This window comes from Pseudomonas sp. CGJS7, assembly GCF_036961695.1.
The window spans coordinates 1-57,133 of the sequence record NZ_JBAMDI010000018.1 but is presented as its reverse complement, the minus strand read 5'-3'; the positions used below and the strand labels follow the sequence as shown (position 1 = coordinate 57,133).

At 61.7% G+C, this 57,133-nt stretch carries 50 protein-coding genes and 6 tRNA genes (1 of these 56 cut by a window edge); 19 read left to right on the top strand and 37 right to left on the bottom strand.

Going from position 1 to position 57,133, the window contains the following annotated elements:
- Window positions 1-413 carry the start of a chemotaxis protein CheV gene (locus V7787_RS13650; protein WP_010955104.1) on the bottom strand. It extends 517 nt beyond the left edge of the window, so the window shows 413 of its 930 coding nt (coding positions 1-413); it begins with the start codon at window positions 411-413; its stop codon lies beyond the left edge, outside the window.
- Window positions 414-490: 77 nt separating this feature from the next.
- Between V7787_RS13650 and flgA the strand changes: the two genes are divergently transcribed.
- The 4 genes from flgA (at window position 491) to V7787_RS13630 (ending at window position 3,062) form a co-directional block, all read left to right on the top strand.
- Window positions 491-1,243, top strand: coding sequence for a flagellar basal body P-ring formation chaperone FlgA (flgA, locus tag V7787_RS13645; protein ID WP_064493114.1), 753 nt, complete (start codon window positions 491-493; stop codon window positions 1,241-1,243).
- A 164-nt stretch (window positions 1,244-1,407) separates the two neighbouring features.
- Window positions 1,408-1,722: a flagellar biosynthesis anti-sigma factor FlgM gene (flgM, locus tag V7787_RS13640; protein WP_003254479.1), complete on the top strand. Its 315-nt coding sequence runs from the start codon at window positions 1,408-1,410 to the stop codon at window positions 1,720-1,722.
- 49 nt (window positions 1,723-1,771) lie between these two features.
- Entirely contained in the window at window positions 1,772-2,239 is a 468-nt protein-coding gene (locus V7787_RS13635; protein ID WP_010955106.1) for a flagella synthesis protein FlgN, read from the top strand.
- A 79-nt stretch (window positions 2,240-2,318) separates the two neighbouring features.
- Window positions 2,319-3,062, top strand: coding sequence for a flagellar brake protein (locus tag V7787_RS13630; protein ID WP_064493115.1), 744 nt, complete (start codon window positions 2,319-2,321; stop codon window positions 3,060-3,062).
- A gap of 93 nt (window positions 3,063-3,155) precedes the next feature.
- Here V7787_RS13630 and V7787_RS13625 read toward each other — a convergent pair whose 3' ends face one another.
- From V7787_RS13625 to bkdR, 3 genes are all read right to left on the bottom strand, one after another.
- Window positions 3,156-4,490 (bottom strand): MFS transporter, encoded by a 1,335-nt coding sequence (locus tag V7787_RS13625; protein ID WP_010955108.1) that lies wholly within the window; start codon window positions 4,488-4,490, stop codon window positions 3,156-3,158.
- A gap of 131 nt (window positions 4,491-4,621) precedes the next feature.
- On the bottom strand, window positions 4,622-5,863 hold the full coding sequence (locus tag V7787_RS13620; RefSeq protein WP_177410033.1) for a glutamine synthetase family protein: 1,242 nt from the start codon (window positions 5,861-5,863) through the stop codon (window positions 4,622-4,624).
- A 228-nt stretch (window positions 5,864-6,091) separates the two neighbouring features.
- On the bottom strand, window positions 6,092-6,577 hold the full coding sequence (gene bkdR, locus V7787_RS13615) for a Bkd operon transcriptional regulator BkdR (RefSeq protein WP_003254485.1): 486 nt from the start codon (window positions 6,575-6,577) through the stop codon (window positions 6,092-6,094).
- 198 nt (window positions 6,578-6,775) lie between these two features.
- Here bkdR and V7787_RS13610 point away from each other — a divergent pair, with 198 nt between their 5' ends.
- Genes V7787_RS13610 through lpdA form a run of 4 tightly spaced genes read left to right on the top strand, consistent with a single transcriptional unit; the run spans window position 6,776 to window position 11,722 of the window.
- The gene (locus V7787_RS13610) at window positions 6,776-8,008 is read left to right on the top strand and encodes a 3-methyl-2-oxobutanoate dehydrogenase (2-methylpropanoyl-transferring) subunit alpha (protein WP_003254486.1); all 1,233 of its coding nucleotides are present in this window, start codon (window positions 6,776-6,778) and stop codon (window positions 8,006-8,008) included.
- A gap of 1 nt (window position 8,009) precedes the next feature.
- Window positions 8,010-9,068 carry an alpha-ketoacid dehydrogenase subunit beta gene (locus V7787_RS13605; protein WP_012051588.1) on the top strand — a complete coding sequence of 353 codons (1,059 nt, stop codon included), beginning with the start codon at window positions 8,010-8,012 and terminating at the stop codon, window positions 9,066-9,068.
- Complete coding sequence (locus V7787_RS13600) at window positions 9,069-10,340, top strand: dihydrolipoamide acetyltransferase family protein (protein ID WP_020193302.1); 1,272 nt, start codon at window positions 9,069-9,071, stop codon at window positions 10,338-10,340. It begins immediately after the preceding gene.
- A gap of 2 nt (window positions 10,341-10,342) precedes the next feature.
- Window positions 10,343-11,722: a dihydrolipoyl dehydrogenase gene (lpdA, locus tag V7787_RS13595; protein WP_064493118.1), complete on the top strand. Its 1,380-nt coding sequence runs from the start codon at window positions 10,343-10,345 to the stop codon at window positions 11,720-11,722.
- A gap of 129 nt (window positions 11,723-11,851) precedes the next feature.
- Here lpdA and V7787_RS13590 read toward each other — a convergent pair whose 3' ends face one another.
- Window positions 11,852-12,850 carry a sensor domain-containing diguanylate cyclase gene (locus tag V7787_RS13590; protein ID WP_010955114.1) on the bottom strand — a complete coding sequence of 333 codons (999 nt, stop codon included), beginning with the start codon at window positions 12,848-12,850 and terminating at the stop codon, window positions 11,852-11,854.
- Window positions 12,851-13,065: 215 nt separating this feature from the next.
- Between V7787_RS13590 and V7787_RS13585 the strand changes: the two genes are divergently transcribed.
- Together V7787_RS13585 and V7787_RS13580 are read left to right on the top strand one after the other, a co-directional pair.
- Window positions 13,066-13,593 carry a hypothetical protein gene (locus V7787_RS13585; protein ID WP_020193305.1) on the top strand — a complete coding sequence of 176 codons (528 nt, stop codon included), beginning with the start codon at window positions 13,066-13,068 and terminating at the stop codon, window positions 13,591-13,593.
- A 312-nt stretch (window positions 13,594-13,905) separates the two neighbouring features.
- On the top strand, window positions 13,906-15,288 hold the full coding sequence (locus tag V7787_RS13580; protein WP_064493119.1) for an amino acid permease: 1,383 nt from the start codon (window positions 13,906-13,908) through the stop codon (window positions 15,286-15,288).
- An 82-nt stretch (window positions 15,289-15,370) separates the two neighbouring features.
- On the opposite strand, the gene V7787_RS13575 is transcribed toward V7787_RS13580, so the two are convergent.
- Window positions 15,371-15,447, bottom strand: a tRNA-Arg gene (locus tag V7787_RS13575).
- A 111-nt stretch (window positions 15,448-15,558) separates the two neighbouring features.
- Complete coding sequence (gene phnN, locus V7787_RS13570; protein ID WP_064493120.1) at window positions 15,559-16,152, bottom strand: phosphonate metabolism protein/1,5-bisphosphokinase (PRPP-forming) PhnN; 594 nt, start codon at window positions 16,150-16,152, stop codon at window positions 15,559-15,561.
- Window positions 16,153-16,496: 344 nt separating this feature from the next.
- On the opposite strand from phnN, the gene V7787_RS13565 reads away from it, so the two are divergent.
- A complete protein-coding gene (locus V7787_RS13565) occupies window positions 16,497-16,823 on the top strand; it encodes an Arc family DNA-binding protein (RefSeq protein WP_003254499.1) in 327 nt (108 codons plus the stop codon).
- Window positions 16,824-16,931: 108 nt separating this feature from the next.
- Here V7787_RS13565 and mgtE read toward each other — a convergent pair whose 3' ends face one another.
- The 22 genes from mgtE to acs form a co-directional block, all read right to left on the bottom strand.
- Window positions 16,932-18,374, bottom strand: coding sequence for a magnesium transporter (gene mgtE / locus V7787_RS13560; protein WP_003254500.1), 1,443 nt, complete (start codon window positions 18,372-18,374; stop codon window positions 16,932-16,934).
- Window positions 18,375-18,769: 395 nt separating this feature from the next.
- Window positions 18,770-18,846 (bottom strand) — tRNA-Arg (locus V7787_RS13555).
- 72 nt (window positions 18,847-18,918) lie between these two features.
- Window positions 18,919-18,995 (bottom strand) — tRNA-Arg (locus V7787_RS13550).
- A 74-nt stretch (window positions 18,996-19,069) separates the two neighbouring features.
- Window positions 19,070-19,146 (bottom strand) — tRNA-Arg (locus tag V7787_RS13545).
- A gap of 71 nt (window positions 19,147-19,217) precedes the next feature.
- Window positions 19,218-19,294: transfer RNA gene (locus V7787_RS13540), tRNA-Arg, on the bottom strand.
- Window positions 19,295-19,400: 106 nt separating this feature from the next.
- Window positions 19,401-19,491: transfer RNA gene (locus V7787_RS13535), tRNA-Ser, on the bottom strand.
- 72 nt (window positions 19,492-19,563) lie between these two features.
- Window positions 19,564-19,752: a carbon storage regulator CsrA gene (csrA, locus tag V7787_RS13530; RefSeq protein WP_003254503.1), complete on the bottom strand. Its 189-nt coding sequence runs from the start codon at window positions 19,750-19,752 to the stop codon at window positions 19,564-19,566.
- A gap of 167 nt (window positions 19,753-19,919) precedes the next feature.
- Window positions 19,920-21,155, bottom strand: coding sequence for an aspartate kinase (locus tag V7787_RS13525; protein ID WP_003254504.1), 1,236 nt, complete (start codon window positions 21,153-21,155; stop codon window positions 19,920-19,922).
- Between the two features lie 102 nt (window positions 21,156-21,257).
- Window positions 21,258-23,882 (bottom strand): alanine--tRNA ligase, encoded by a 2,625-nt coding sequence (alaS, locus tag V7787_RS13520; protein ID WP_064493121.1) that lies wholly within the window; start codon window positions 23,880-23,882, stop codon window positions 21,258-21,260.
- Window positions 23,883-24,266: 384 nt separating this feature from the next.
- A complete protein-coding gene (gene astE / locus V7787_RS13515; protein ID WP_010955173.1) occupies window positions 24,267-25,274 on the bottom strand; it encodes a succinylglutamate desuccinylase in 1,008 nt (335 codons plus the stop codon).
- 10 nt (window positions 25,275-25,284) lie between these two features.
- Complete coding sequence (locus V7787_RS13510) at window positions 25,285-25,575, bottom strand: topoisomerase II (RefSeq protein WP_003254508.1); 291 nt, start codon at window positions 25,573-25,575, stop codon at window positions 25,285-25,287.
- A 14-nt stretch (window positions 25,576-25,589) separates the two neighbouring features.
- On the bottom strand, window positions 25,590-26,939 hold the full coding sequence (gene astB, locus V7787_RS13505; RefSeq protein ID WP_104886530.1) for an N-succinylarginine dihydrolase: 1,350 nt from the start codon (window positions 26,937-26,939) through the stop codon (window positions 25,590-25,592).
- Between the two features lie 23 nt (window positions 26,940-26,962).
- The gene (astD, locus tag V7787_RS13500; RefSeq protein WP_020191888.1) at window positions 26,963-28,426 is read right to left on the bottom strand and encodes a succinylglutamate-semialdehyde dehydrogenase; all 1,464 of its coding nucleotides are present in this window, start codon (window positions 28,424-28,426) and stop codon (window positions 26,963-26,965) included.
- Window positions 28,427-29,455: an arginine N-succinyltransferase gene (gene astA / locus V7787_RS13495; RefSeq protein ID WP_003254513.1), complete on the bottom strand. Its 1,029-nt coding sequence runs from the start codon at window positions 29,453-29,455 to the stop codon at window positions 28,427-28,429. It abuts the gene before it with no gap.
- A gap of 78 nt (window positions 29,456-29,533) precedes the next feature.
- Window positions 29,534-30,553: an arginine/ornithine succinyltransferase subunit alpha gene (gene aruF / locus V7787_RS13490; RefSeq protein ID WP_064493123.1), complete on the bottom strand. Its 1,020-nt coding sequence runs from the start codon at window positions 30,551-30,553 to the stop codon at window positions 29,534-29,536.
- Between the two features lie 146 nt (window positions 30,554-30,699).
- On the bottom strand, window positions 30,700-31,920 hold the full coding sequence (locus tag V7787_RS13485; RefSeq protein ID WP_064493124.1) for an aspartate aminotransferase family protein: 1,221 nt from the start codon (window positions 31,918-31,920) through the stop codon (window positions 30,700-30,702).
- A 641-nt stretch (window positions 31,921-32,561) separates the two neighbouring features.
- Window positions 32,562-33,542 (bottom strand): transcriptional regulator ArgR, encoded by a 981-nt coding sequence (argR, locus tag V7787_RS13480; protein ID WP_004576734.1) that lies wholly within the window; start codon window positions 33,540-33,542, stop codon window positions 32,562-32,564.
- A gap of 98 nt (window positions 33,543-33,640) precedes the next feature.
- Window positions 33,641-34,405 carry an arginine/ornithine transport ATP-binding protein AotP gene (gene aotP / locus V7787_RS13475; RefSeq protein WP_014590100.1) on the bottom strand — a complete coding sequence of 255 codons (765 nt, stop codon included), beginning with the start codon at window positions 34,403-34,405 and terminating at the stop codon, window positions 33,641-33,643.
- Window positions 34,406-34,427: 22 nt separating this feature from the next.
- On the bottom strand, window positions 34,428-35,126 hold the full coding sequence (locus V7787_RS13470; protein WP_003254520.1) for an ABC transporter permease: 699 nt from the start codon (window positions 35,124-35,126) through the stop codon (window positions 34,428-34,430).
- The gene (locus V7787_RS13465; RefSeq protein WP_003254523.1) at window positions 35,123-35,812 is read right to left on the bottom strand and encodes an ABC transporter permease; all 690 of its coding nucleotides are present in this window, start codon (window positions 35,810-35,812) and stop codon (window positions 35,123-35,125) included. The genes V7787_RS13470 and V7787_RS13465 overlap by 4 nt, the downstream gene beginning before the upstream one ends.
- Before the next feature lie 88 nt (window positions 35,813-35,900).
- The gene (locus V7787_RS13460) at window positions 35,901-36,686 is read right to left on the bottom strand and encodes an ABC transporter substrate-binding protein (protein WP_012051577.1); all 786 of its coding nucleotides are present in this window, start codon (window positions 36,684-36,686) and stop codon (window positions 35,901-35,903) included.
- Between the two features lie 535 nt (window positions 36,687-37,221).
- Window positions 37,222-39,183 carry an acetate--CoA ligase gene (acs, locus tag V7787_RS13455; RefSeq protein ID WP_336088541.1) on the bottom strand — a complete coding sequence of 654 codons (1,962 nt, stop codon included), beginning with the start codon at window positions 39,181-39,183 and terminating at the stop codon, window positions 37,222-37,224.
- Between the two features lie 397 nt (window positions 39,184-39,580).
- Here acs and V7787_RS13450 point away from each other — a divergent pair, with 397 nt between their 5' ends.
- On the top strand, window positions 39,581-39,835 hold the full coding sequence (locus tag V7787_RS13450) for a DUF2790 domain-containing protein (RefSeq protein WP_014590098.1): 255 nt from the start codon (window positions 39,581-39,583) through the stop codon (window positions 39,833-39,835).
- Between the two features lie 154 nt (window positions 39,836-39,989).
- Here the strand turns inward: V7787_RS13450 and V7787_RS13445 are convergent, their stop codons facing one another.
- A complete protein-coding gene (locus V7787_RS13445) occupies window positions 39,990-41,549 on the bottom strand; it encodes a sigma-54-dependent phenylalanine hydroxylase transcriptional regulator PhhR (protein WP_014590097.1) in 1,560 nt (519 codons plus the stop codon).
- Between the two features lie 257 nt (window positions 41,550-41,806).
- Between V7787_RS13445 and phhA the strand changes: the two genes are divergently transcribed.
- The 4 genes from phhA to V7787_RS13425 all read left to right on the top strand — a co-directional run bounded on the left by phhA (window position 41,807) and on the right by V7787_RS13425 (window position 44,900).
- Window positions 41,807-42,595, top strand: coding sequence for a phenylalanine 4-monooxygenase (gene phhA / locus V7787_RS13440; RefSeq protein ID WP_003254528.1), 789 nt, complete (start codon window positions 41,807-41,809; stop codon window positions 42,593-42,595).
- A gap of 39 nt (window positions 42,596-42,634) precedes the next feature.
- On the top strand, window positions 42,635-42,991 hold the full coding sequence (locus tag V7787_RS13435; protein ID WP_003254532.1) for a 4a-hydroxytetrahydrobiopterin dehydratase: 357 nt from the start codon (window positions 42,635-42,637) through the stop codon (window positions 42,989-42,991).
- 189 nt (window positions 42,992-43,180) lie between these two features.
- Window positions 43,181-43,309: a hypothetical protein gene (locus tag V7787_RS13430; protein WP_003254533.1), complete on the top strand. Its 129-nt coding sequence runs from the start codon at window positions 43,181-43,183 to the stop codon at window positions 43,307-43,309.
- 388 nt (window positions 43,310-43,697) lie between these two features.
- Window positions 43,698-44,900, top strand: a complete 1,203-nt coding sequence (locus tag V7787_RS13425) for an MFS transporter (RefSeq protein WP_336088540.1) — start codon at window positions 43,698-43,700, stop codon at window positions 44,898-44,900.
- 132 nt (window positions 44,901-45,032) lie between these two features.
- Here the strand turns inward: V7787_RS13425 and ydiJ are convergent, their stop codons facing one another.
- Window positions 45,033-48,053: a D-2-hydroxyglutarate dehydrogenase YdiJ gene (ydiJ, locus tag V7787_RS13420; protein ID WP_104886531.1), complete on the bottom strand. Its 3,021-nt coding sequence runs from the start codon at window positions 48,051-48,053 to the stop codon at window positions 45,033-45,035.
- 152 nt (window positions 48,054-48,205) lie between these two features.
- Between ydiJ and V7787_RS13415 the strand changes: the two genes are divergently transcribed.
- Window positions 48,206-49,090, top strand: coding sequence for a LysR substrate-binding domain-containing protein (locus V7787_RS13415; protein ID WP_003254537.1), 885 nt, complete (start codon window positions 48,206-48,208; stop codon window positions 49,088-49,090).
- Between the two features lie 416 nt (window positions 49,091-49,506).
- On the opposite strand, the gene V7787_RS13410 is transcribed toward V7787_RS13415, so the two are convergent.
- The 6 genes from V7787_RS13410 to V7787_RS13385 form a co-directional block, all read right to left on the bottom strand.
- Window positions 49,507-50,925 carry an amino acid permease gene (locus V7787_RS13410; RefSeq protein WP_177409991.1) on the bottom strand — a complete coding sequence of 473 codons (1,419 nt, stop codon included), beginning with the start codon at window positions 50,923-50,925 and terminating at the stop codon, window positions 49,507-49,509.
- 638 nt (window positions 50,926-51,563) lie between these two features.
- Window positions 51,564-52,631: a 23S rRNA pseudouridine(2605) synthase RluB gene (gene rluB / locus V7787_RS13405; RefSeq protein ID WP_064492119.1), complete on the bottom strand. Its 1,068-nt coding sequence runs from the start codon at window positions 52,629-52,631 to the stop codon at window positions 51,564-51,566.
- A gap of 267 nt (window positions 52,632-52,898) precedes the next feature.
- The gene (scpB, locus tag V7787_RS13400) at window positions 52,899-53,666 is read right to left on the bottom strand and encodes an SMC-Scp complex subunit ScpB (protein WP_064492118.1); all 768 of its coding nucleotides are present in this window, start codon (window positions 53,664-53,666) and stop codon (window positions 52,899-52,901) included.
- Window positions 53,653-54,393, bottom strand: coding sequence for a segregation and condensation protein A (locus V7787_RS13395; RefSeq protein WP_162490571.1), 741 nt, complete (start codon window positions 54,391-54,393; stop codon window positions 53,653-53,655). The genes scpB and V7787_RS13395 overlap by 14 nt, the downstream gene beginning before the upstream one ends.
- A 110-nt stretch (window positions 54,394-54,503) precedes the next feature.
- Window positions 54,504-55,133: an L-threonylcarbamoyladenylate synthase gene (locus tag V7787_RS13390; protein WP_014590089.1), complete on the bottom strand. Its 630-nt coding sequence runs from the start codon at window positions 55,131-55,133 to the stop codon at window positions 54,504-54,506.
- Between the two features lie 13 nt (window positions 55,134-55,146).
- Window positions 55,147-56,007, bottom strand: coding sequence for a PHP domain-containing protein (locus tag V7787_RS13385; RefSeq protein WP_020192615.1), 861 nt, complete (start codon window positions 56,005-56,007; stop codon window positions 55,147-55,149).
- A gap of 67 nt (window positions 56,008-56,074) precedes the next feature.
- Between V7787_RS13385 and V7787_RS13380 the strand changes: the two genes are divergently transcribed.
- Window positions 56,075-56,668, top strand: a complete 594-nt coding sequence (locus V7787_RS13380; protein WP_010955188.1) for a septation protein A — start codon at window positions 56,075-56,077, stop codon at window positions 56,666-56,668.
- Between the two features lies 1 nt (window position 56,669).
- The gene (locus tag V7787_RS13375; RefSeq protein WP_003254549.1) at window positions 56,670-56,969 is read left to right on the top strand and encodes a YciI family protein; all 300 of its coding nucleotides are present in this window, start codon (window positions 56,670-56,672) and stop codon (window positions 56,967-56,969) included.
- Window positions 56,970-57,133: the final 164 nt, after the last annotated feature.

The following is a 57,133-nucleotide window of genomic DNA, read 5'->3' as shown; positions in this document are numbered from 1 at the left end:
GTGACCGCGGTCAGGTAGTGATCGCGGCCGGTACCCTTGGGTGGCGGATGGATCTCTTCCCAGTTCATGTTGACGATGCGCTCCACCGAATGCACCAGGAAGCCTTGGGTCTTGGTGTTGTACTCGGTGATGATCACGAAGCTGTTGCGTGTGTCTTCCTGCAACGGCCGCAACCCGGTGGCCATCGACAAGTCGAGGATCGGGATGGTCGCCCCGCGAATATTGGCAACGCCACGCACCACAGGGTGCGCCTTGGGCAGCAGGGTCAGCGCAGGGCATTGCAGTACTTCCCTGACCTTGAACACATTGATGCCGTAAAGCTGTTCGCCATTGAGGCGGAACAGCAGCAATTCCAGGCGATTCTGCCCCACCAGCTGCGTGCGCTGGTTGACCGAATCCATAACACCCGCCATGCCAGACTCCTTAACGTTTCAGCCTTTCGTTGCAACTCAGGTAGCGAGTCGGCACGGGCTTTGCTTTTTTGAGTGTCATGCACACGAAAACGACATTTTCCCGACGATTGACACGCCTGCTGACTGGCCCGCTGGCCATGCTGTGCCTGCTGATGCCCGGCGTTCGCACGGTGGCGAACGCGTTCACCTTGCCTGAACAGCTTATCGGTGTCACCCAAGGGTTTCTTGAATTCACCGTTGAAGATTATCTGTCCACCACCCAGACTGCCGGCCGCTATGAAATTCAGGTCAACCCGCTGGACCCACGCCTGCGCATGCCGTTGTGCAGCCAGCAGCTGGACGCCTCACTGGAAAGCCCGGCCCAGCCGCTGGGCCGGGTGACGGTACGGATACGCTGCAACGGCGCAGCACCGTGGACGGTATTCGTGCCGGCCACCGTGCGACTTTTCCGCGATGTGGTGGTGGTGACCCGCCCGCTCAAGCGCGACACCACGGTCGGCGAAGGTGACGTGGCCCTGCGCGAGCGCGATGTCGGCACCCTGGGCCAGGGCTTTCTGACCGAGCTGGACCAGGCGGTGGGCATGAAGATGCTGCGCCCCACGGTGATCGACCAGGTGCTCACCCCGCAACACCTGGAACAGGCCGAGGTGGTGCGCAAGGGTGACCAGGTGGTGATCATCGCCCGCAGTGGCAGCCTGAGTGTGCGCATGCCGGGCGAAGCCCTGAGCAAGGGCGGCCTGAGCGAGCAGATCCGGGTACGCAACCTCAATTCCAAACGCGTGGTCAAGGCCAGGGTGACCGGCCCGGGCCAGGTCGAGGTCAGTATGTAGGCTAGCCACCAGATTGCGCTGGCAGTGAGGAACCGCTTTTCCTAAACTGTGTCAGAACACGGGTTCGCGGGCTTGCCGACAGGCGGCAATGCATTTGTGCCTAAAGTTTATATCGGGTTGGCCGAAAACAAGGCAAGCGTCCAAATACCCAGAGGTTTCTGATCATGGTCATCGACTTCAGTCGTTTGAATAACTCTCCGTCCGTCACGGGCGGCGTGCGCGGCAACACCGCGTCCGGCAGCGCCGAAAAACCGGCAGCCAGCCAGGAAGCGGTGAAAGACACCAGCGCCAGCGGAGAGGCGGTACACCTCAGCCAAGAGGCACAGCAGTTGCAGAAGATCAGCGACAAGCTGCGCGACGAGCCCGTGGTCAACAGCGCCCGTGTGGCCCAGTTGAAGCAGGCGATCGCCGACGGCAGCTACCAGGTCGATGCCGGCCGGGTCGCCAGCAAACTGCTTGATTTCGAAGCCCAGCGCTGACCGTACGGCGCGCTGACTTCACGGACGCCAGAAAAGCCAAGAGTTAGCCATGCACGACACCACCTTGCTGCAACTGATCGAAGATGACATTGCCCCGATGCAGGAATTGCTCGACCTTCTGCACAAGGAAGCAATCGCCCTGCATGGCCGCGACATGCCGCTGCTGGAGCAAATCCTGGCGCGCAAGCAGTCGTTGATCATCTTGCTCGAGCAGCACGGCCAGCGCCGCAGCCAATTGCTCGGCAGCCTGGGCCTGAGTGCCGACCGCACCGGTGTGCAGGCTGTAGCTGCGCAGTCACCCCATGGTGATGTGATGCTGCAGCGGCTCGACATGTTGTCGCAACTGATGGACGACTGCCAGCAGGTCAACCAGACCAATGGCCGGATCATCCAGGTGCAGCAACACGTCACCAACAACCAGATCCGCATCCTTCAGGGCGGCGATTCGCCTTCGCTCTACGACAGCCGTGGCAGCACCTCGCCGCTGGCCAAGCCGCGCGCGCTCAGCCAAGTGTGATTTTTCTATCAAGGCACAGAACATAGTGGCAAAATGCCGTTACTTGCGTGTGTCGCTTTTGCCTGGAGAACAATAAGCTGTGTTCAATGAATCCGATGCCCCGCAACCACCCAAGGTGTTGAGCACCCCCTTGGAGATTGCGGCCAACTTGCGGCAGCTGCAGGAAAGCCACGACCCCCTGATCATCACCTTCCATGACCGCAGCCAGCGCTTCCAGAGCTATGTGGTGCACGTGGACCGCGAAAGCAACACCCTGGCACTGGATGAGATGATCCCCCGTGACGGCGAGAAATTCATCGAGAACGGCGAGCACTTCCGTGTCGAAGGCTTCCACGATGGTGTACGCATCGCCTGGGAATGCGATCACGCGCTGAAAATCAGCGAAGTCGACGGCCACCGCTGCTACAGCGGCCCCCTGCCGCAAGAGGTGACCTACCACCAGCGCCGCAACGCCTTCCGCGCCGCGCTGAAGCTATCGCAGCTGGTCGACATCATCCTTGACGGTGCTCACCTCAAGGGCAACGGCGCCATGCGAGGCAAGCTGCTGGATATCTCGGCCACCGGCTGCAAACTGCGCTTCGAAGGCAATGTCGAAGACCGCTTGCAACTGGGCCAGGTGTATGAGCGCTTCAAGGCGGGCAACCCACTGGGCCTGGTGGACACCATGGTCGAGCTGCGTCATCTGCACTATGAAGAGCGCATCAACACCACCTTTGCCGGCGTGCGCTTCCACAACCTGAGCGGGCAGGCGCAGCGCAAGATCGAGAGTTTCGTGTACCAGCTGCAGCGTGAGGCGCGGCGGTTCGACAAGGACGATTATTGATCGTCGGTCGGTAAAACAGAAAACGCCACCTGCTGAGGTGGCGTTTTCATTTGTGTTTCTGCTGGGCTGGCCTCTTCGCGGGTAAACCCGCTCCTACACCGACTTGCTGACCTCTTCAGGCGCCTGTTGCTGCGCGCCCTTCTCTTCATCCTCGGTGTCTTCAGCCGCCACCGGCGCCTGCATCACGTCCTGCACCGTCTGCTCATCCACTCGCGGGTCCAGCGCCGCCGATAATGGCGAACCGGCCGCCGGCATCGCCACGTGGCCCAGCGGTGCGTCCTGCACCTGATGCAGGCCGGTAACCGCTTTCGGCCGAATGCGCCAGACCAGCACCAGGGCAAAGAACACGAAGAAGGCATACAGCATCTGCGCGCCCAGCACTTTCATCAGAACCCCTGCCGCCAGCGGGCCGACGCATGCACCCACACCGTAGGTCACCAACAGCATCGCCGTCAGCGATACCCGGCGCTCGCTTTCCACGTGGTCATTGGAAAAAGCAACCGCCAGCGGGTACAGGCAAAACTGCAGCAACGAGATCAGGAAGCCGATACCGAACAGCAACTCCAGCGGCACACTGGGCAGTATTGCCAATGGCGCAGCAGCCAGCGCCAGCCCCACTGCCACACTCCGAATCAGCACCGCCCGGTCATAACGGTCAGACAACCAGCCCAGCGGCCACTGCACCAGCAGGCCGGCAAAAATGCAGCTACCCATGAACAGACCGATCTGCTCGGTACTCATCCCCTGGCTTGACGCATACAAAGGCGCCAGACCGTAGAACGAGCCGACAATCAGCCCCGAGCCCAAAACCGTACTGAGCGACTGCGGCACGCGCTTGATGAAGAACTTCGGCTCCATCGGTGCCGGGCGCAAGGGCGCCGGGTGAATACGCCGGGTCATCGCCACGGGCACCAGGCACAGGGCAAAGCACATCGCCACCAGCATCAGCAGCTCAGGGCCGAGCTGCGGGTGCACCACCAGAATCAACTGGCCAAGCACCAGCCCCAGGTACGAGGCAATCATGTAGCCGCTGAACACCGCGCCCCGGTGCTTCACATCGGCCTGCTCATTGAGCCAGCTCTCGATGACCATGTATTGGCACATCATCCCCAGGCCGACGATCACGCGCAGCCCGACCCAGGCCGGCAGCCAGCTGGTCAGGCCATGGCCGAGCACCGCAGCGCCGACGATACCGGCACAGGTGGCATAGGCGCGTATGTGCCCTACCCGTCCGATCAGCCGGTGGCCAACCTTGCCGCCAACCGCCAGACCAAAGTAGTTGGCCGCCATCAACGCACCCACCCACAGGCTGTCGACGTGGTCGGCAGCCAGGCGCAGGGCCAGGTAGGTGCTGAGCAGGCCCGAGCCGATCAACATCATCAGCGCGGCGAAATACAACGACTGAAACGGCTTCCATACATTTCGCATACGTCCCGTGGAGCTCCCTGGTCAGGTGGCAGTTTTGGGTGCTAGCAGCATAAAGGCAAAACCCGCCTGGCGCAGGCCCCCGACAGCTATTTGGCACTGCGGGGGCGTGCCCGGTGCAGGTTGTGTCGCGCTCAGGCCTGTGCCGCCAGGACCCGGCGCTCCCACGGCGTGATCTCGTCGAAGAAATCGCTCAGCTCAAGGGTCTTGCTGGCAATGTAGCCTTCGATGAACTCGCTGCCGAACAGTTCCCGCGCCAGCGTACTGCGCTTGAGCCTTTCAAGGGCCGCGTGCAGCGTGCACGGCAGGCTCAGGTGCTCGGGCACTTCGAATTCGCCCTGGATGGCCGGCGATGGCTGCAAGCGCTGCTCGATGCCATGCAGCCCGGCGGCCAGGCTGGCAGCAATGGCCAGGTAGGGGTTGGCATCGGCGCCAGGCAGGCGGTTTTCCACCCGTCGCGCGACCGGCGCACTGGCCGGAATGCGCAAGCCAGCGGCGCGATTGTCCTCGGACCAGCACGCATTGTTCGGCGAGGCATAGGGGTGACACAGGCGCTGGTAGGAGTTGACGTTGGGTGCGAACAGGGCGGTGAAGTCGGCCATGCACGCCTGCAACCCGCCGATGAAATGGTGGAAGGTGTCTGTCGGCAGGCCCTGCTCGTCACTGAACACGTTACGCCCGCTGCCGGCCTCGACCAGGCTCTGGTGAATGTGCATGGAACTGCCGGGCGTACGCGCCAGCGGCTTGGCCATGCAGACCACGGTCAGCCCGTGCTTGAGCGCCACTTCCTTGAGCAGGTGCTTGAACAGGAAGGTCTGGTCGGCCAACAGCAGCGGGTCACCGTGCAGCAGGTTGATCTCGAACTGGCTGACACCCATTTCGTGCATGAAGGTGTCACGTGGCAGGCCGAGCGCGGCCATGCACTGGTACACCTCCTTGAAGAACGGGCGCAGGCCGTTGTTGGAACTGACACTGAACGCCGAATGGCCCAGCTCGCGGCGACCATCGCTGCCTACAGGCGGCAGGAACGGTTGCTGCGGGTCGGTGTTGGGGGCAAAGACGAAGAACTCCAGCTCGGTTGCCACTACCGGCGCCAGGCCCAGTGCCGCATAGCGGGCTATCACGGCCTTCAACTGGCCCCGGGTGGACAGTGCCGAGGGCCGGCCATCCAGCTCGTTGGCATCGCAGATGGCCAAGGCGCGGCCGTCATGGCTCCAGGGCAGACGGTGGACCTGACCGGGTTCGGCCACCAGTGCCAGGTCGCCGTCGTCACTGCCGTAGAATTTCGCTGGTGGATAACCGCCCATGATGCATTGCAGCAGCACGCCCCGGGCCATCTGCAGACGACGGCCTTCGAGGAAGCCTTCGGCGGTCATCACCTTGCCGCGCGGGACGCCGTTGAGGTCGGGGGTGACGCATTCGATTTCGTCGATGCCCTGGAGCTGAGCAGTGCTCATGACGCTTGTCCTTGTTGTTGTAGGCTGACAACAACATAGGCTGCGGGTGTTTAAAATATCAAGCAGCCTATTGGGTGGCTGTGCCGGCCTCTTCGCGGGTGAACCCGCACCTATAGGTGGATGCGATCCTTGTGCCGGCGCCGCCCCCTACTCCCGCAAGGTCATGCCATTGGCCGGCAACGGCAACGCCGTCTTGTAGCGCACCTGCTTCAGGGCAAAACTCGAACGAATATTGGCCACGCCCGGCAAGCGCGTCAGGTAATCGAGAAACCGCTCCAGCGCCTGGATGCTCGGCAGCAGCACCCGCAGCAGGTAATCCGGGTCGCCGGTCATCAGGTAGCACTCCATCACCTCAGGCCGCTCGGCGATCTCCTCTTCAAAGCGATGCAACGACTGCTCCACCTGTTTTTCCAGGCTGACATGGATAAACACATTCACATCCAGCCCCAGCACCTCAGGCGACAGCAAGGTCACCTGCTGGCGAATCACCCCCAGCTCTTCCATGGCCCGCACCCGGTTGAAACAAGGCGTGGGCGACAGGTTTACCGAGCGTGCCAGCTCGGCATTGGTGATGCGGGCGTTCTCTTGCAGGCTGTTGAGAATGCCGATATCGGTACGATCGAGTTTGCGCATAAGACAAAATCACCGGTTTTTTGTGTTTATGCGGAATGTTTATCTGCCCCGCTCAGCAAAGGCAATCAACTTGAGAGAAAAATTCTCCTGCCGTGCCACTAAGATGTAGGTGACGCTGACTTACCAGTCACAAGCCGGTACTCAGCGGCGGCCGCTTCAGAGCTCACAAAAACAAATACCCGAGCGAGCGTAAAAAGCATGAACGAGTACGCCCCCCTGCGTTTGCATGTGCCCGAGCCCACCGGCCGGCCAGGCTGCCAGACCGATTTTTCCTACCTGCGCCTCAACGATGCAGGTCAAGCCCGTAAACCCGCTATCGATGTCGATGCTGCCGACACTGCCGACCTGTCCTACAGCCTGGTCCGCGTGCTCGACGAGCAAGGCGATGCGCAAGGCCCCTGGGCCGAAGACATCGACCCGCAGATCCTTCGTCAAGGCATGCGCGCCATGCTCAAGACGCGGATCTTCGACAGCCGCATGGTGGTTGCCCAGCGCCAGAAGAAGATGTCCTTCTACATGCAAAGCCTGGGCGAAGAAGCCATCGGCAGCGGCCAGGCGCTGGCGCTGAACCGCACCGACATGTGCTTCCCGACCTACCGCCAGCAAAGCATCCTGATGGCCCGCGACGTGTCGCTGGTCGAGATGATCTGCCAACTGCTGTCCAACGAGCGCGACCCCCTCAAGGGCCGCCAGTTGCCGATCATGTATTCGGTGCGCGAGGCCGGCTTCTTCACCATCAGCGGCAACCTGGCGACCCAGTTCGTGCAGGCGGTCGGCTGGGCCATGGCATCGGCGATCAAGGGCGATACCAAGATCGCCTCGGCATGGATCGGTGACGGCGCTACTGCCGAGTCAGACTTCCACACCGCCCTTACCTTTGCCCACGTATACCGCGCCCCGGTCATCCTCAACGTGGTCAACAACCAGTGGGCCATTTCCACCTTCCAGGCCATCGCCGGTGGCGAGTCGACCACCTTTGCCGGCCGTGGCGTGGGTTGCGGTATTGCTTCGCTGCGGGTTGACGGCAACGACTTCGTCGCCGTGTACGCCGCCTCGCGCTGGGCGGCCGAGCGCGCCCGCCGCGGCCTGGGCCCAAGCCTGATCGAGTGGGTCACCTACCGTGCCGGCCCGCACTCGACGTCGGACGATCCCTCCAAGTACCGCCCTGCCGACGACTGGAGCCACTTCCCGCTGGGTGACCCGATCGCCCGCCTGAAGCAGCACCTGATCAAGATCGGCCACTGGTCCGAGGAAGAACACCAGGCCGTCACGGCCGAGCTCGAAGCTGCGGTAATTGCCGCACAGAAAGAAGCCGAGCAATACGGCACCCTGGCCAACGGGCACATCCCGAGCGCCGCCTCGATGTTCGAGGATGTGTACAAGGAGATGCCCGAACACCTGCGCCGTCAACGCCAGGAACTGGGGGTTTGAGATGAACGACCACAACAACAGCATCAACCCGGAAACCGCCATGGCCACCACTACCATGACCATGATCCAGGCCCTGCGCTCGGCCATGGATGTCATGCTTGAGCGCGACGACAATGTGGTGGTGTACGGCCAGGACGTCGGTTACTTCGGCGGCGTGTTCCGCTGCACCGAAGGCCTGCAGAACAAGTACGGCAAATCGCGCGTGTTCGACGCGCCCATCTCCGAGAGCGGCATCGTCGGTACCGCCGTGGGCATGGGTGCCTATGGCCTGCGCCCGGTGGTGGAGATCCAGTTCGCCGACTACTTCTACCCGGCCTCCGACCAGATCGTCTCCGAGCTGGCCCGCCTGCGTTACCGTTCGGCCGGCGAGTTCATTGCCCCGCTGACCCTGCGCATGCCTTGCGGCGGCGGCATCTATGGCGGCCAGACTCACAGCCAGAGCCCGGAAGCGATGTTCACCCAGGTGTGCGGCCTGCGCACCGTGATGCCGTCCAACCCTTATGACGCCAAAGGTCTGTTGATTGCCTCGATCGAATGCGACGACCCGGTAATCTTCCTGGAGCCCAAACGCCTGTACAACGGCCCGTTCGATGGCCACCACGACCGCCCGGTAACACCGTGGTCGAAGCACCCGCACAGCGCCGTGCCCGACGGTTATTACACCGTACCGCTGGACAAGGCCGCCATTACCCGCCCTGGCAATGACGTGACCGTGCTGACCTACGGCACCACGGTGTACGTGGCCCAGGTGGCCGCCGAAGAAAGCGGCGTCGATGCCGAAGTGATCGACCTGCGCAGCCTCTGGCCGCTGGACCTGGACACCATCGTCGAGTCGGTGAAGAAGACCGGCCGTTGCGTGGTGGTGCACGAGGCCACCCGCACCTGCGGCTTCGGTGCCGAGCTGGTGTCGCTGGTGCAGGAGCACTGCTTCCACCACCTGGAGGCGCCGATCGAACGCGTCACCGGCTGGGACACCCCCTACCCTCACGCACAGGAATGGGCTTACTTCCCAGGCCCTTCGCGGGTAGGTGCGGCACTGAAAAAGGTCATGGAGGTCTGAATGGGCACGCACGTCATCAAGATGCCGGACATTGGCGAAGGCATCGCGCAGGTCGAGTTGGTGGAATGGTTCGTCAAGGTCGGCGACATCATCGCCGAGGACCAGGTGGTGGCCGACGTCATGACCGACAAGGCCACCGTGGAAATCCCCTCGCCGGTCAGCGGCAAGGTGTTGGCCCTGGGTGGCCAGCCCGGGGAAGTGATGGCGGTCGGTAGCGAACTGATCCGCATCGAAGTGGAAGGCAGCGGCAACCATGTGGATGTGCCTCAGCCAAAACCGGTAGAGGCCCCGGCTGCCCCCATTGCAGCCAAGCCGGAACCGCAGAAAGACGTAAAACCCGCCGTGTACCAGGCGCCCGCCAACCACGAAGCTGCGCCCATCGTGCCGCGCCAGCCGGGCGACAAGCCGCTGGCCTCGCCTGCCGTGCGCAAACGCGCCCTGGACGCCGGTATCGAACTGCGTTATGTGCATGGTAGCGGCCCGGCCGGGCGCATTCTGCACGAAGACCTCGACGCCTTCATGAGCAGGCCGCAAAGCAATGCCGGGCAAGCACCTGATGGTTATGCCAAGCGCACCGACAGCGAGCAGGTGCCAGTGATCGGCCTGCGCCGCAAGATCGCCCAGCGCATGCAGGACGCCAAACGCCGGGTCGCGCACTTCAGTTATGTCGAGGAAATCGACGTCACCGCCCTGGAGGCCCTGCGCCAGCAACTCAACAGCAAGCACGGCGACAGCCGTGGCAAGCTGACCTTGCTGCCATTCCTGGTACGCGCCCTGGTCGTGGCGCTGCGTGACTTCCCGCAGATCAACGCGACCTACGACGACGAAGCGCAGATCATCACCCGCCATGGCGCGGTGCATGTGGGCATTGCCACTCAAGGTGACAACGGCCTGATGGTGCCCGTGCTGCGCCACGCCGAAGCAGGCAGCCTGTGGGCCAATGCCGGCGAGATTTCGCGCCTGGCCAACGCTGCACGTAACAACAAGGCCAGCCGTGAAGAGCTGTCCGGCTCGACCATCACCCTGACCAGCCTTGGCGCCCTGGGTGGCATTGTCAGCACGCCGGTGGTCAACACCCCGGAAGTGGCAATCGTCGGGGTCAACCGCATGGTCGAACGGCCAGTGGTGATCGACGGCCAGATCGTCGTGCGCAAGATGATGAACCTGTCCAGCTCGTTCGACCACCGCGTGGTCGATGGCATGGACGCCGCCCTGTTCATCCAGGCCGTGCGTGGCCTGCTCGAACAACCCGCCTGCCTGTTCGTGGAGTGAGCATGCAACAGATTATCCAGACTACCCTGTTGATCATCGGCGGCGGCCCTGGCGGCTATGTAGCAGCCATCCGCGCCGGGCAACTGGGCATTCCTACCGTACTGGTGGAAGGCCAGGCACTGGGCGGCACCTGCCTGAACATCGGCTGCATCCCGTCCAAGGCGCTGATCCACGTGGCCGAGCAGTTTCACCAGGCCTCGCGCTTTACCGAACCCTCGCCGCTGGGCATCAGCGTGGCTTCGCCGCGCCTGGACATCGGCCAGAGCGTCACCTGGAAGGACGGCATTGTCGACCGTCTGACCACCGGTGTTGCCGCCCTGCTGAAAAAGCACGGGGTGAAAGTGATGCATGGCTGGGCCAAGGTGCTGGACGGCAAGCAGGTCGAAGTCGATGGACAGCGTATCCAGTGCGAGCATCTGTTGCTGGCGACCGGTTCCAGCAGTGTCGAACTGCCTATGCTGCCGCTGGGTGGCCCGGTGATTTCCTCGACCGAAGCCCTGGCGCCGAAAACCCTGCCGCAACACCTGGTAGTGGTCGGCGGTGGCTATATCGGCCTAGAGCTGGGCATTGCCTATCGCAAGCTGGGTGCACAGGTGAGTGTGGTGGAAGCGCGTGAGCGCATCCTGCCGACCTACGACAGCGAATTGACCGCCCCGGTGGCCGAGTCGCTGAAGAAACTGGGCATAGCGCTGCACCTGGGCCACAGCGTCGAGGGCTACGAAAATGGCTGCCTGCTGGCCAGCGACGGTAAGGGTGGGCAACTGCGCCTCGAGGCCGACCAGGTACTGGTGGCCGTGGGCCGCCGGCCGCGCACCAAAGGCTTCAACCTGGAATGCCTGGACCTGAAGATGAACGGCGCCGCCATTGCCATCGACGAGCGCTGTCACACCAGCATGCACAACGTCTGGGCCATTGGCGACGTCGCTGGCGAACCGATGCTGGCGCACCGGGCCATGGCCCAGGGCGAGATGGTCGCCGAAATCATCGCCGGCAAGGCCCGACGCTTCGAACCGGCAGCGATTGCCGCCGTTTGCTTTACCGACCCGGAAGTGGTGGTGGTCGGCAAGACCCCGGAACAAGCCAGCCAGCAGGGCCTGGACTGCATCGTCGCGCAGTTCCCGTTTGCCGCCAACGGCCGGGCCATGAGCCTGGAATCGAAAAGCGGTTTTGTGCGCGTGGTGGCGCGGCGCGACAACCACTTGATCCTGGGCTGGCAGGCGGTTGGCGTGGCGGTTTCCGAGCTGTCCATCGCGTTTGCCCAATCGCTGGAGATGGGCGCGCGCCTGGAAGATGTGGCCGGCACCATTCATGCCCACCCAACGCTCGGTGAAGCGGTACAGGAAGCCGCACTGCGCGCCCTGGGCCACGCCTTGCATATCTGACACTGAAGCGGCCGAGGCCGATTTGGCCCGCTGCGCCGAGAGGCGCTGCGGGTCTTTTTTCATTCAGGCCATCCAAGCCTCCAGAGAACCCTAAGCCTCCAGAGAACCGCACACTCTTTGAGGGGCTAGCTACTCGGCAATTGCGTTCTTGCCTGTCCCCTTGGCCCTGTAGAGCGCCTTGTCGGCACGTGCCAGAAGCGCGTGCTGGTCCTCCCCTTCCCGCCATTGCACCACGCCATAGCTCATGGTCAGCCGGCAATCACCCACCGGCTCCACCTGCTCCAGCACCTGACGCAAGCGCGCCGCCACATCCAGCGCCTCCCCCAGCGCGGTCTGCGGCAGCACGATGACGAACTCGTCGCCGCCCCAGCGCGCCAGCAGGTCCAGCTCGCGCAAGCAGGTGCGCAGGCTTTCGGCCACCCGGACCAGCGCCGCATCGCCACGGGCGTGACCGTAGCGGTCGTTGATCGGCTTGAAATCATCCATGTCCATGGCAATCAGCGACAACGGCTGGCGGAAGCGCTGGGCGCGCTGGCACTCCAGCTGCAACGCGCTCTCCAGCCGGTAACGGTTGGCGACACGGGTCAACGCATCGCGTTCGGCCAATTCACGGTTTTCGTCCAGTTGCCGCTGCAACTGCTGGTTCACCCAGGACAACTCACGGGTGCGTTCGGCCACCTGAAACTCCAGCGACTGGTTCTTCTGTTCCAGCTGAGACACCAAACGCTTGCCAGCGTCGATATTGCGATGCGCACCCAGCATGCGCGCCACGGAACCGTCCTCGTTATGCGCGATGATGTAGCCGCTGTCTTCGATCCAGATGTAGCTGCCGTCCTGACAACGGCAACGGTATTCAATGCGGTAGCGCTCGTTGCGGTGATTGATATAGGCCTCGAAATGGGCCATTACCCGTGGGTAGTCTTCGGGATGGATCACGCTTTCCCAGGTAAATACCGAGTTGGCCATGGAGTGGCTGGCATAACCCAGCATGCTGTACCAGCCCGGGTTGCGATAGACGTAACCGGTATTGGCATTCCAGTCCCAGATGCCATCGCTGATCAAATCGAACAAGGTGTGCAATTGCTGTTCACTGAAGCCGGCAGGTACCGGCCTGGTGTCTTGACTCATGGACGCTCTCCCTGATGCCCAGCAACTGCGCTCCGATCAAGGGGCTGCCGACAGTGGTGTTGATTGCCGCGAGCGGCAAGATGATGCCTATCACGGGCAAGCATATGCCCACCCGCGTGCAACCGAAATAGCGCCAACGCCCTGATTTCGACCGGCACAGCGCTGGCATGGCTTTTGCGCTTGGTACCTGCCAACGAGATTTCCAAGGAGGAAACATGATAATCGCCCCTAACGGCGTCAGCTGGCAGCCCACGCTCCACCAGCCTCGGTACACCAGCGATGAGCAGACAGTGGCCCAGATTGCACCGCTGCGCACGCCAATAACCACCGCCAACACCGCGAGCCAACAACAGAGCGGGGGCAGCACCGCTCAGCAAAACGCTGAGGATGCTCGTGCAGAAGCCTTTGCCAAGTTCAAGGTGATGCTGCAAAACCTGGGTTCTGCGACCACTGAGCCGGTCATCGGAGAACCCCTGCCGCCCAAGACTGCCCGGCAGGAATTTCACGACTTCATGTCCAAGTCGCCCGGCGAGATGATCAAGGAAAAACTGCTGCGTGAAATAGGCCTGACCGAAGAAGAGTACGACGCCCTGCCGCCCGAAATGAAAGCAAAGGTCGACGAGTTGATCGCCCAGCGCATGAAAGAAGACATCGAGCGCAAGATCGAGGAGAAAGCGCAAGAGCAGGTCGCCAAGGTGGACGGCGGTGTGGATGAAGAGCAACAAGCGGCTCGCCCGGTATGAGGGAGTGGCAGCGGCCGGTAAGGAGAGCGCCGCGGTTCGTCCAAGGCGACCCAGCCTGAACGGTTTGAAGGCGTCCGGTAGCGTCGATGTTCAGGTGGTGCATGGCTTCGCCAACTGCACCGCTACCGGCGCCATGACCGGTCTCAGGAAAAATCGGCAGGATGTTGTGCAGAGAATTCGTTTGAGGTCCTTGGCCTTATTGTCCAGGGTGGCAGGCTGGTAGCTATTTGCCACGCGTGGACGCAGGCGCATGACGATGCCTGCGTAGGGGAACGATGCCGGATCCCCCCTAAAATAAGAGAGGACAAGGAAATGCAATCACACGGTTTGAAGCAAAGCCTCAAGCAGCGGCATATCACCATGATCGCGCTGGGTGGGGTGATCGGTGCAGGGCTGTTCATGGGCTCGGGCTCACTGATCGCATCGGCAGGGCCCGCGGCCATACTGTCGTATTTCATTGGTGGCCTGGTGGTCACCCTGGTCATGTTCATGCTGGGCGAAATGGCCTGCCGCAACCCGGATGCAGGGTCGTTCTCGACCTACGCCAACACCTACCTCGGCGACTGGGCTGGGTTTGCGGTCGGCTGGCTGTACTGGTTCAAGTCGATGATGACCATCACCCTGGAAGCGGTACTGCTGGGCGCCATCCTGCATGACTTCCTGCCCTGGCTACCGATCTGGGCAGGCGCCTTCCTGATGCTGGTGACACTCATGGCCAGCAACGCCTACTCGGTGCGTTCGTTTGCCGAAGTAGAGTATTGGCTGGCTGCGATGAAGGTCGCCACCATCCTCATCTTCATGCTGCTGGGCGTCTCGATCCTGCTCGGCCTGCACAGTGAGATTCCCGCCCCCGGCCTGATCAACCTCACCGCCCATGACGGCTTCATGCCCAACGGCCTGTCACCGGTGATGGCCGGCGTTATCGTGGTCATTTTCTCCCTGGGCGGCAGCGAAATTGCCGCTGTGGCCGCGGGTGAGTCAGAGAACCCGCGACAAAACGTGATCCGCGCGATCAAGAGCGTGATACTGCGGGTGATGCTGTTCTACGTAGGTTCTGTGTCGATCCTGATCCTTTGCCTGCCCTGGACCGACAAGGCCAACCTGGCCTCGCCCTATGTTTCGCTGTTCAGCCTGGCCGGGTTCGGTGGTGCTGCAGTGGCCATGAAACTGGTGCTGTTCGTCTCGTTCATGTCGGTGATGAACTCGTTCATGTTCTCCAACTCACGCATGCTGTTCTCGCTGAGCCAGCGCGGTCACGCGCCCAAGCTCTTCTCGCGCACCAGTGCCAAGGGCGTACCGATCAATGCACTGCTGCTGAGCCTGTCGATCTGCACGATGATCCTGACCGTGCACTTTGTCAGTGGCGGCGACCTGTTCATGACCTTGGCCAAGAGTACCGGCAGCCTGGTCATGGTCGTATGGATCTTCATCATCATCGCCCACGTGGCCATGCGCGTGAAAACCCGCCACGAAGCGGTCGCCCCAAACGCCTTCCGTGCCTGGCTGTTCCCCTACACCAATATCATTGCGCTGTTCGCCTTGCTGGCAGTCATCGGCACCCAGGCGTTCGACCCGGCATCGCGTTTCCAATTCTGGTTCACGGTGCTGACGGTACTGCTGGTGGTGGCGGGGTACTTCCTGATGCGCCAGCGGCTGGCGTCAAGCGCGGTGTTAGCCCACGAACGTGATGCATGACAGCGCTGGCCACGCGCAGGTGCTGTCAACAGCAGCACGGCGGCGACAAAGGCGACGGAGACAATAATGGGAATGACGAGAATGGCGTCCCAGGCAGGAATTGAACCTGCAACCTTCCCCTTAGGAGGGGGATGCTCTATCCAATTGAGCTACTGAGACGCTACGACCGGCAGCGAGCGCTGCACAGCGGGATGGCCAGCATGTTAACCAGCATGCTGGCGTTTGTCATGCCTGAACTGGGCTTTTTCGCGTAATCCTTTTCTGCGGCTGCTATCCCCGCGGTAGTACGCCCTGATCGCGAAGCAGCGAAACGAATGCGGCGACCGCCGCCTCCAGTGTGGAAGAATTATCCAGCACATGCACCGACGGGTCGGCTGCAGCTTGCAAGCGTGCGCTGCGCGCCAGGCGCTGCTCCACTTCTTCTGCGCTTTCCCGGCCCCGGGCCAGCAAGCGCTGGCGCAGCACCTCAGGCTTGACCTCGACCAACACGGCCAACAAATCCGGATAGCGCTGACGGGCCTCTGGCAGATAAGCCCGCGAGCCATTCACCAGCACTGCCCTCCCCGCCGCCAACCACTGGTCCACCTGCCGGGGTATGCCATAGTCCAGGCCATTGGCCCGCCAGTGCATGGCAAACGCACCCTGCGCACGCAAGGTATCAAACTGCTCAGGCGTGACCCCTTGGGCAGCTTCGCCCTTGGCTTCGGCCGAACGGGTGATGACCCGGCGGGCAATTTCTACCCCGGCGGCGGCCAGTTGCTCACGCGACGCGTCGATCAGGGAATCTTTCCCGGAACCCGACGGCCCAACCAGAAATATCAACCGGCCCGTCCCTGATCGGCGGTCGCTTGCGTCATGTTGCATAGCCACTATGCTCTATGGAGGGAACCGGCGCATTCTAGGGCTTTTCTGGGCATTTTTCTGCGTTTTACCGATTGTTGACGGCAAAAGACTGACGGCCAGGCTAGCCAGAGCATGTAAAACTTTTCAAACCAGTGCTCATTTCTGATAATTGGTACTGGCATAAAGCCTTTATCCGGATCACTATTTGTCACATAATTGACGCCAAGCAAACGGCGACCATGAGGCAAGATGAGCATCCATTTTTCACTGGCGGTTGAACATTTTGTCGTCGCCACGGTCGTACTTCCATCCCGTGCGGCCAATTTGAGAACCGCTTCCCCTGAACCAAACTCTGGTCAATTTATATGCGCCCAATGAAACAGGCTATTTATTCGAGCCGCACTGCTGACAAGTTCGTCGTCCGCCTGCCTGACGGAATGCGTGAGCGCATTGCCGAGGTAGCACGCAACCACCACCGCAGCATGAACTCCGAGATCATTGCACGCCTGGAACAGAGCCTTATCCAGGAAGGTGCGCTGGGTGACGAACTGAGCATGCGCCTGGACAGCCCTGAACTGTCCCTGCATGAGCGCGAGTTGCTGCAGCGTTTCCGCCAACTGTCCCACCGCCAGCAGAACGCTCTGGTCGCCCTCATCGCTCACGATGTGGAAATGGCCGCAGACGCCTCCTGAGGGGCTGCAGCGAACACGAAAAAGCCAGCGTAAGCTGGCTTTTTTGTGGGCGTCTTACTGGCAGCAAGGCCATTTCCCTGCGGGATTGTTCCCACAGGGAGGACTGGCTTACAACAGGAACAGCGTGGCCAGCCCAAGGAAGATGAAGAAACCACCGCTGTCGGTCACAGCAGTGATCATCACACTCGCGCCCATCGCAGGGTCGCGCCCCAAGCGGGCCAAGGTCATCGGGATCAGCACGCCCATCAGCGCCGCCAATAACAAGTTCAAGGTCATCGCCGCGGTCATCACCACCCCCAGCGACCAGCTGCCATACAGCCAGAAAGCCACCGCACCAATCACGCCGCCCCAAACCAGGCCGTTGATCAGCGACACCGCCAACTCCTTGCGCATCAAGCGGCTGGTATTGCCTGGCGACACTTGGTCCAGGGCCATGGCGCGGACGATCATGGTGATGGTCTGGTTACCAGAGTTACCACCAATACCCGCAACGATCGGCATCAACGCAGCCAACGCCACCAGCTTTTCAATCGAACCTTCGAACAACCCGATCACTCGCGAAGCAACGAACGCGGTAATGAGGTTGATTGCCAGCCACGCCCAACGGTTGCGGAACGAACGCCAGACCGAGGCGAAAATATCTTCCTCTTCACGCAGACCCGCCATGTTGAGGACTTCGCTCTCGCTTTCCTCACGGATCAGGTCAACCATTTCGTCGATGGTCAGACGGCCGATCAGGCGTTCGCTCTTGTCCACCACCGGGGCGGATACCAGGTCATAACGCTCGAAAGCCTGCGCTGCATCGTAGGCATCTTCCTCGGGCTGGAAGGAGACAGGGTCGGTCGCCATGACCTCCGCCACCTTCTTCTCCGGGTCGTTGACCAGCAGGCGCTTGATCGGCAATACCCCCTTGAGGATGCCGTCGTAATCGACCACGAACAATTTGTCGGTGTGGTTCGGCAGTTCTTTCAGGCGGCGCAGGTAGCGCAGCACCACTTCCAGGCTGACGTCTTCGCGGATGGTGACCATCTCGAAGTCCATCAGCGCACCAACCTGCTCCTCGTCGTAGCTCAGCGCCGAACGCACCCGCTCGCGTTGCTGGGCATCGAGGGTTTCCATCAGCTCGTGAACAACGTCACGCGGCAGCTCTGGGGCGAGGTCGGCCAGTTCGTCGGCGTCCATCTCCTTGGCGGCAGCCAGCAGCTCGTGATCGTCCATGTCGGCGATCAGCGATTGGCGAACCGAATCGGAAACTTCCAGCAGGATGTCGCCATCGCGCTCCGAGCGCACCAGCTGCCAGACCGTCAGGCGATCTTCCAGGGGCAAGGCTTCGAGGATGTAGGCGATGTCGGCGGGGTGCAGGTCATCGAGCTTGCGCTGCAGCTCGACGAGGTTCTGGCGGTGGACCAGGTTTTCCACCAGGTCGTTGTGCGCGCCTTCCTGGCGATGGGTCAGGTCTTCGACCATGCGCTGGCGCTGCAGCAGTTCGACCACCTGGGCCAGGCGATCCTGCAGGCTTTCTTGCGCTTTTTTAACTTCTACTTCGGTCATAGGCGAACTCCACTCCCAGCAGCGGAGCACGCCGAGGGAATCAATCGGTCAGATCTTTCTGTATGAATCGTGTTAGCGAGTAACTACTGGGTAAGTCCATGGTGGTTTTCCACAAGCCCCGGCGGGGCTGACGGGCGCAATCATACACTGCTAAAGCTGTTAGATCGCTTAAATTTTTGGCCAGAACAATCGTTTGCGTGATAAAGCTGGGACAACGCTCGAAGCTATCAGTGCGACGGTTGTTGTGGATGGGAAAGCACATTTGATTTTGAGGCCGCTCAGCGGCTCCAAACTACACCGCAATCATTACAGAAGAGCGTAGATCGGCAGACTCAAGAATTCATTGGCGCACAAACAAAAAGCCCGCTCAATCGAGCGGGCTTCTTGATGGGGTATGGCGGACTCAGCAGGATTCGAACCTGCGACCGCTCGGTTCGTAGCCGAGTACTCTATCCAGCTGAGCTATGAGTCCGTGGTGGTAGTTTTAGACCAGATTACCACTGGTTGACTGAAATGGCTTTGCAAGCAGAACCACTTCAAAAAGTGGCGGACTCAGCAGGATTCGAACCTGCGACCGCTCGGTTCGTAGCCGAGTACTCTATCCAGCTGAGCTATGAGTCCGCGATTGGCAGTTTTAAACCAGATTACCGCTGGTTGACTGAAATGGCTTTGCAAGCAGAACCACTTCAAGAAAGTGGCGGACTCAGCAGGATTCGAACCTGCGACCGCTCGGTTCGTAGCCGAGTACTCTATCCAGCTGAGCTATGAGTCCGCGATTGGCAGTTTTAGACCAGATACCGCTGGTTGATTGAAGCAGCCTTGCAAACAAAGCCACTTCAAAAGTGGCGGACTCAGCAGGATTCGAACCTGCGACCGCTCGGTTCGTAGCCGAGTACTCTATCCAGCTGAGCTATGAGTCCGTGTCTTGCCGCGCATTATAGGTCGCTGAAACATTATTGCAAGAAGCTTTTCGTTATAAAACAACTACTTAGCGTTCCTACCGTTTACAGCGCCCTACGCAAATAATGGCGGTGAAGGGGGGATTCGAACCCCCGATACCCTTATGAGGTATACTCCCTTAGCAGGGGAGCGCCTTCGGCCACTCGGCCACCTCACCGCAACACGAGGCGAATATTAAAGAACCTCTTTCACCTTTGCAACCCTTTTTTTGAAAAAAACTTCAAAAAAATTAAAGGCTTGGCTCTTCATCCTTCTCCTTCTTGATCCGCAGGTAGATTTCCTCGCGGTGAACTGCCACTTCTTTCGGGGCGCTCACGCCAATACGCACCTGGTTGCCTTTGACGCCAAGCACCGTCACGGTGATCTCGCCGTCTCCAATGATCAGGCTCTCGGCGCACCGACGAGTCAGAATCAACATAGCTTTCTCCTTACGCAAAACATTCAGGGGTAACAGTCTTGGATATCGGGCCCGGGTCGCGGACGACGACCATGGCCCCGGTTACTCGCCGCACAAGGCAGGACAGGACCTGCGCGGCGAGCAGAAACGCGAAGGGCGCGGCAAGCCGCGCCCTTCCAGGCAGCGCCTTACTCGCCCTGTCGGGCAGGAGCATCCAGATCGAACGCGGTATGCAGCGCGCGTACGGCCAGCTCCAGGTACTTCTCTTCGAGCACCACCGAAACCTTGATCTCGGAAGTGGAGATCATCTGGATGTTGATGCTCTCCTTGGCCAGGGCTTCGAACATGCAGCTGGCAACACCGGCGTGCGAACGCATGCCGACGCCAACGATCGAGACCTTGGCGATCTTGGTGTCGCCGATCACTTCACGGGCGCCGATTTCGCGCGCAGTGTTTTCCAGCACGCTCTGCGCCTTCTCGTACTCGTTGCGGTGCACGGTGAAGGTGAAGTCGGTGGTGTTATCGTGAGCAACGTTCTGCACGATCATGTCGACTTCGATGTTCGAAGCGCTGATCGGGCCGAGGATCTTGAAGGCCACGCCCGGGGTATCCGGCACGCCGCGAATGGTCAGCTTTGCTTCATCACGGTTGAAGGCGATACCGGAAATGATCGGCTGTTCCATGGATTCCTCTTCATCAATGGTAATGAGGGTACCCGGACCCTCCTTGAAGCTGTGCAGCACGCGCAGCGGAACGTTGTACTTGCCGGCGAACTCCACCGAACGGATCTGCAGCACCTTGGAACCAAGGCTGGCCATTTCCAGCATCTCTTCGAAGGTGATCTTCTCCAGGCGACGAGCCTGTGGCACGACGCGCGGGTCGGTGGTGTAGACGCCATCAACATCAGTGTAGATCTGGCACTCATCAGCCTTCAGCGCCGCCGCCAGGGCCACGCCGGTGGTATCAGAGCCACCACGACCCAGGGTAGTGATGCTGCCGTGCTCGTCGACGCCCTGGAAGCCTGCAACCACGACCACGCGGCCTTCCTTGAGGTCGGCACGAATCTTCTGGTCGTCGATTTGCAGAATGCGCGCCTTGTTGTGCGAGCTGTCGGTGAGAATACGCACCTGGTTGCCGGTGTAGGACACCGCTGGCACACCACGCTTGATCAAGGCCATGGTCAGCAGGGCAATGGTGACCTGCTCACCCGTCGACACGATCACGTCCAGTTCACGAGGAACCGGCTGATCGGTGATCTGCTTGGCCAGGTCGATCAGGCGATTGGTTTCACCGCTCATGGCCGACAGCACAACCACCAGGTCGTCGCCCGCTTCACGGTGTTTCTTGACCTTTTCGGCTACCTGCTCGATCCGCTCGATGGAACCGACAGAGGTGCCGCCAAATTTCTGTACGATCAACGCCATTTCAATGGTGCCTCAGCCCATACAGGGCCCCAAAAAACAATCCAACATGAAGGGGTGGACGGGAGTGGCCTGCGTGACCACTGGACCATCCACCCCTTCATCTCAAAGTCCCTGCTCTGCGAATGGCACGGCCAGCGCCAGGGCCTGGTCCAGCGCAGCGACGTCGACGCCACCACCCTGGGCCATGTCCGGACGGCCGCCGCCCTTGCCACCCACCGCCGCAGCGGCTTGTTTCATCAGATCGCCAGCCTTGAGTTGGCTGGAGAGGTCCTTGGTCACGCCGGCCACCAGCACAACCTTGCCCTCATGCTCGCTGCCCAGCAGGATCACTGCGTGGCCGAGCTTGTTCTTCAGCTGATCGACCAGGGCCAGCAGGGCCTTGCCATCCTGCCCATCCAGGCGGGCGGCGAGGACCTTGGCACCCTTGACCTCAACAGCCGCGTTGGAGAGATCGTCCCCGGCGGCGCTGGCGGCCTTGGCCTGCAGCTGTTCCAGCTGCTTCTCCAGCTGGCGGTTGCGCTCAAGCACAGCCGACAGCTTGTCGATCAGGTTGTCGCGGTTACCCTTGACCAGTTGCGCGGCTTCCTTGACCTGCTCTTCGGCAGCGTTCAGGTAGGCCAGCGCAGCGGCACCGGTTACGGCTTCGATACGGCGCACGCCAGAGGCTACGCCGCCTTCGCTGATGATCTTGAACAGGCTGATGTCACCGGTGCGCTTGGCGTGGATACCGCCGCACAACTCCACCGAAAAATCACCGCCCATGCTCAGCACACGCACGGTGTCGCCGTATTTCTCGCCGAACAGCGCCATTGCGCCTTTGGCCTTGGCAGTTTCGATGTCGGTCAGTTCGGTTTCAACCGGGGTGTTCTTGCGAATCTCGCGGTTGACGATGTCTTCCAGCTGCTTGATCTGCTCCGGCTTCACCGCTTCGAAGTGGCTGAAGTCGAAACGCAGGCGCTGGCTGTCGACCAGCGAGCCCTTCTGCTGTACATGCTCGCCCAGTACCTGGCGCAATGCTTCGTGCAGCAGGTGGGTGGCGGAGTGATTCAACGAGGTGGCGTGCTGTACGTCGGCATCGACCTTGGCCTCGACTGGCGAACCGATCACCAGCGCACCGCTGGCCACCACGCCGTGGTGCAGGAAGGCGCCGCCGGTCTTGGTGGTATCACGCACGTCGAAGCGTGCAGCACCCGCCTGCAGGAAGCCGCTGTCACCGACCTGACCACCGGACTCGGCGTAGAACGGCGTGCGGTCGAGCACCACAACGCCCTGCTCGCCTTCACCCAGCTGGTCAACGGATTGGCCGTCCTTGTACAGGGCGATGATCTTGCCCTGGCCCTCGGTGGCGTCGTAACCGAGGAACTCGGTGGCGCTGTCGACCTTGACCACGCTGTTGTAATCCATGCCGAACGCGCTGGCAGAACGGGCGCGCTCACGCTGTGCGTCCATTTCACGCTCGAAGCCGGCTTCGTCGATAGTCAGCTCACGCTCACGGGCGATGTCGGCAGTCAGGTCCATCGGGAAGCCATAGGTGTCGTACAGCTTGAACACCACGTCGCCCGGTACCACGTCGCCTTTCAGCTGGGCCAGGTCTTGCTCGAGGATGCGCAGGCCCTGCTCCAGGGTCTTGGCGAACTGCTCTTCTTCGGCCTTGAGCACGCGCTCGATGTGCGCTTGCTGGCTCTTCAGCTCCGGGAAGGCTTCGCCCATTTCAGCGGCCAGTGCGGCAACGATCTGGTAGAAGAAGCTGCCCTTGGCGCCCAGCTTGTTGCCGTGACGGCAAGCGCGGCGAATGATGCGGCGCAGCACGTAGCCACGGCCCTCGTTGGACGGCAGCACGCCGTCGGCAATCAGGAAGCCGCACGAACGGATGTGGTCGGCGACCACTTTCAGCGAAGCCTGGCCGTCATTGCTGCAACCGATGGCCTTGGCTGCGGCAGCCAGCAGGTTCTGGAACAGGTCGATCTCGTAGTTCGAATGCACGTGCTGCAGCACGGCGCTGACACGCTCCAGGCCCATGCCGGTGTCCACCGACGGCGCTGGCAGCGGGTGCAACACACCGTCGGCAGTGCGGTTGAACTGCATGAAGACGTTGTTCCAGATCTCGATGTAGCGGTCACCGTCTTCTTCTGGCGAGCCGGGTGGACCACCCCAGATATCCGGGCCGTGATCGTAGAAAATCTCGGTGCACGGGCCGCACGGGCCGGTATCGCCCATGGTCCAGAAGTTGTCGGAGGCGTACGGGGCGCCCTTGTTATCGCCAATGCGCACCATGCGCTCGGCCGGCACGCCGACTTCCTTGGTCCAGATGTCGTAGGCTTCGTCGTCGGTGGCGTAGACGGTAACCCAGAGCTTTTCCTTGGGCAGGTTCAGCCACTGCTCAGACGTCAGGAAGGTCCAGGCAAAGGTAATGGCGTCGCGCTTGAAATAGTCGCCGAAGCTGAAGTTGCCCAGCATTTCGAAGAAGGTGTGGTGACGCGCGGTGTAACCGACGTTTTCCAGGTCGTTGTGCTTGCCACCGGCACGCACGCACTTCTGGCTGCTGACAGCACGCGTGTAGGCGCGCTTCTCCGCACCGAGGAAGCAGTCCTTGAACTGGTTCATGCCTGCGTTGGTGAACAGCAGGGTCGGGTCGTTGTTCGGGATCAGCGAACTGGAGGCGACTCGGGTATGTCCCTGCTCTTCGAAGAAGCGAAGGAAGGCTTCACGGATTTCTGCGCTTTTCATAGGTTCTTCCACGGAAACGGCGGCCCTGTTGGGCAAACGCGTCGACGAAACGACGGCAAAGGGCCGCATTATATCGGTCCTGCAGTCTCGATGCAGTGTGTTTATACGATAGAAGCCATCGTTTGGACGGTTTTTCGGGCTATGCAAACGAAAACGACATGACCGGATGCTAAATCCTGTGTTTCGCCACTGGCAAGCCAATTACCGCTCAAGGGAGGGGAAAATGGAACAGGCGGTGAATTAAAGGGTTTTCATCAAGGATAGGATCCGAAACTGTGTCGCCTGTTTCGCGGGTAAACCCGCTCCTACGGGCACGGCGCCACACTGAGACCTTGCACATATCTCGTAGGAGCGGGTTCACCCGCGAAACAGGCGACACCGGTCTCACCCCAGGCGCTGCCCCGAATCCGGCACGATCAGAATGCCGGCGCGCAAGCCGTTCTTGACCTTGGGGTTGGGGAAGATGATGCGCGCACCCTCCTCCTCGACCACCCAGCGCATCTCGGCCAGGTCTTCAGCCAGCAGGTAACCCTTGCTCAGCTCGGAGAAGTTTTCGATGTCCGCCGGCAGGTGCAGGTGGAAGCTGTCGCTGTGCTTGATGATTTCGCGGGAAACACTGAACAGCTGCAGGCCATCCAGCGAACTTTCGTCCTCTGGCTCGGTAGCCTCGATGATGCGGATCAGCCGCTCTTCGAGCTTGTCGAGGTTCACCTGCTCGTTCTGGCCGAACGGACGGGCCTTGCCCAACTCCAGGGTGAAAGCTTCAGCCTCAAGTTGCTCGTAGGTGAAAGCGCTGAAGGTGATGGACGACTTGCTTTGCAGCAACACCGCCTCCATACCTGCCGCCGCCAGGCGCGCCAGTTCGCGACGGGAGTGCTTGCGTCCCTCTTTATAAGGGTACAAGGCGAATTGCTCGATCTTCGAACCGCGGATGGCAGTATGCAGGTCGTAATGCAGGCGGTTGCGCCCTGGCTTGCTGAAGAACACCCGGGCGAACTGTTCCAGCTCGGCAGCACGCAATGCTTCGAAACCGCTGGACAGCTCATGGCGGCCATTGAACAAGCGGTTGATGTCCTGTTCGATAAAGCGCTCGCCCTTGCGGATCGCCGCCGGGTTGCCGAACAGGAACAGCACCCGTGCCCTGGGCCTGATCTTGCCGTTGGCCACGCCGTGCAGCAGCCGCTCGAGCAATTCGATCGGCGCTGTTTCATTGCCATGAATGCCGGCGGACAACAGCAAGTCCAGCCCGCAATCGTCGCTTTCGGCCGGGCGCACTTCGAGCGCGCCCTCCCCCAGCCATCGCAAACGCGCGCCCTTGGGTGTCACTTGGGTCTTCTCGGCCGGTTCGTGATCGGTGAGGGTCAGCTCAAGCAATTTGCCAAGGGCGAGCATAGGTGCTTCCTTAGTGGTGGTGACCGCAGTCAGGGCCATGAACGTGATCGTCGTCTTCGCCAAGTTCTGCCGGTTCCATTTCCAGCTGCAGGCTGACCAGGTTGGTGGCCATCGGGCGCAGCAGCAAGTTGGCATACTCGGTGTCGTCTTCCTCGACATCCACGCCGATCAGCAACTGGCCACGGCCATCCTGCTGAATCCACACTTCCTTGCCTTGCCAGACCACAGCAAAGCGGGTGCAGGATGTTTCCAGCTGGGTGCCGTCTTCATCTTCGAGGATCAGGCGCAAGGCGTCGGTCATTACAGAGTCTCTCTTCAAGGTTGGCGTTGGAACGGATACACCGAGCCCAACTTCAGGATCTGGGTCAATTCGTCCAGTGCCGTACGGCATTCCACCAGCAGTTGCGGGTCAGCCAGGTCTGCTTCGCCAAGGCGATCGCGGTAGTGCCTGTCGACCCACTGCAGCAGCGTGTCATACAGCGTGGCCGTCATGATAACGCCTTGGTTGACCGCCGCCAGCTCCGCTTCCTTCAAAGCCACGCGCAAACGCAGGCAGGCCGGGCCGCCGCCGTTCTGCATGCTTTGCTTGAGGTCGAACACCTTGACCTCCTTCACCGGGCCTCCCTGGCTGGTCAGCTGGCCCAGATAGGCCCAGACCCGCTCGTTGTTGCGGCACTCTTCCGGCACGACCAACAGCATCGAACCATCGTCGCGGCTGAGCAGCTGGCTGTTGAACAGGTAGGAACGCACCGCGTCCTCCACCGCCACCGCTGCCCTGGGCACGCAGATGGCCTGGAAGTTGCCACTCTTGCTGGCCAGTTTAGCTCGCAGCTGCCCAAGTACCGCGTCGGTCTCGAGAAACGCGTCCTCGTGGTAGAACAGCACCTCGCCGTTACCCACCGAAATCACATCATTGTGGAACACACCCTGGTCGATCACCGCCGGGTTCTGTTGAGCGTAGACCACACCGTCATCGCTCAGGCCGTGCAGCCGGGCCACAGCTTGCGAAGCCTCCAGGGTTTGTCGGGCCGGGTACTTCTGTGGCGCCGGGTAACGGCTGTCGAAGGCACTGCGGCCGTAGACAAAGAACTCCACGCCAGCCTCGCCATAGGCGCGGCAGAAGCGCGTGTGGTTGGCCGCGCCCTCGTCACCGAACTGTGCCACGGCAGGCAGCGCGGCGTGGTGGGCAAAGTATTTCTCGTCGTTGAACATGGCGCCCAGCACGCGGCTGGTGGTCGGGTGCTCGATGCTGCGGTGATATTTGCAGTTGAGGTTGGCGGCGGTGAAGTGCACGCGACCGTCAGCAGTGTCGGCACTCGGGCTGACTGTTGCGGCGTTGGCCACCCACATGCTCGAGGCCGAGCAACTGGCCACCAGCAACGGCATGGCCTCGCGGGCGGCGCGCTGGATAACTTCGGCATCGCTGCCACTGAACCCCAGGCGGCGCAGCGCCGCCACGTCCGGGCGCTCTTGTGGCGCCAGAACACCCTGCTTGAAGCCCATGTCGGCCAGCGCTTTCATCTTCGCCAGGCCCTGGCGCGCTGCCTCACGCGGGTTGGACGCCTGCTGGCTATTGCTCTGCGAAGCCACGTTACCGTAAGACAGGCCGCCATAGTTGTGGGTAGGCCCCACCAGGCCATCAAAATTCACTTCATAGGATTTCATCGGCTAGGCTCCGTGACCTGTTGTTATAGGGTGACGCCCGGCGTCAGGGTCGCCGGCAAGGCAAGGCTGGCGGTCTCCAGCGAAGCCACGGGGTAAGCGCAGTAGTCGGCTGCGTAATAGGCACTGGCGCGATGGTTGCCACTGGCTCCCACTCCACCGAACGGCGCGCTGCTGGCAGCCCCCGTCAGCTGTTTGTTCCAGTTGACGATGCCCGCGCGACTGCGCAGCCAGAAGTACTGGTAGCGGGCTCGCGAATCAGACAATAAGCCAGCGGCCAGGCCATACTGGGTGTTGTTGGCTTCATCGATGGCAGCATCGAAGTCGGCGTAGCGGATCACCTGCAACAGCGGGCCGAAAAACTCTTCGTCCGGGCGGTCAGCCACGGCGGTGACATCGACAATGCCCGGAGTCAGCAGTGCAGCATCGGCCTGTGGCTGAGTCATTTCCAGCAGTTTCACGCCACCTTTGGCAGCCAGTTCGGCCTGGGCGGCAAGCAGCGCCCGAGCCGCCTGCAGCGAAATCACCGAGCCCATGAAAGGCGCCGGCTGTTCATCGAACGCCCCCACCGTGATGGTTTTGCACACCTCGACCAGGCGCGCGATCAGTGCATCGCCCCAGGCGCCTTGCGGTACCAGCAGGCGCCGCGCGCAAGTGCAGCGTTGGCCGGCGGAAATGAACGCCGACTGGATAATGGTATACACCGCCGCGTCGAGGTCCTTGACCTCGTCCACCACGAGCGGGTTGTTACCCCCCATTTCCAGGGCCAGAATCTTGTCTGGGCGGCCTGCGAACTGTTGATGCAACAGGTTGCCGGTGCGGCTGGAGCCGGTGAAGAACAGGCCATCGATACCTGGGTTGGCGGCCAGCGCCACACCGGTTTCGCGTGCGCCCTGCACCAGGTTCAGCACACCCGCCGGCAGGCCGGCAGCAATCCAGCAGTTGACGGTAAGCTCAGCGACCTTGGGGGTCAGCTCGCTGGGTTTGAACACCACGCAGTTGCCTGCCAGCAGCGCCGGCACGATATGGCCATTGGGCAGGTGCCCGGGGAAATTGTACGGGCCGAACACCGCCACGACGCCGTGAGGCTTGTGCCGCAGAACAGCCGTGGCATCGGCCAGAGGCCCACTCTTTTCGCCGGTGCGCTCGCGGTAGCTCTGTACCGAAATCGCCACCTTGTTGATCATGCTGGTGACTTCAGTCGCAGATTCCCACAGCGGCTTCCCGGTTTCCTCGCCAATGCACTGGGCCATGGCCTCGGCATGCACTTTCAGCTGCGCGGCAAACTTCTCCAGCACATCGATACGTGCCTCCAGGCTCAATTGCGCCCAGGCCGGAAAGGCCTGCCGCGCGGCCTGCACGGCAGCATCGACCTGGCTCGCGTCAGCGCCCTGCCCTTGCCAGATCACGGCCTGGGTCACCGGGTTGAGCGACTGCAGGGTTTCGCCCTGGCCGGCCTGCCAATTGCCTGCGATGTAATGCGTGGTCATTTACTGGGCCTCCCGGCTGGCCGACAGCGGCACCGCGCGGACATTGTCGCCAACGCCCATGCGCAGGCGTTTGGCGGTCAACGGGTCGACCACCAGGGTGCCGGCGGCCAACCGTGCAGGTGCAGCAGTGATGCGACAGTCGTCGCGCTTGCGGTTGTGGATGATGAAAGGGGTCGCGTCATCGCCTGGCGTACCTACCGCCAGCACCAGGGTCTGGCTCTCGCGCACGGCGCGGATCTTGGCAGTGTCACACTCGATGGCCGGGCCGGCATCGAAGATGTCGACGTAGCCCTGGTAGTTGAAGCCTTCCTGCTTGAGCATGGCCAGCGCCGGCTCGGTGTCTTTGTGCACACGGCCGATCACACTGCGCGCCGCTTCGGACAGGAAGCAGGTGTACAGCGGGAACTTGGGCATCAGCTCGGCGATGAACGACTTGTTGCCCACGCCGGTGAGGTAGTCGGCCTGGCTGAACTCCATCTTGAAGAAATGCCGACCCAGGCTTTCCCAGAACGGCGAACGGCCCTGCTCGTCAGACATGCCGCGCATTTCGGCAATGATCTTCTTGCCGAACAGCTCGGGGAACTCGGCAATGAACAGCATGCGCGCGCGCGACAGCAGCCGGCCATTGAGGCCCGAGCGGTAGTCGCTGCGCAGGAACAGCGAGCACAGCTCGGAGTTGCCGGTCAGGTCGTTGGCCAGGAACAGCGTCGGGATTTCGCGATAGATCTTCAGCTCCTGCGAGGCGCTGACAGTCAGGCCGACCCGGTAGTTGTACCAGGGCTCACGCAGGCCGACGGCGCCGGCGATGGCACTGATGCCCACCACCAGACCTTCGTCGTTTTCCAGCACGAACAGGTAATCGGTGTCGCCACGCTCGGCTTCGCCACGAAAGCTTTTTTCCGCCCAACCAACGCGATGCCCCAGGCGCTCTTCGTTGGCCGGCAGCGTGGTCAGCCCGGTGGTGCCGGTGCTGCGTGCCAATTCGATCAACGCAGGCAAATCGCTGCTGCGTACAGGACGAACGATCATGCTATCTCCTTGTGCGGCGGCATCGGCCGGCGCGAAACTCTGCTAACGCATCAAGCCCGAAACGTCTGTTGCCAGACCTCAAACCGCGACCAGGCGCACGCTGGCGCCCTCACCCACGCCCAGCGCGTCGGCTGCCGCCACGCTCAGGCTGACCGGCTTGCCAGGCACCCAGTCCAGGTCCAGCAACACCGCGCGGTAGTCCTGCAACAGGCCGTTGCACACCAGGTACGGGCGCCCGCCTTTGACCGGGGTCTCTTCGATCTTCACCGGTACAACCCGGCTCTGGGCGATCGAGCGGATGCCAGAGGTGCGCGCATGCAGGGTCGGGCCACCGTCGAAGATGTCGATGTAGTGCTCGGTCTCGAAGCCTTCGCGCATGAGTATGTCGAAGGTGATCTGTGCCCGCGGATGTACCTGGCCCATGGCTTCCTGCGCCAGGTCTGGCAACAACGGCACGTAGATCGGGTAATGCGGCATCAGCTCGGCGAGAAAGGTACGGCTCTTCAGGCCGCACAGGCGCTCGGCGTCGGCATAGTTGAGATCGAAGAAGTTGCGGCCGATGGCATCCCAGAACGGCGATTCACCCTGCTCGTCGCTGAAGCCGACGATCTCGGTGACCACCGAATCGGCAAAGCGCTCCGGGTGCGCGGCCATGAACAGCAGCCGGCCGCGCGAGTTGAGCTCGGCCCAGCCACTGTTCACCAGCTCCGGCGCCACATAGAAGCTGGTCAGCAGGCTGTTGCCGGTCAGATCGTGACACAGCGACAGCACATGGATCTTGTTGTGTATCTTCAGCTCGCGTGAGGCGTGCACGAATGTTTCGTTACGAAAACTGTAGAACGGCTCGGAGTACCCGGCCGAAGCGACGATGGCCGAGCAGCCGGCCAGCTTGCCCGTTTCGCTGTCTTCGAGCACGAAAAAGTAACTCTCTTCACCGTTGAAGCTGACCTCGGCGGCGAAGGATGTCTCAGAGGCGGCAATCTTGTCGCCCAGACGAGCAGTGTCGTCCGGCAGCGAGGTGACACCAATGGGGCTGTCTGCAGCCATGCGCTGCACGTCGTTCAGATCAGCCATTTGCGCGGGGCGCATCACCAGCATGGTGTCACTCCTTTGGAATACGGGCCATTCACGTCGGCACGGAAAAACGGCAGGCACCCAGGCACCTGCACTGGAATCGGGTATCGCCGACCCGGCGCAGCCTCGGGCTGAGGCTGCGCCAGGGCCGGCGAAAGACCACTGGCGGATCAGCCTTTGGTCAGTGTGGCCACAGCGCGTTCGAAGCGGTCCAGGCCTTCGTCGATGTCGGCGTCTTCAACTACCAGGCTTGGCGCGAAGCGGACCACGTCCGGGCCGGCCTGCAGCACCATCACGCCTTCTTTCTCGGCAGCATTGAGCACGTCCTTGGCCTTGCCTTTCCAGGCCTCGGTCAAGACACAGCCCAGCAGCAAGCCGACACCACGCACCTGGCTGAACAGGTTGTACTGCTGGCCGATCTGTTCCAGGCGGGTTTTGAAGCGCTCGTGCTTAGCCTTGATACCGGCCAGGGTTTCCGGAGTGTTGACCACGTCCAGCACCGCGCAGGCAACGGCGCAGCCCAGCGGGTTGCCGCCATAGGTGGTGCCGTGGGTGCCAACGGCCAGGTGCTTGGCCAGCTCGGTGGTGGTCAGCATGGCGCCAATCGGGAAACCGCCGCCCAGGCTCTTGGCACTGGTCAGAATGTCCGGTGTCACGCCGTAGTGCTGGTAGGCATACAGCGAGCCGGTACGGCCCACGCCCGTCTGCACTTCGTCGAAGATCAGCAGAGCGTTGTGCTCGTCACACAGCTTGCGCGCGCCTTCCAGGTAGGCCTTGTCGGCCGGCACCACGCCACTCTCGCCCTGGATCGGCTCGATCACCACGGCGCAGGTCTTGTCGGAAATCTGTGCCTTCAACGCTTCCAGGTCGTTGTACGGCACATGGCTGATACCGGTGATTTTCGGGCCAAAGCCATCGGAGTACTTCGGCTGGCCACCCACGCTGACGGTAAACAGGGTGCGACCGTGGAAGCTGTTCACGGTGGCGATGATTTCGTGCTTTTGCGGACCGAAGCGGTCATGCGCCACACGACGGGCCAGCTTGAAAGCGGCCTCGTTGGACTCGGCGCCGGAGTTGCAGAAGAACGCGCGGTCGGCAAAGGTGGCGTCCACCAGCTTGTGGGCCAGGCGCAGGGCCGGCTCGTTGGTGAACACGTTGGAGACGTGCCAGAGGGTGTTGGCCTGTTCAGTCAGGGCCTTGACCAGTGCCGGGTGGCAGTGGCCCAGGGCATTGACCGCGATGCCGCCTGCAAAGTCGATCAGCTCGCGGCCCGACTGGTCCCAGACACGGGAACCCTCGCCTCGCACAGGAATGAAGGCCGCCGGAGAATAGTTGGGGACCATCACCTGGTCGAAATCGGCACGTTGCACCGGGGCTTGCTCAACGGACATCTGAGTCTCCTGAAGAGGAACGCTGGCCTGGAAGTGGCGAGCGATGGGGGGATTGTAAGGACTGATCCGCGCCTGTCCTTGCGGCCAAGCGACAACTTGTTACAGCGCAAAACCCAGTTTTGACAAGGCTTTCGGCAATGCGACAAACACTGTCGCAATCGCGCAGTGTACGGGAGAGAGGGGGCTGGGTGAACGGGTGTTCACATAGGATTGTGAGGGGGCGGGGTGTACGGGTATTCACACAGGATTGTGGGAGGGACAGGATGTACGGGGGTTCACATAGGATTGCGGGGGGGGACAGGATGTACGGGTGTTCACATAGGATTGTGAGAGGGCAGGATGTACGGCGATGTTGATGTGTTGACGGGGAGATCGAGCGCCGCCCGCGCGGCGCTTCGCGGGTAAACCCGCTCCTACGTTTGTTTCGGGTCAGTCCCTCCTGTGCCTGGCGCGCGCGACCGCCTTGTTTGTTCGACGGGATATCGAGGTGTGCGCCAAGGCGTTCGCGCGCAAATGCCACAGGCATAACTGGCCCGAAACAAACGTAGGAGCGGGTTTACCCGCGAAGCGCCGCGTGGGCGGCGCTCGATTTGCGCTCCAACACCAACCCCAAGGCATACACCCCGAACCCACCCGAAATCTCAGCCCTTTTCAGCCGGCGCCGAGCTCAGTTCAAACGGGCTGCTGCTGCGACGCTGGTTCCGGTCTTCCCGCGGCGTTGCACCAAAGAAATTACGGTAGGCACTGGAAAAATGCGGCCCCGACGAGAAACCACAAGACAGCCCGATCTGGATGATCGACTTGCTGGTCTGCATCAGCATCTGCCGTGCCTTGTTCAACCGCAACTCCAGGTAGTACTGGCTGGGCACGCGGTTCAGGTACTGCTTGAAGATACGCTCCAACTGCCGACGCGACACACACACATGCTGGGCAATCTCGTCGGTGGTCAGCGGCTCTTCGATGTTGGCTTCCATCAGCAACACGGCCTGAGTCAGCTTGGGGTGACTCGAGCCCAGGCGGTTCTGCAGCGGAATACGCTGGCGCTCGCCACCCTCGCGGATGCGCTCTACCACCAGCTCTTCCGACACCGCCCCGGCCAACTCCGCCCCGTGATCCCGCGCCAGCACCGCCAGCAGCAGGTCGGTCACCGCCATACCGCCGCAGGCGGTCAGTCGGTCGCGATCCCAGTCGAACAGGTGGCTGGTGGCAATCACCTTGGGGAAGCGTTCGGCAAAGTCATCCTGCCAGCGCCAGTGCACGGCTGCCCGGTACCCATCGAGCAGGCCCAGCATTGCCAGCGGATACACCCCGGCCGACAGGCCACCGATCAGGCAACCACTGCGCGCCAGTTGCTTGAGCGCCGCTGAAAAGGCAGCCCCCATCGCCGCAGGCGGCTCGTCGGCCAGCAGAAAGAGCTTGTGGCAGCCCTCCAGGCGGCCGGTCCACGGCTCGCCCGGCAGCCGCCAGGCGCCTTCCTGCGCAGGCTCGGCCTGCAGGAAGACCAACTCGTAGACCACATCCGGATGCACACGCTGCGCCACCAGCAACACTTCCTCGGCCAACGCCAGGGTCAAAGGCCTGGTGCTGGGCCAGATGAGAAAACCGATTCGCTGGGTGGTCATAGGGTGCGGTCCGAAACCTGAGGTCGTTCGAGTCTGTGCGCCGGGTCAGGCTGCGCTCGCCGCGCAGCATGCCCTATTCTGGTGCAAAAATGCAGCTTTTACTTCAGGCTGCCGGAGAGGAACTGCTTCAAGCGCTCCGACTGCGGGTTGGCCAGCACTTCACGCGGGCAGCCGGTTTCTTCCACCAGGCCTTTGTGCAGGAACACCAACTGGTTGGACACCTCGCGGGCAAAGCCCATTTCGTGGGTCACCACCACCATGGTCCGACCTTCCTGGGCCAGCGCCTGCATCACCTTCAGCACATCACCCACCAGCTCAGGGTCAAGCGCCGAGGTCGGCTCGTCGAACAGCATGACCTCCGGCTCCATGGCCAGCGCCCGGGCAATTGCCACACGCTGTTGCTCACCCCCCGACATATGCCCGGGGAAGGCATCCTTGCGATGGGCAACACCCACCTTGGCCAGGTAGTGCTCGGCCTTTTCCAGGGCTTCCTTCTTGTTCACGCCCAGCACGTGCACGGGCGCTTCGATGATGTTCTCAAGCGCAGTCATGTGCGACCACAGGTTGAAGTGCTGGAACACCATCGACAGGCGCGAGCGCATGCGTTGCAATTGACGCGGGTCGGCGGCCTTCAACGCACCATCCTTGCCGGGGACCAGCTTCAGCTCTTCGTTGTTGAGCAGGATCTTGCCGGCGTGCGGCTGCTCCAGCAGGTTGATGCAGCGCAGGAAGGTCGACTTGCCCGAACCGCTGGAGCCGATGATGCTGATGACGTCGCCGGCCTTGGCCGCCAGCGACACGCCCTTGAGCACTTCGTGGCTGCCGTAGCGCTTGTGCAGGTCTTGGACTTCGAGTTTGTACATGCTGTCGATTCTCACAAAGCGGTCAGTGCTTGCGCGGCGCCAGGTAGCCGAGCCAGCGGCGTTCGGCCATCTTGAACAGGCGCACCAGGATGAAGGTCAGGCACAGGTAGAACACGCCCGCCGTGATATAGGCCTCGAAAGGCAGGTAGTACTGGGCATTGACCGTGCGCGCAGCACCGGTGATGTCGATCAGGGTGACGATCGACGCCAGGCTGGTGGTCTGCAGCATCATGATCACTTCATTGCTGTACTGCGGCAGTGCCCGACGCAGTGCCGAAGGCAGCAGGATGCGGCGGTACATTTTCATGCGCGACATCCCCATGGCCTTGGCAGCCTCGATTTCGCCATGCGGCGTCGCCTTGAGGCTGCCGGCAATGATTTCGGCGGTGTAGGCGCTGGTATTGATGCCGAACGCCAGGCAGGCGCAGAAGGTGGCGCTGGACAGCAGCGGCCAGAAGATACTCTCGCGCACCGCCTCGAACTGGGCCAGGCCGTAGTAGATCAGGAACAGCTGCACCAGCATCGGCGTGCCACGGATGACGTAGGTGTACAGCCATGCAGCAAGGTTGACCACCGGCTGCCTGGATACCCGCATCAGGCCCAGCGGAATGGCTGCCAACAGGCCGAAGAAAAGCGAGATCGCCAGCAGTTTCAGGGTGGTCAGCAGGCCGCCGAAGTACATCGGCAGCGCTTCCCAGACGACGTTGTAGTCGAAGATCATAGTTCAGCCACCTTGACGCCAACCGAGTAGCGGCGCTCCAGATACTTCAGGGCCAGCAGCGAAACACTAGTCAGCACCAGGTACAGCGCCGCCACTGCCAGGAAGAAGGTGAAGGGTTCGCGGGTGGCGTCAGCCGCCTGCTTGGCCTTGAACATCATGTCCTGCAGACCGACGACCGAAATCAGCGCAGTAGCCTTGGTCAGCACCAGCCAGTTGTTGGTGAAGCCCGGAATGGCCAGGCGAATCATTTGCGGCACCTGGATGCGGAAGAACACTTGGCGAGGGCTCATGCCATACGCCACGCCCGCCTCGGCCTGGCCCTTGGGAATGCCCAGGAAGGCCCCGCGGAAGGTTTCCGAGAGGTAGGCGCCAAAGATGAAGCCCAGGGTACCGATACCCGCAATCAGCGGATTCAGATCGATATAGTCTTCATAGCCGAGCAGCGGCGCCACCCGGTTGATGATGTCTTGCCCGCCGTAGAAGATCAGCAGGATCAGGACCAGGTCCGGAATACCACGGATCACCGTGGAATACAGATCGCCCAGCCAGGCCAACCAGCGCACTGGCGACAAACGCAGCGCCACACCGATCAGGCCGAGCACGATGGCCAGGGCCATCGACGACAGGGCGAGCTGTAGCGTCAGCCACGCCCCGTCGAGGATGACTGCCCCGTAGCCTTTCAACATGATGAGGTCCTCGACCTAGAGAATGAAAAATGGTGCAAACCTCAGAGCCTCTGCTGTTTGCACCATTGCACAGGTGAAACCCGACGTCTTACTTCGAGTCTGGACCGTAGATGTCGAAATTGAAGTACTTACTTTCGATTTCTTTGTACTTGCCGTTGGCACGGATGGCGTCGATCGCCGCGTTGATGCGGTCGACATTGGCCTTGTCACCCTTGCGTACGGCAATACCGATACCGTCACCGAAGTACTTGGCGTCGGTGAAGGCCGGGCCTACGAACGCGAAGCCCTTGCCGGCGTCAGTCTTGAGGAAGCCATCTTCCAGCAGGGTGGCGTCAGCCACGGTGCCGTCGAGGCGGCCAGCTGCGACGTCCAGGTAGATTTCGTTCTGGGTGCCGTAAGGCACCACGGTGGCACCTTTGGCGCCCAGCACTTCCTTGGCGAAGCGGTCGTGAATGGAGCCGCGCTGCACGCCGATCTTCTTGCCTTTCAGTTCGTCCAGGCTGTCGCTGACGGTGGTGCCATCCTTCATGACCAGGCGCGCCGGAGTCAGGTAGTAGCGCTTGGTGAAGTCGACCGACTTCTTGCGGTCATCGGTGATCGACATGGACGACAGGATGGCGTCGATCTTGCGCACTTTCAGCGCCGGGATCAGGCCGTCGAACTCCTGCTCGACCCAGGTACACTTGGTTTTCATCTCTTCGCACAGCGCGTTGCCGATATCGTAGTCAAAGCCGGCAATGCTGCCGTCAGGTTGCTTGAAGGCGAAGGGTGGGTAGGCAGCTTCGATGCCGATTTTCAGCGGTTTTTCATCAGCCTGCGACACCAGGGAAAACACAGACAGCGCCAGGGCGCCAAGCAGTGCGAGCTTCTTCATCAGGTAACTCCATCGGTACGGGGCAATACAAGGCAGGTAACGGCTGCCCGATATGCGAATGAGTACAACGCGAGCCGCGCAGGGTTCGACCAAGGCCGCATACCACGAGCGAGTGAGTGGCATTTTAACGACAGCCCGGTAGTCGATATTTCTTCAAAGCGACAACTACTTATAGAAGCGCCTGAAACCGCCGCGGGCAATGTTGACAGCCAGTGCAGAATATGCAATGGCGCAAGAAATAGAACCTATAGACCTAGCAATTCCTGGGCCTATTATTGGCAAAGCCTTGTACGACGGCAAGTGCAGCGTGCCTTGATGCACAAAATGCTGACCCCGATGCACCGAAACGGGCCGGAATTGTTTCCTGGCGCCCCGAACCTGTGCGGGGCCGGTGACAGAACAGTAACCGATGATTGTCGGGTAACAATGCAAAAGCGGGCTTGCCCGCGAATGCGTGAGGTCAGGGGACAGCTTAGCCTGAACTGACGCATTCGCGGGCAAGCCCGCTTTTGCAGGGGGTATTGCCGGGAAGGGGTTAGGCCGAAGCCAGGTTCATCGCCTTGTGGGTATCGATCAGGTGCTGTACCACACCCGGGTCGGCCAAGGTCGAGATATCGCCCAGGGCGTCGTATTCACCGGTGGCAATCTTGCGCAGGATGCGGCGCATGATCTTGCCCGAGCGGGTCTTCGGCAGCCCCGGCGCCCACTGGATCACATCTGGCGAAGCAATCGGGCCGATCTCCTTGCGCACCCAGTTCTTCAGCTCTAGGCGCAATTGCTCGCTGGCCTCGATGCCGGCATTGAGGGTGACATACACATAAATGCCCTGCCCTTTGATGTCATGCGGCACGCCAACCACAGCAGCCTCGGCAACCTTCGAGTGCGCGACCATGGCGCTTTCGATTTCGGCAGTGCCCATGCGGTGGCCGGACACGTTGAGCACGTCATCCACACGGCCGGTGATCCAGTAGTAACCGTCCTCGTCGCGGCGCGCACCGTCGCCGGTGAAGTACATGCCACGGAAGGTCTTGAAGTAGGTGTCGACGAAGCGGTCATGGTCGCCGTACAGCGAACGCGACTGACCCGGCCAGGAATCGAGGATTACCAGGTTGCCTTCGGCAGCACCGTCGATCAGGTTGCCCAGGTTATCGACCAGGGCAGGCACCACACCGAAGAACGGGCGAGTTGCCGAACCCGGCTTGAGGCCGGTGGCACCAGGCAGCGGGCTGATCAGAATGCCGCCGGTCTCGGTCTGCCACCAGGTGTCGACGATCGGGCAACGCTCCTTGCCGACGGTCTTGTAGTACCAGTTCCAGGCCTCAGGGTTGATCGGCTCACCCACCGACCCCAGCAGGCGCAGGCTGGAACCGTCGGCGCCTTCAACAGCTGCCTGCCCTTCGGCCATCATGGCGCGAATGGCAGTTGGCGCTGTGTAGAGGATGTTGACCTTGTGCTTGTCGACGATCTTCGATACGCGGGTAATGTCCGGGTAGTTCGGCACGCCTTCGAACAGCAAGGTGGTGGCGCCGTTGGCCAGCGGGCCGTAGACGATATAGCTGTGGCCTGTGACCCAACCGACGTCGGCGGTGCACCAGTACACCTCGCCCGGACGGTAATCGAACACGCGTTCATGGGTCAGCGCGGCGTAAACCAGGTAACCGCCTGTGGTGTGCAGCACGCCCTTCGGCTTGCCGGTGGAGCCGGAGGTATAAAGGATGAACAGCGCCTCTTCAGCGCCCATTTCTTTGGGTGCACAGTGGCTGGAGGCCACTTTCATCAGGTCTTCGTACCAGATGTCGCGGTGCTGGTGCCAGGCAATGTCGCCATCGGTGCGCTTGCACACGATGATTTTCTGCACGCTGCTGGTTTCAGGGTTGGTCAGCGCCAGGTCGACGTTGGCCTTGAGCGGTGTACGGCGGCCACCACGCACGCCTTCGTCGGCAGTGATCACCACCTTGGACTTGCAGTCGATGATACGGCCAGCCAGCGCCTCGGGCGAGAAGCCGCCGAACACCACCGAGTGAATCGCACCAATGCGTGCACAGGCCAGCATGGCGACCACAGCTTCGGGGATCATCGGCATATAGATGGTGACCACGTCACCGCGGTGCACATCCTGGCCACGCAGGGCGTTGGCGAACTTGCAGACCTGCTCGTGCAACTCGCGGTAGGTGATGTTGCGGTGCTCGGAAGGGTCGTCACCTTCCCAGATGATGGCCAACTGGTCACCGCGCTCTTCAAGGTGGCGGTCCAGGCAGTTGGAGGAAACGTTCAGAGTGCCGTCGGCGAACCATTTGATATCGACATGGTGGTCGTCGAAGGAGGTCTGCTTGACCTTGGTGAACGGCTTGATCCAGTCGATACGCTGGGCCTGCTCGCGCCAGAAGCCGTCCGGGTTGATCACCGATTGCTGGTACATGGCCTTGTAGGTGGCCTCGTCGGTCAGGGTAGTGGCCGCAACCTCGGGACGAACGGGATACAGTGGAGCCGCACTCATCTGTGTTACCTCGGTGTAATAGTTGTTTTTGTATGGAACCGTTTGTAACTGTACCAGAGCGACAAAAGCCATTCGACGTTGGTAGTAATTTGGTACACCCGTTCCGGCAAAGCGCTCTGGCGCGGGCGTTACAGCCTGCCGGAGAAAAAAGGAGGGCGATTGGCCCAGGATTGTTACAGATTCTGTCAAAACACTTTATCAAAACACCCACTGTTTCAGCATTGGCCACCGCCATAAAATTCACCTCGCCAGCAACGGCAAGGCGATTAACAACTGGTAACAGCCCCCACGAAGGCAAGCGTTAATCTCCCTCTAATCCCGATAGTTAACACTCGCTGTACTCGCGGCGCCATAAGCGCCGCGTGCCCCCTCACGACCTTAGACAGGTAAAAAGAAAATGAAAGCTTTACTGGTATTGGTACTTGGCAGTCTTTGCGGCGCGGCGATGGCCGGCGAAGCCAAAGATGCCGAGCAGATTCCGGTTGAACAGTACAGTTACTCGCAGCACCTGGACATTGCTCGCGTCATTTCCATGAGCGAAGTGCCCAACGTCTGCGAAGTCGTGCCCGCCCGCATGACCTACGAGGACTCCAAGGGCCAGACGCACATTCTCGAATACCGCGTGATGGGGAACGGCTGCTCTAACGGCTGATACCTTGTGAATTGGGGGCCCTGCGGGCCCCTTCGCGGGTGAACCCGCTCCTACGGGTACCTCGCACACCATGAATGCGGCGCGGTACCTGTAGGAGCGGGTTCACCCGCGAAGCATTCACCACCTGATTAACAGGCTATTAACTTACAGCCATTTAATCAGTCGATTTGCCCAACGAATAATCCCTCAACTTGTTGGCAATCGTGGTATGCGAAACACCCAGTCTTTTGCCCAAGGCCCGACTACTGGGAAACTCCCCCATCAAACTTTCCAGCACCGCCTTTTCAAAGCGCCCTACTATCTGCGAAAGATCCCCTTCCAGCGAAAACTCGCCCAACGGTTGCCGCACGCCATAATCCGGCAAGCGGATATGCTCGCTTTTAACCACGCCGCCGTCACATAACGAAACCGCCTGGAACAAGACGTTTTCCAACTGCCTTACATTACCTGGCCAGTGGTACTGCCCAAGTTTGTCCATTGCCGCCGGTGCCAGGCGCGGCATGGCGCAGCCAATCTGCCGACTGGCCTGATCGAGAAAATGCTGCACCAACCCCTCCAGACCATCCATGCATTCGCGCAAAGGCGGAATGTGCAGCGACAGTACATTGAGCCGGTGATACAGGTCCTGGCGAAACTCGCCACGGGCACACAACTCGGACAAATCCACCTGGGTTGCACAAATTACCCGCACATCCAGGTAGACCTCTTCATCGCTACCTACCCGACGGAAGCAGCCGTCCTGCAGAAAGCGCAGCAGCTTTACCTGCAACCGCGGGCTCATCTCCCCTACCCCGTCAAGGAACAACGTGCCGCCTGCAGTCAACTCCAGCAGCCCCAGCTTGCCTTCGGCCCGTGCCCCTTCGAATGCCCCAGGGCCGTATCCGAACAGCTCGGTCTCGGCCATCGACTCGGGCAGCCCGGCGCAGTTGAGCGCCATCAGCGGCGACTGTCCACGCGGGCTGGCCAAATGGCAGGCACGCGCCAGCAACTCCTTGCCGGTTCCGGTTTCGCCCTCGATCAGCAACGGTGCATCCAGCGGCGCCATGCGCCGCGCTTCACGCACCACGGCAGCCATCACCCGCGAGCTCTGGAAGATGCTGTCGAAGCCACGCAGCTCTTGCTTGCGCACGTTGTAGATACGCTCGCCGATCCGGTCGGCACGGTGCAGGGTGAGCACCGCGCCGGCCAGCGCCTCGCTGTCATCGTGTTCGGACTGCAGCGGTGCGATATCGGCCAGAAACACATCACCTTTGACTTTGATGCGCAAGCCGTTGATGCGCGACTTGTTGGCCCGCACCAGCTCCGGAAGATCGAAGTCTTCTACGTAGCGCGCCAGCGGCATGCCCGGCACCTCATCAACCCGCACGCCAAGCAACTGCGCGGCTGCACGGTTGGCCGCAACGATGCTGCCGCCCATGTCGATCGACAGCACCGGAAAGTCCAGCGCTCCCAGCAACGCATTCAGCTCCATGTGCCGGCGTTCGCTGGGCATCAGGCCCACACGCTTAACGCCGAATACCCCGGCAATGGCCTCGAACTTCGGCCGCAGGGCCTGAAATTGCAGGTTGATCAGGTTCGGGCAGTGCAGGTAGATGGCGTTGCCATGATCACCGCCCACCTCGCCGCGCAGCACGTTGATGCCGTACTCCACCAGCAGGTTGAGGATGTCGCGCAGGATGCCAATGCGGTTCTGGCAATGGACTTTGATACGCATGAGGGCTCTCGAAGCGCTGATGTTTTTCCACACCGCGCAGAAAAGTCGTAAAGATAAGCTGACAAAAACCGCGTTTCTATCAACCAGATGCCTCGAATTTTCCGACACTTGCCGAGTTTTGTAAAATTATCGTTACGAAAACCGACGTCGGCACCCTTCGCGGCCGAGCCACGCCCCCGTGCAAAACCGCTGGCTAAGGGATATTCCTTTAGGCATGTCCTGTACATAACAAGAAAAGCCCTCACCAGGAGAGCCTCATGAAACAGACGCAATACGTGGCACGCGAGCCCGATGCGCATGGTTTTATCGATTACCCGCAGCAAGAGCATGCGGTGTGGAACACCCTGATCACCCGCCAGCTGAAAGTGATCGAAGGCCGTGCGTGCCAGGAATACCTGGACGGCATCGACCAGCTGAAATTACCGCATGACCGCATTCCGCAACTGGGCGAGATCAACAAGGTGCTGGGTGCCACCACCGGCTGGCAGGTTGCCCGGGTACCGGCGCTGATCCCCTTCCAGACCTTCTTCGAACTGCTGGCCAGCAAGCGCTTTCCGGTCGCCACCTTCATCCGCACCCCGGAAGAGCTGGACTACCTGCAAGAGCCGGATATCTTCCACGAGATCTTCGGCCACTGCCCGCTGCTGACCAATCCCTGGTTCGCCGAGTTCACCCACACCTATGGCAAGCTCGGCCTGGCCGCGACCAAGGAACAACGTGTGTACCTGGCGCGCTTGTACTGGATGACCATCGAGTTTGGCCTGATGGAAACCGCGCAAGGCCGCAAAATCTATGGTGGTGGCATCCTCTCGTCGCCGAAAGAGACCGTCTACAGTCTGTCTGACGAGCCTGAGCACCAGGCCTTCGACCCGATCGAGGCCATGCGTACGCCCTACCGCATCGACATTCTGCAACCGGTGTATTTCGTACTGCCGAATATGAAGCGCCTGTTCGACCTGGCCCACGAGGACATCATGGGCATGGTCCATAAAGCCATGCAGCTGGGTCTGCATGCACCGAAGTTTCCACCCAAGGTCGCTGCCTGAGCGACCTTGCCGATAACAACTCGAACCGGAAAACACCTCATGAATGCCTTGAACCAAGCCCATTGCGAAGCCTGCCGCGCCGATGCGCCGAAAGTCACCGACGAAGAGCTGGCCGAGCTGATCCGCGAAATCCCGGACTGGAACATCGAAGTACGTGACGGCCACATGGAGCTGGAGCGCGTGTTCCTGTTCAAGAACTTCAAGCACGCCTTGGCGTTCACCAATGCCGTGGGCGAAATCGCCGAAGCCGAAGGCCACCACCCAGGGCTGCTGACTGAATGGGGCAAGGTCACCGTGACCTGGTGGAGCCACTCGATCAAAGGCCTGCACCGCAACGACTTCATCATGTGCGCACGCACTGACAAGGTGGCGGAAACGGCTGAAGGCCGGAAGTAAACACCAGAAAAAAGGGGCCAGAGGCCCCTTTTTTCATGGGGCATATGTGCGCTGTTCGCCCGCAAAACCGACAAACGACCGGGAAAAAAACCAAACTGTCATCCAGAGTTGTGTATCCTGCCCCAGCTTTTTGAAGCTCCAAACGCGCCTGGCGCAGACTTTTCACTCACACTTGCGAGGAACGACGAGATGCATGAAATCCCGAATCTTCCCTTCCCAAGCCTGAACCCAGAAGAGCCATCCGTGACCGTTCACGCCGAACCGGCAGCTGCCGCCGAGCAGGATGGTGACGATCAATCCAGCGCTGACCAGGAATAACTGCGCATCCCCGACTGTGTGAAAACGGCTGACCTGCGGGCTACCCCCGTCATCACGTTTTCACACCGTCTAAAATCAACGTTGTAACAACCCACTACCACCTGCCCCGCCCCTCCCCCACACAGACTCGTGCCTCCTACCGCTAAGAGGCAGAAATGCCCAGCCGCTCAAGCGCTCGACGCCCTGCTGCATTCGTCCATGTTCACCCGATGGGCCGGCTTTGTCCTGCTACGCTTGCGGCTGGATTACCCGCAAGCCGAGTTCAGTGTGACCTTGGATGCTCGATTACACCAACTGACTACAGCCTGACAGCTTCGCCCGCAAACACCCTTGCTGTGGTTAAGATGGCGGCACACACTGCCATCCTTACCGCAGCAACGGATCCCCAATGCCAGCACGCAGTCCCACATCCCTTGCCGTCACTGGGCAAGTCGTCTCCATCGTCCTGTTCACCTTCATCGGCTACCTGAACATCGGCATCCCCTTGGCCGTGTTGCCCAGCTATGTGCACAACGACCTGGGTTTCAGTGCCGTGGTCGCCGGCCTGGTGATCAGCGTGCAGTACCTCGCGACGCTGCTCAGCCGCCCTGGCGCCAGCCGCATCATCGACAACCACGGCAGCAAGAAGGCGGTCATGTACGGACTGGCTGGCTGCGGGCTCAGCGGGGTATTCATGCTGGCCTGCGCCTTCCTCACTCACCTACCTTGGCTGAGCCTGGCTTGCCTGCTGGTCGGTCGCCTGGTGCTGGGCAGCGCCGAAAGCCTGGTAGGCTCGGGTGCGATCGGCTGGGGCATTGGCCGGGTGGGTGCCGCAAACACGGCCAAGGTCATCTCCTGGAACGGCATCGCCAGCTATGGTGCGCTGGCCATCGGCGCCCCACTGGGCGTGCTGATGGTCAAAGGCCTCGGGCTGGGGAGCATGGGTGTGAGCATCATCCTGCTGTGCATACTCGGTTTGCTACTGGCCTGGCCCAAGCAGGCCGCCCCCATCGTCAGCGGTGTACGCCTGCCGTTCCTGCGGGTGCTGGGCAAGGTATTTCCGCATGGCTCGGGGCTTGCCCTGGGCTCGATCGGCTTTGGCACCATCGCCACCTTCATCACCCTTTACTACGCAAGCCGTGGCTGGGCCAATGCGGCGCTGACCCTGAGCCTGTTCGGCGCCAGTTTCATCAGCGCACGGCTGCTCTTTGGCAACCTGATCAACCGCATCGGTGGCTTCAGGGTGGCGATCGCCTGCCTGTCGGTTGAAACGCTCGGGTTGTTGATGCTGTGGCTGGCACCCAACGCCGAACTGGCCCTGGCGGGGGCTGCATTGAGCGGGTTTGGATTCTCGCTGGTGTTTCCGGCATTGGGCGTGGAGGCAGTGAACCAAGTGTCGGCGGCCAACCGCGGGGCGGCGGTGGGGGCGTATTCGCTGTTCATCGACTTGTCACTGGGGGTGACCGGGCCATTGGTCGGTGCGGTGGCGGCGGGATTCGGCTTTGCTTCGATGTTTCTGTTCGCGGCGGCTGCGGCAGCGTGCGGGTTGGTGTTGAGCCTCTATTTGTACCGCCAAGGGCGTAGGGACAGGGACCGTACAACAGAAGCCTGAAAGCCGCTGCCGGCCTCTTCGCGGGTAACCCCGCCCCTGCAGGGTTGACGCGCCAGCCTGGCGTGCACGATCCCCCGTAGGAGCGGGTTCACCCGCGAAGGGCTGCAAAGCAGCCCCCAAAGGCCCTGAACCTTAGCGCTGAGCGTACTGCAACACCACCTCAAGCGGGTGACGCATCTTCCGCTCGGTCATGCGCTTGACCTGGCTACGGCACGAGTAACCGGTTGCCAGCGGCTCCCCTTCCTTGTCCAGCTTGGTCGCCCAGCTCTGCTCGAATATGGTCCGAGACGTTTCCTGGTTGCGAGCTTCGTGCCCATAGGTACCGGACATACCGCAGCAACCGGTGGCCTCGGTCACCAGCTTCAGCCCCAGACGGGCGAACACCTGCTCCCACTGCCGGGTGCTGGCCGGCACATTGGTCTTCTCGGTGCAGTGCGCCATCAGGCGGAAGCTGCCCGGTGCGGCAGGCGCCTGCTCGGGCAGCACATCCATCAGCCATTCCTGCGGCAGCAGCACCTGCGGGCAACCCTCCAGGCCTGGCACCTTCTGGTACTCCTGGCGATACACCAGCGTCATCGCCGGGTCCAGCCCCACCAGCGGCACACCGCAATCGGCCAGGGCCTTGAGCTGCGTGGCGTTGCGGATCGCTGCCTTGGCAAACGCGCCAAGGAAACCCTGTACGTGCAACGGCTTGCCGTTGGCGCTGTATGGCGCCAGGAATACCCGGTGGCCCAGGCGGTGGGCAAGGTCGATGAAGGCCGACAGCAGCGGCGTTTCGAAGTAGCGGGTGAAGGCGTCCTGCACCAGCACGATGCTGCGCTCGCGCTGGGCCGGGGTCAGCTCGCGCAGGGCCGGCACCGTGGCCATGCCAACCCGACAACGGGTCAGGGTAGCCTGGAAGTTGAAGCGGCTGATCAGCGGGCTGTCGACCATGCCCACCTTGTCGGCCAGCAGCTGGCTCACCCACTTCGAGCCCATCACCGCGTTGTACAGCCCCGGCGCGTGCGCCAGGTAGGGGATGGTGAACTCGAGCGAGCCGATCAGGTAGTCACGCAGCGGGCGCTGGTAGCGACCGTGGTACAGCTCGAGGAAGCGCGAGCGGAAATCCGGCACATTGACCTTGATCGGGCACTGCCCGGCGCACGACTTGCACGCCAGGCAGCCAGCCATGGCGTCGTACACTTCATGGGAGAAGTCCTCCTGGCCCTGGTTGCGCGCGCGGTTATTGCGCAGACGCGCCGGCAGGCCCTTGAGCCACGACACCTTGTTGCGCGCTGCAGCCAGCACATCGATGTTCGCCTCGCCCTGCAGGCGCAGCCACTCGCGCATCAGCGAGGCGCGCCCCTTGGGCGAATGCTGGCGTTCGCGGGTAGCCTTCCACGACGGGCACATGGCGTCGTTGGGGTCATAGTTGTAACAGGCGCCATTGCCGTTGCAATGCACGGCGCTGGGGAAGTCCTGCCAAACGCGCTCGTCAATGGTACGGTCAAGGTCGCCGCGCAGGGTCACGCCATCGACCGGGGTCAGGCCCTCTGCGCTGCCAAGTGGCGTGCAGATCTTGCCCGGGTTGAGCTGGTTGTGCGGGTCAAAGGCGCCCTTCAGGCGCTGCAACGCCGGGTACAGCTCGCCGAAGTACTCGGGCACGTATTCCGAGCGCAAGCCCTTGCCGTGCTCACCCCACAGCAACCCGCCATAACGTTTGGTCAGCGCGGCAACGGCATCGGAAATCGGCTTGACCAGCGCGGCCTGCGCCGGGTCCTTCATGTCCAGTGCCGGGCGCACGTGCAGCACGCCGGCATCGACGTGGCCAAACATGCCGTAGGCCAGGCCGTAGCCGTCGAGCAGTGCGCGGAAGTCGGCGATGTAGTCGGCCAACTGCTCTGGTGGTACTGCGGTGTCCTCCACGAACGGCTGCGGGCGCACTTCGCCTTCGACGTTGCCCAGCAGGCCCACCGAACGCTTGCGCATGGTATAGACGCGGGTGACTGCCTCGGCGCCTTCGGCCAAGGTGTGGCCCAGGCGCTCGACGCTGGTGTCGCTTTGCAGGTGCTGGATGAACGCCTGCACCTTGGCGTTGACCTCGGCCGGCTCGTCGCCGCAGAACTCCACCAGGTTGATGCCCAGCGTGGGGCGCTCGGGGTCCGCCGGGAAGTACTCGGCAACGCTGTGCCAGACGATGTCTTTCATCGCCAGCATCAGCACCTTGGAGTCGACCGTCTCGATCGACAGCGGCTTGTGCGCCATCAGCGCGTTGGCATCACGCAGCGCATCCATGAAGCTGGTGTAGCGCACATTGACCAGCACCGCATACTTGGGAATCGGCAGCACGTTGAGCTTGGCTTCGACCACGTAGCCCAGCGAGCCCTCGGCGCCGCACAGTACGCTGTTGAGGTTGAAGCGGCCCTGCTCGTCGCGCAGGTGCGCCAGGTCGTAGCCGGTCAGGCAACGGTTGAGCTTGGGGAAGGTGGTTTCAATCAGTTCGGCCTGGGTTTCCTGAATTTCCCGGGCCATGCGGTACACCTCGCCGACCCGGCCCGGCGCGGCGCAGGCCTGTTCCAGCGCAGCATCGTCGATCGGCAGGCTGTGCAGGCGTTCGCCACCGAGCAGCACGCTGTGCAGCTCCAGCACGTGGTCGCGGGTTTTACCGTAGGTGCAGCTGCCCTGGCCACTGGCATCCGTGTTTATCATGCCGCCGACCGTGGCGCGGTTGGAGGTGGACAGCTCAGGGGCGAAGAACAGCCCGTGCGGCTTGAGCGCAGCATTGAGCTGGTCCTTGACCGTACCGGCCTGTACCCGCACCCAGCGCTCTTCCACGTTGATTTCGAGAATGTTGTTCATGTGCCGCGACAGGTCGACGACGATACCGTCGGTCAGCGACTGGCCGTTGGTGCCGGTGCCACCACCGCGGGGGGTCAGCTTGACCTGCTGGAAGCGCGGCTCGCCCATCAGCGTGGCGACCCGCGCCACATCGTCGGCATCCCGCGGGAACACCGCCGCCTGCGGCAAGCGCTGGTAGATCGAGTTGTCGGTGGCCAGTACCGTGCGGGTTGCGTAGTCGGCACTGATCTGGCCACGGAAGCCGCTGTTGCGCAGGGCTTCGAGGAATTCGGGGTAATTGGAGCTCGGTGCAACGGTGGACAGCTGGGCGATCATCGAAGGATGGCCTCTTGATATTGGCTAGATCACGGGATACCTGTCGCCCTGGCATAGGTTCAGGCATGCAGGGATGACGTATAGGCCAATGTTCCTGTAGTTTCGCGTCAGGGGCAAACGGATAATCCTGCCGCTATCAATGACTTTTATGAATGAATTACCGCCACCTGACCCCATCCATGTCACTGCTGCTGGCTTTCGAGGCCGCCGCCCGGCATGAAAGCTACACCCGCGCCGCCGCCGAACTGTCGCTGACCCAAAGCGCGGTCAGCCGCCAGGTGCAAGCCTTGGAGCAGCAGTTGGGCCTGACCCTGTTCCGCCGCGAGGGGCGCCAGGTGCAGTTGACCGATGTCGGCCGCCTGTACCAGCGCGAGCTGAGCGAGGCACTGGGGCGCATCCGCAGCGCCACCTTGCAGGCACTGGCCTATCAATCGGGGGTTGGCACGTTGCGCCTGGCTACCCTGCCAACCTTCGGTTCGAAATGGCTGTTGCCGAGGCTGCATGCGTTCTACAGCGCTCACCCAGGCATGCTGGTGCACATTCATTCACGCATTGAAACCATCAACTTCGACACCAGCGAAATCGATGCCGCCATCGGCGTGGCCAGCCACGACTTGCCGGGGCTTGTCTGCCATCGCCTGCATGCCGAGGAGCTGGTGGTGATCTTGCCACCGGAGGCCGGCGTCGGCAGCCAGGGCTGGAGCCCGGCGCGGATCAGTGAAGAGGTGCTGCTGAATGTGGCCAACAACCCGCATGCGTGGGGCGAGTGGTTTTCCCATCATGGCCTGCCGCACCGGGCGATGCGGCTGGGGCCGAGCTTCGAGCTGACCTCGCACCTGATCCAGGCGGTACGTGCCGGGATCGGGATCGGGCTGGTGCCGCGCATATTGGTGGAGGAGGAACTGGCCAAGGGAGAGCTGTACAGCCCGGGGGTGGCGTTTGCCAGCCAGCGCAGTTATTACCTGATCTACCCGCCGAGGAATGAGGCGCTGCCGTCGTTGCGGGCATTCAGGGGGTGGTTGCTGGAGCAGATCTGATTTTTGGCGGGGTCACCTAACCTGAGGGCAACGCTGTACCCGTAGGAGCGGGTTTACCCGCGAAAGGGCCGGGCCTGCTGGCCAATCTCCACCTTCCTTTCACCGTGGCCGCCGCCACCGTATTCGCGGGTAAACCCGCTCCTACAAGGGTTACGTAAGCCTCAGGCATACCAGGTCGTTGTAGGAGCGGGTTCACCCGCGAAAGGGCCGGGCCTGCGGGCCAATCTCCACCCGCCGCTCACCGTTGCCGCCGCTACCGTATTCGCGGGTAAACCCGCTCCTACAAGGGTTGCGTAAGCCTCAGGCATACCAGGTCGTTGTAGGAGCGGGTTCACCCGCGAAAGGGCCCGCACAGGCAACAAAAAACCCGAAGCCAGTCACCTGACTCCGGGTTTTCACATGCCGCCTATGGCGCCTTACTTAGCCACAGTCTCAACAGCACCGCCCGCATTCACCTGGCGACGCGACTTGACCATGTACACCACGAACATCGCAAGCAGCCACACCGGGATTGCATACACCGACACCTGGATGCCCGGGATCATCAGCATGATGCCCAGAATCAGCACCACGAAGGCCAGCACCACATAGTTGCCGTACGGGTACCACAGTGCCTTGAACAGCGGCTTCTGGCCGGTACGGTCGAGGTGCTGACGGAACTTCAGGTGCGAGTAGCTGATCATCGCCCAGTTGATCACCAGGGTGGCCACGACCAGCGACATCAGCAGTTCCAGCGCGTTTTGCGGCATCAGGTAGTTCAGCAGCACGGCGACGAAGGTCACGGCAGCCGACACCAGGATCGAACGCACTGGCACGCCCCGCTTGTCGACCTTGGCCAGCGACGCCGGGGCATCGCCCTGCTCGGCCATACCCAGCAGCATGCGGGCGTTGCAGTAGGTGCCGCTGTTGTACACCGACAGCGCCGCAGTCAGCACCACGAAGTTCAGCAGGTTGGCAGCCACGTCACTGCCCAGCAGCGAGAACACTTGCACGAACGGGCTGCTGCCGTAGCTGCCACCCGAGGCGTCGATACTGGCGACCAGGTTGTCCCACGGGGTCAGCGACAGCAGCACCACCAACGCACCGACATAGAAAATCAGGATGCGGTAGATGACCTGGTTGATCGCTTTGGGGATCACGGTCTTTGGCTTGTCGGCCTCGGCGGCGGTGAAGCCGAGCATTTCCAGGCCACCAAAGGAAAACATGATGAAAGCCAAGGCCATTACCAGCCCGCTGACACCGTTGGGGAAGAAGCCGCCGTGTGACCACAGGTTGGCCACGGTGGCTTCAGGGCCGCCGCTGCCGCTGGTCAGCAGGTAGGCACCCAGGCCGATCATGCTGACGATGGCGACCACTTTGATGATGGCGAACCAGAATTCGGCCTCACCGAAGAACTTCACGTTCATCAGGTTGATGGCGTTGATCAGCACGAAGAAGGCTGCCGCCGTGACCCAGGTGGGGATCTCCGGCCACCAGTAGTGGACATACTTGCCGACCGCCGAAAGCTCCGACATACCCACCAGGATATACAGCACCCAGCAGTTCCAGCCCGACAGGAAGCCGGCGAACCCACCCCAGTAGGTGTGGGCGAAATGGCTGAACGAACCGGCCACCGGCTCTTCGACGATCATTTCACCCAGCTGGCGCATGATCATGAAGGCGATGAAGCCGCAGATCGCGTAGCCAAGGATCATCGACGGGCCGGCGGATTTCATCACGCCTGCCGAGCCGAGGAACAGGCCGGTACCAATCGCACCGCCGAGGGCGATCAACTGGATATGGCGGTTCTTCAGGCCCCGCTTTAGCTCGCCTGAATGCATGTTTTGTCCACTCATGAACGAAGTCACCTGCATTGTTTTTATCTGTGACGGAATCGGACCCACCGCGCTCGTGGCGCAGCGGAATGGGCAAGGTGGTTACCTTGGGTTTCTTGACCTCAGGTGCCGCCGGAGCGGGTCAACCAGGCGTGATCAAGAGTGCGCGGTACGCAAGAGGGTCACAGGTAAAACGCGGCGCACTGTATACCCCTGCAAACGCGCAGGCGTCAACGCGTTGCATCGTTTCCTCGGGAAAAAACGCAGCGTTCCTGTGGTACAGGCCTTCAAAGGCGAAGTGATCGGCGTACATGGCGCCTCCATTTGTTGTTTTGTCAGCCCGGCTCTTTGGACGGGCTCCTGCACAAGGCAATGGCGGCTATAACACCGTGGGGACGGGGGTTTGGGCAAGGGTGGCTGGCGCCATGGCGACGGCTTTGGCACAGGGGCGCCGGCAAGGTTTGTTTACACGATCGGGCATGATCTGAAATGCGGACTGAAAACGGCTACATTCGTACAGATTTCTTTACAAGGCGGTTCAAGAACTTGCCAGTCGTCCGAAAAATTCTTTTTGTTCAATATCTTGGGCTTGGCCCACATTCCCGCAGGCATAAAAAAACCAGCCCGAAGGCTGGTTCCTTGATAACCACATTGGCTTATCAGCCACGCGGCTTGCCGCGACCACGGCCTGCCGGCTTGTCGCCATCAGGCTTGCCCGGACGCTTGCGCATCTCGCTCGGGCGCTCAGCCACCGTGCTGCCACGGGTGGGTTTACGCGGCGCTTCTTCACGCGGCTGACGCGCCGGGCGTTCGCCAGTAGCGGCACCTTCGTGGGCCGGGCGCAGGTTGCGCACGCGCTCGCCACGGCCCAGCGGGCGGGTCGACTTGCGCTGCAGGCGCTCCATCTTGTCCTTGGCCTTGAGTTTCATGGCTGGCAGCGCGACCGGCTGCAGGCCCACTTCGGCGGCGAGGATGTCGATTTCGCCCTGGGTCATTTCGCGCCAGCGGCCCATCGGCAGGTCGGAGTTGAGGAACACCGGGCCGAAACGCACACGCTTCAGGCGGCTGACCACCATGCCCTGGGATTCCCACAGGCGACGCACCTCACGGTTACGACCTTCCATCACCACGCAGTGGTACCAGTGGTTGAAGCCTTCGCCACCCGGTGCCTTCTGGATATCGGTGAACTTGGCCGGGCCGTCCTCCAACATTACGCCGGCTTTCAGGCGCTCGATCATCTCGTCGTCGACTTCACCACGCACACGTACCGCGTACTCACGGTCCATCTCGTAGGATGGGTGCATCAGGCGGTTGGCCAGTTCACCGTCGGTGGTGAACAGCAGCAAGCCAGTGGTGTTGATGTCGAGACGACCGATGTTGATCCAGCGGCCCTCTTTTGGCCGTGGCAAGCGGTCGAACACGGTCGGACGGCCTTCCGGGTCGTCACGGGTGCAGATTTCGCCGTCGGGTTTGTTGTACATGATCACCCGGCGGGTGGCCTCGGCGGCCTCCTCGCGCTTGATCAGCTTGCCGTCGACGGCGATGGCGTCGTGCAGGTCGACGCGCTGGCCAAGGGTGGCCTCGACGCCGTTGACCTTGATGCGACCCTGGCTGATCCAGGCCTCGACGTCACGCCGCGAGCCCACGCCAATGCGCGCCAGCACTTTCTGCAGCTTTTCGCCGGATGGCGGGGTGACTTCGGTTTCTTTCAGGTCTTGCTCACTCATCTGGGCACCTCCCGGTGTAGGAATGAAAACAGGTTTCTGGCGACGAACGCGCCAAAAGGCCGCGCATCATACGCGGTTCATCAGGGGAACGCACTGGAGGGTAGAGGGTTTTGTGGGGCTGGGCATGATTTTCTGCCCAGTGGGCTTTGTGCTGGCCTCTTCGCGGGCACGCCCGCTCCTACAGGTACGTGCGCAACCTTCGGGACCTGTGATACCCCTGTGGGAGCGGGCTTGCCCGCGAAGAGGCCAGCACAGGCAGCAGATCAATCAGGGCTGAGCCTTGATCTCCTCCTCCACCGGAGGCTCAGGCTCTTCTCCCCGCAGATCATCAAAATCGGTTTTCAAACCGTCTTCCATGGCATCCAGTTCCACCAACAGGCTACGGAAGCTGGTCTCCTCTTTCGGCTCACCAACCTCCTCTTCCCCAAGGCTGGCATCCGCCAACGCCTGCAGGTGCGCAGGCACCGGCGCATCATCCGGGTCAAGTTGCGGCTCTGGTTCCATTTCCCGCAGCTCGGCCAAGGCCGGCAGGTCCTCAAGGCCCTTGAGGTTGAAATGGTCGAGAAACGCCTTGGTGGTGGCGAACATCGCCGGCCGCCCGGGCACTTCGCGGTAGCCGACCACGCGAATCCACTCGCGCTCCATCATGGTCTTGATGATATTGCTGTTCACCGCAACGCCCCGCACGTCCTCGATTTCACCACGGGTGATCGGCTGGCGGTAGGCAATCAGGGCCAGTGTCTCAAGCAGCGCTCGCGAATAGCGCTGCGGGCGCTCTTCCCACAGGCGCCCGACCCAAGGGGCATAATCCTCGCGAATCTGCAGGCGATAGCCGCTGGCCACCTCCTTGAGCTCGAACGCACGGCCATCGCACGACTTGCCCAGCACCTCCAGGGCCTGCCTGAACACCTTGGGCTCGGGGCGCTCGGCCTCCTCGAACAGCTCGTACAGGCGCTCCAGGGATTGCGGCTTGCCCGAAGCGAGCAAGAAGGCTTCGATCAGCGACGCCAGGTCGCGGGGTTCATTCAGGTTCATTGGGTTCTTCAACTGGCGCCGGGCGAAGCCGCACGTGAATGGCGGCGAAAGGTTCATTCTGCACAAGTTCGATCAGCGATTCCTTCACCAGTTCGAGAACGGCCATGAAGGTCACCACCACGCCCAGCTTGCCCTCCTCGGCAGCGAACAGCGCGATGAACGGCACAAAGGCACCGCCCTTGAGACGCTCCAGCACCTGGCTCATGCGCTCGCGGGTGGACAAGGTCTCACGGGTGATCTGATGGCTTTCGAACAGGTCGTTGCGGCGCATCACCTCGGCCATGGACATCAGCAGCTCTTCCAGGCTGACCTGAGGCAACAGCTTGCGTACCTTGGCCTGCGGCGCTTCCAGGCGCGGCACCACCACCTCGCGCCCGACCCGTGGCAATTCGTCGATGCCCTCGGCGGCAGCCTTGAAGCGCTCGTACTCCTGCAGGCGGCGGATCAGTTCGGCGCGTGGATCACCCTCCTCCTCCTCGACGTCGGCGGAACGCGGCAGCAGCATGCGTGACTTGATCTCGGCCAGCATGGCAGCCATCACCAGGTATTCGGCGGCCAGTTCAAGGCGCACGCTTTTCATCAGCTCCACATAGCCCATGTACTGCCGGGTGATCTCGGCCACAGGGATGTCGAGGATGTCGATATTCTGCTTGCGGATCAGGTACAGCAACAGGTCCAGCGGGCCTTCGAAAGCTTCGAGGATGACTTCAAGGGCGTCCGGCGGAATGTACAGGTCCAGCGGCAGCTCGGTCAGGGCTTCACCATAGACCAGCGCCAACTGCAGTTGCCGAGGCTCCTCGACCCGTTCGGCCGGCGCCTCAGGCGCTTCCAGCTGGCTCACGCGTTGACCAGGAACGGCGTGGGGTCGCCACAACCTTCGCGGATCAGTTCCGGTTCGTCGCCGGAGAGGTCGATGATGGTCGACGCCTTGAGATCGCCGAACCCGCCATCGATCACCAGGTCGACATGGTGCTCCAGCCGTTCACGGATCTCGTAAGGGTCGGTCATCGGCTCGCTGTCGCCCGGCAGGATCAGGCTTACGCTCATCAGTGGCTCGCCCAGCTCGGCCAGCAAGGCCAGGGTGATGGCGTGGTCCGGCACACGCAGCCCGATGGTACGCCGCTTATCGTGCAACAGCAGGCGCGGCACTTCACGCGTGCCGTTGAGGATGAAGGTGTAAGGCCCCGGCACATGCGCCTTCAGCAAGCGGAAGGTGCCGGTGTCGACCTTGGCGTACAACCCCAGTTGCGACATGTCGCAGCACATCAGGGTGAAGTTGTGCGTCTTGTCCAGCCCGCGCAGGCGCCGCACCCGCTCAATTGCCGACTTGTCGCCTATCTGGCAACCCAGCGCATATGCCGAATCCGTCGGATACACCACCACGCCCCCCTTGCGGATGATCTCGACGGCCTGTTTTATCAGGCGCGCTTGTGGGTTCTCCGGATGAATCTGGAAAAATTGGCTCACGTAATCGTCCTGTTCATAGCGCCAAAGGCTGTTCATGGCTGAATCGACGCCACAAAGGTGGCAGATCCTCGGGCAAAGGCCGATAGGCACCGATCTCGCCCCAGGTGCCGGGGCCGTGGAAGTCACTGCCAGCGCTTGCCAGCAGGCCGAACTCACGGGCAAGGATGGACATGGTGCCCACTTGCTCGGCAGGCATCATCCCGTTGACCACTTCAAGCGCCTGCCCTCCTGCCTGAATATAGTCGGCAATCAGCCGCCTGCGCTTGCTGCGGGTCAGGTCGTAGTGCATGGGATGCGCCAGGCTCACCCAGGCGTTGGACTGCCTCAGCGTGGCAACGGTTTCGTCGAGCGTCGGCCAGTGCTGCTTGACGTCGCCCAGCTTGCCGGCGCCCAGCCACTTGCGAAACGCTTCACCACGGTCCTTGACGTGCCCGGCCCGCACCAGATACTCGGCAAAATGCGGGCGCGCCGGGGCATTGCCGCTGTCACCCAGCTCGTGCTGCACGGCGCGCGCGCCTTCGAGCGTGCCGGGCATGCCCTTGGCCGCCAGCCGTCTGTCGATTTCTTCGGCACGCAGCCAGCGGCCTTGGTGCAGCGCTTGAATCGCCGCCAGCAATGGCGGTGCGTCGAGCGGGAAGTCATAACCCAGCACATGGATGGTCGCGCCGCCCCACGTGCAGGACAGCTCCACCCCGCTGACCCAGCGCATACCCAGGTCAACGCAGGCCTGGCGCGCTTCGGGCAGGCCTTCGAGGGTGTCATGGTCGGTCAGTGCCAGCGCTTGCACCCCATGCTCATGAGCCCGGGCAACCAGTACCGAAGGCGACAGGGCGCCGTCGGAGGCCGTGCTGTGACAGTGCAGATCAACATTCATAGAGGAGCGCTTTCGCTGGAATCGATGTTTGTTATTATGCCGTCACATCCCGATTCTGGCTGCCATTGTGAAACAATTCATCGATTTCATCCCGCTGCTGCTGTTCTTCATCGTCTACAAGCTTGACCCGCGCCCCATGGAAGTCGCCGGCCATCACTTCGAATTTGGCGGCATCTACAGCGCCACGGCCATGCTGATCATCAGCTCGCTGGTCGTGTACGGCGCACTGTTCCTGCGCCAGCGCAAGCTGGAGAAGGGACAGTGGCTGACGCTGATCGCCTGCCTGGTGTTCGGTGGCCTGACCCTGACCTTTCACAGCGAAACCTTCCTCAAATGGAAGGCTCCTGTCGTGAACTGGCTGTTTGCCCTGGGTTTTGCCGGCAGCCACTTCATCGGCGATCGGGTGCTGATCAAGCGCATCATGGGCCACGCCCTGACCCTGCCTGATGCCATCTGGACGCGCCTGAACCTGGCCTGGATCGCTTTCTTCCTGTTCTGCGGCGCGGCCAACCTGTTCGTCGCCTTCACCTTCCAGGACTTCTGGGTGGACTTCAAGGTGTTCGGCAGCCTGGGCATGACCGTGATCTTCCTGGTGGCGCAAGGCGTGTACCTGTCGCGCCACCTGCACGATGACCCTTCTACCTCCAAACCCAAGGATTGACATGCTCTACGCCATTATCGCCAGCGACGTCGCAAACTCCCTGGAAAAGCGCCTGGCTGCCCGCCCGGCGCACATCGAACGCCTGCAGCAGCTCAAGGCCGAAGGCCGCGTGGTTCTGGCGGGCCCACACCCGGCCATCGACAGCAACGACCCGGGCGAAGCGGGTTTCAGCGGTAGCCTGATCGTTGCCGAATTCGAGTCGCTGGCAGCCGCGCAGACCTGGGCCGATGCCGACCCGTACATCGCTGCCGGCGTGTACGACAAGGTTGTGGTCAAGCCGTTCAAGCAAGTACTGCCTTGACCTGAGACGGCACGGCCCTCTTCGCTACAAGGTACCCACAAACCTTCGGATCTGTGCGATCGCCCGTAGGAGCGGGTTCACCCGCGAAAGGGCCGGTCCTGCTGGCCAATCTCCATCCGCCGTTCACCGTTGCCGCCGCTACCGTATTCGCGGGTAAACCCGCT

Bases quoted from the DNA above. Each gene is read 5' to 3' on its own strand.
- lpdA (WP_064493118.1), top strand. From the start codon at position 10,343: ATGCAACAGATTATCCAGACTACCCTGTTGATCATCGGCGGCGGCCCT.
- V7787_RS13485 (WP_064493124.1), bottom strand. From the start codon at position 31,920: ATGTCCGTTGAGCAAGCCCCGGTGCAACGTGCCGATTTCGACCAGGTG.
- V7787_RS13460 (WP_012051577.1), bottom strand. From the start codon at position 36,686: ATGAAGAAGCTCGCACTGCTTGGCGCCCTGGCGCTGTCTGTGTTTTCC.
- V7787_RS13375 (WP_003254549.1), top strand. From the start codon at position 56,670: ATGCTCTACGCCATTATCGCCAGCGACGTCGCAAACTCCCTGGAAAAG.
- phhA (WP_003254528.1), top strand. From the start codon at position 41,807: ATGAAACAGACGCAATACGTGGCACGCGAGCCCGATGCGCATGGTTTT.
- V7787_RS13600 (WP_020193302.1), top strand. From the start codon at position 9,069: ATGGGCACGCACGTCATCAAGATGCCGGACATTGGCGAAGGCATCGCG.
- aruF (WP_064493123.1), bottom strand. From the start codon at position 30,553: ATGCTGGTGATGCGCCCCGCGCAAATGGCTGATCTGAACGACGTGCAG.
- V7787_RS13605 (WP_012051588.1), top strand. From the start codon at position 8,010: ATGAACGACCACAACAACAGCATCAACCCGGAAACCGCCATGGCCACC.
- mgtE (WP_003254500.1), bottom strand. From the start codon at position 18,374: ATGACCGAAGTAGAAGTTAAAAAAGCGCAAGAAAGCCTGCAGGATCGC.
- V7787_RS13465 (WP_003254523.1), bottom strand. From the start codon at position 35,812: ATGTTGAAAGGCTACGGGGCAGTCATCCTCGACGGGGCGTGGCTGACG.
- V7787_RS13580 (WP_064493119.1), top strand. From the start codon at position 13,906: ATGCAATCACACGGTTTGAAGCAAAGCCTCAAGCAGCGGCATATCACC.
- astA (WP_003254513.1), bottom strand. From the start codon at position 29,455: ATGATCGTTCGTCCTGTACGCAGCAGCGATTTGCCTGCGTTGATCGAA.
- V7787_RS13585 (WP_020193305.1), top strand. From the start codon at position 13,066: ATGATAATCGCCCCTAACGGCGTCAGCTGGCAGCCCACGCTCCACCAG.
- V7787_RS13385 (WP_020192615.1), bottom strand. From the start codon at position 56,007: ATGAATGTTGATCTGCACTGTCACAGCACGGCCTCCGACGGCGCCCTG.
- bkdR (WP_003254485.1), bottom strand. From the start codon at position 6,577: ATGCGCAAACTCGATCGTACCGATATCGGCATTCTCAACAGCCTGCAA.
- V7787_RS13470 (WP_003254520.1), bottom strand. From the start codon at position 35,126: ATGATCTTCGACTACAACGTCGTCTGGGAAGCGCTGCCGATGTACTTC.
- astB (WP_104886530.1), bottom strand. From the start codon at position 26,939: ATGAAATCCTATGAAGTGAATTTTGATGGCCTGGTGGGGCCTACCCAC.
- V7787_RS13525 (WP_003254504.1), bottom strand. From the start codon at position 21,155: ATGGCGTTGATCGTACAGAAATTTGGCGGCACCTCTGTCGGTTCCATC.
- csrA (WP_003254503.1), bottom strand. From the start codon at position 19,752: ATGTTGATTCTGACTCGTCGGTGCGCCGAGAGCCTGATCATTGGAGAC.
- astE (WP_010955173.1), bottom strand. From the start codon at position 25,274: ATGCTCGCCCTTGGCAAATTGCTTGAGCTGACCCTCACCGATCACGAA.
- V7787_RS13610 (WP_003254486.1), top strand. From the start codon at position 6,776: ATGAACGAGTACGCCCCCCTGCGTTTGCATGTGCCCGAGCCCACCGGC.
- V7787_RS13410 (WP_177409991.1), bottom strand. From the start codon at position 50,925: ATGAGTGGACAAAACATGCATTCAGGCGAGCTAAAGCGGGGCCTGAAG.
- astD (WP_020191888.1), bottom strand. From the start codon at position 28,426: ATGACCACGCATTACATCGCAGGCAATTGGCAGGCCGGCCAGGGCGAA.
- argR (WP_004576734.1), bottom strand. From the start codon at position 33,542: ATGACCACCCAGCGAATCGGTTTTCTCATCTGGCCCAGCACCAGGCCT.
- V7787_RS13415 (WP_003254537.1), top strand. From the start codon at position 48,206: ATGAATTACCGCCACCTGACCCCATCCATGTCACTGCTGCTGGCTTTC.
- V7787_RS13510 (WP_003254508.1), bottom strand. From the start codon at position 25,575: ATGACCGACGCCTTGCGCCTGATCCTCGAAGATGAAGACGGCACCCAG.
- ydiJ (WP_104886531.1), bottom strand. From the start codon at position 48,053: ATGATCGCCCAGCTGTCCACCGTTGCACCGAGCTCCAATTACCCCGAA.
- phnN (WP_064493120.1), bottom strand. From the start codon at position 16,152: ATGCAACATGACGCAAGCGACCGCCGATCAGGGACGGGCCGGTTGATA.
- V7787_RS13425 (WP_336088540.1), top strand. From the start codon at position 43,698: ATGCCAGCACGCAGTCCCACATCCCTTGCCGTCACTGGGCAAGTCGTC.
- flgM (WP_003254479.1), top strand. From the start codon at position 1,408: ATGGTCATCGACTTCAGTCGTTTGAATAACTCTCCGTCCGTCACGGGC.
- V7787_RS13620 (WP_177410033.1), bottom strand. From the start codon at position 5,863: ATGACCGCCGAAGGCTTCCTCGAAGGCCGTCGTCTGCAGATGGCCCGG.
- V7787_RS13435 (WP_003254532.1), top strand. From the start codon at position 42,635: ATGAATGCCTTGAACCAAGCCCATTGCGAAGCCTGCCGCGCCGATGCG.
- V7787_RS13565 (WP_003254499.1), top strand. From the start codon at position 16,497: ATGCGCCCAATGAAACAGGCTATTTATTCGAGCCGCACTGCTGACAAG.
- aotP (WP_014590100.1), bottom strand. From the start codon at position 34,405: ATGTACAAACTCGAAGTCCAAGACCTGCACAAGCGCTACGGCAGCCAC.
- V7787_RS13430 (WP_003254533.1), top strand. From the start codon at position 43,181: ATGCATGAAATCCCGAATCTTCCCTTCCCAAGCCTGAACCCAGAAGAG.
- V7787_RS13445 (WP_014590097.1), bottom strand. From the start codon at position 41,549: ATGCGTATCAAAGTCCATTGCCAGAACCGCATTGGCATCCTGCGCGAC.
- V7787_RS13450 (WP_014590098.1), top strand. From the start codon at position 39,581: ATGAAAGCTTTACTGGTATTGGTACTTGGCAGTCTTTGCGGCGCGGCG.
- V7787_RS13590 (WP_010955114.1), bottom strand. From the start codon at position 12,850: ATGAGTCAAGACACCAGGCCGGTACCTGCCGGCTTCAGTGAACAGCAA.
- acs (WP_336088541.1), bottom strand. From the start codon at position 39,183: ATGAGTGCGGCTCCACTGTATCCCGTTCGTCCCGAGGTTGCGGCCACT.
- scpB (WP_064492118.1), bottom strand. From the start codon at position 53,666: ATGAACCTGAATGAACCCCGCGACCTGGCGTCGCTGATCGAAGCCTTC.
- flgA (WP_064493114.1), top strand. From the start codon at position 491: ATGCACACGAAAACGACATTTTCCCGACGATTGACACGCCTGCTGACT.
- V7787_RS13635 (WP_010955106.1), top strand. From the start codon at position 1,772: ATGCACGACACCACCTTGCTGCAACTGATCGAAGATGACATTGCCCCG.
- V7787_RS13625 (WP_010955108.1), bottom strand. From the start codon at position 4,490: ATGCGAAATGTATGGAAGCCGTTTCAGTCGTTGTATTTCGCCGCGCTG.
- alaS (WP_064493121.1), bottom strand. From the start codon at position 23,882: ATGAAAAGCGCAGAAATCCGTGAAGCCTTCCTTCGCTTCTTCGAAGAG.
- rluB (WP_064492119.1), bottom strand. From the start codon at position 52,631: ATGAGTGAGCAAGACCTGAAAGAAACCGAAGTCACCCCGCCATCCGGC.